This window comes from Streptomyces sp. NPDC052042 (assembly GCF_044548345.1).
In the GTDB taxonomy this organism is placed as follows: Bacteria; Actinomycetota; Actinomycetes; order Streptomycetales; family Streptomycetaceae; genus Streptomyces.
Map to the genome: position 1 here is coordinate 8302 of NZ_JBIUBU010000033.1, position 48633 is coordinate 56934.

Annotated in this window: 41 protein-coding genes and 2 pseudogenes; 32 read left to right on the forward strand and 11 right to left on the reverse strand. The window is 71.9% G+C overall.

The window, feature by feature from the left end; genetic code table 11:
• Positions 1–272 precede the first annotated feature (272 nt).
• A complete protein-coding gene (locus ACIHCL_RS32830; RefSeq protein ID WP_399867765.1) occupies positions 273–1079 on the reverse strand; it encodes an IclR family transcriptional regulator in 807 nt (268 codons plus the stop codon).
• A gap of 374 nt (positions 1080–1453) precedes the next feature.
• Here ACIHCL_RS32830 and allB point away from each other — a divergent pair, with 374 nt between their 5' ends.
• The 4 genes from allB (at position 1454) to ACIHCL_RS32850 (ending at position 5626) form a co-directional block, all read left to right on the forward strand.
• Positions 1454–2842, forward strand: a complete 1389-nt coding sequence (allB, locus tag ACIHCL_RS32835) for an allantoinase AllB (protein ID WP_399867767.1) — start codon at positions 1454–1456, stop codon at positions 2840–2842.
• Positions 2843–2985: 143 nt separating this feature from the next.
• A complete protein-coding gene (locus tag ACIHCL_RS32840) occupies positions 2986–3315 on the forward strand; it encodes a putative quinol monooxygenase (protein WP_399867768.1) in 330 nt (109 codons plus the stop codon).
• A 217-nt stretch (positions 3316–3532) separates the two neighbouring features.
• A complete protein-coding gene (locus tag ACIHCL_RS32845) occupies positions 3533–4156 on the forward strand; it encodes a dihydrofolate reductase family protein (RefSeq protein ID WP_399867769.1) in 624 nt (207 codons plus the stop codon).
• Positions 4157–4435: 279 nt separating this feature from the next.
• Positions 4436–5626 (forward strand): cytochrome P450, encoded by a 1191-nt coding sequence (locus tag ACIHCL_RS32850; RefSeq protein ID WP_399867770.1) that lies wholly within the window; start codon positions 4436–4438, stop codon positions 5624–5626.
• A 157-nt stretch (positions 5627–5783) separates the two neighbouring features.
• On the opposite strand, the gene ACIHCL_RS32855 is transcribed toward ACIHCL_RS32850, so the two are convergent.
• Entirely contained in the window at positions 5784–6851 is a 1068-nt protein-coding gene (locus ACIHCL_RS32855; protein WP_399867772.1) for a Gfo/Idh/MocA family oxidoreductase, read from the reverse strand.
• 166 nt (positions 6852–7017) lie between these two features.
• Between ACIHCL_RS32855 and ACIHCL_RS32860 the strand changes: the two genes are divergently transcribed.
• The 9 genes from ACIHCL_RS32860 (at position 7018) to ACIHCL_RS32900 (ending at position 16097) form a co-directional block, all read left to right on the forward strand.
• The gene (locus ACIHCL_RS32860; protein WP_399867774.1) at positions 7018–7776 is read left to right on the forward strand and encodes a GntR family transcriptional regulator; all 759 of its coding nucleotides are present in this window, start codon (positions 7018–7020) and stop codon (positions 7774–7776) included.
• 398 nt (positions 7777–8174) lie between these two features.
• Positions 8175–9188 (forward strand): sugar ABC transporter substrate-binding protein, encoded by a 1014-nt coding sequence (locus ACIHCL_RS32865; protein ID WP_399867775.1) that lies wholly within the window; start codon positions 8175–8177, stop codon positions 9186–9188.
• Entirely contained in the window at positions 9185–10237 is a 1053-nt protein-coding gene (locus tag ACIHCL_RS32870) for an ABC transporter permease (RefSeq protein WP_399867777.1), read from the forward strand. The genes ACIHCL_RS32865 and ACIHCL_RS32870 overlap by 4 nt, the downstream gene beginning before the upstream one ends.
• On the forward strand, positions 10234–11082 hold the full coding sequence (locus tag ACIHCL_RS32875) for an ATP-binding cassette domain-containing protein (RefSeq protein ID WP_399867779.1): 849 nt from the start codon (positions 10234–10236) through the stop codon (positions 11080–11082). The genes ACIHCL_RS32870 and ACIHCL_RS32875 overlap by 4 nt, the downstream gene beginning before the upstream one ends.
• Positions 11083–11225: 143 nt before the next feature.
• Positions 11226–12416, forward strand: coding sequence for an ROK family glucokinase (locus tag ACIHCL_RS32880; RefSeq protein WP_399867781.1), 1191 nt, complete (start codon positions 11226–11228; stop codon positions 12414–12416).
• A complete protein-coding gene (locus tag ACIHCL_RS32885; protein WP_399867783.1) occupies positions 12413–13003 on the forward strand; it encodes a hypothetical protein in 591 nt (196 codons plus the stop codon). The genes ACIHCL_RS32880 and ACIHCL_RS32885 overlap by 4 nt, the downstream gene beginning before the upstream one ends.
• A 221-nt stretch (positions 13004–13224) precedes the next feature.
• Positions 13225–14496: an alpha/beta fold hydrolase gene (locus tag ACIHCL_RS32890; RefSeq protein WP_399867784.1), complete on the forward strand. Its 1272-nt coding sequence runs from the start codon at positions 13225–13227 to the stop codon at positions 14494–14496.
• Between the two features lie 13 nt (positions 14497–14509).
• Positions 14510–15166, forward strand: a complete 657-nt coding sequence (locus tag ACIHCL_RS32895) for an MBL fold metallo-hydrolase (protein WP_399867785.1) — start codon at positions 14510–14512, stop codon at positions 15164–15166.
• Between the two features lie 151 nt (positions 15167–15317).
• Complete coding sequence (locus ACIHCL_RS32900; RefSeq protein WP_399867787.1) at positions 15318–16097, forward strand: exodeoxyribonuclease III; 780 nt, start codon at positions 15318–15320, stop codon at positions 16095–16097.
• Between the two features lie 171 nt (positions 16098–16268).
• Here ACIHCL_RS32900 and ACIHCL_RS32905 read toward each other — a convergent pair whose 3' ends face one another.
• Complete coding sequence (locus tag ACIHCL_RS32905; protein WP_399867789.1) at positions 16269–17447, reverse strand: Cmx/CmrA family chloramphenicol efflux MFS transporter; 1179 nt, start codon at positions 17445–17447, stop codon at positions 16269–16271.
• Between the two features lie 431 nt (positions 17448–17878).
• Between ACIHCL_RS32905 and ACIHCL_RS32910 the strand changes: the two genes are divergently transcribed.
• From ACIHCL_RS32910 to ACIHCL_RS32930, 5 genes are all read left to right on the forward strand, one after another.
• A complete protein-coding gene (locus ACIHCL_RS32910) occupies positions 17879–18310 on the forward strand; it encodes a DUF6278 family protein (protein ID WP_399867791.1) in 432 nt (143 codons plus the stop codon).
• A gap of 144 nt (positions 18311–18454) precedes the next feature.
• A complete protein-coding gene (locus tag ACIHCL_RS32915) occupies positions 18455–19198 on the forward strand; it encodes an amino acid ABC transporter ATP-binding protein (protein WP_399867793.1) in 744 nt (247 codons plus the stop codon).
• A gap of 13 nt (positions 19199–19211) precedes the next feature.
• Entirely contained in the window at positions 19212–20123 is a 912-nt protein-coding gene (locus ACIHCL_RS32920; protein ID WP_399867794.1) for a glutamate ABC transporter substrate-binding protein, read from the forward strand.
• A 16-nt stretch (positions 20124–20139) separates the two neighbouring features.
• Positions 20140–20784, forward strand: coding sequence for an amino acid ABC transporter permease (locus tag ACIHCL_RS32925; RefSeq protein ID WP_399867795.1), 645 nt, complete (start codon positions 20140–20142; stop codon positions 20782–20784).
• Positions 20781–21653 (forward strand): amino acid ABC transporter permease, encoded by an 873-nt coding sequence (locus ACIHCL_RS32930; protein ID WP_399867797.1) that lies wholly within the window; start codon positions 20781–20783, stop codon positions 21651–21653. Before ACIHCL_RS32925 ends, ACIHCL_RS32930 begins: the two co-directional genes overlap by 4 nt.
• 247 nt (positions 21654–21900) lie before the next feature.
• Here ACIHCL_RS32930 and ACIHCL_RS32935 read toward each other — a convergent pair whose 3' ends face one another.
• The gene (locus ACIHCL_RS32935) at positions 21901–23124 is read right to left on the reverse strand and encodes an Ig-like domain-containing protein (RefSeq protein ID WP_399867798.1); all 1224 of its coding nucleotides are present in this window, start codon (positions 23122–23124) and stop codon (positions 21901–21903) included.
• Positions 23125–23379: 255 nt separating this feature from the next.
• Here ACIHCL_RS32935 and ACIHCL_RS32940 point away from each other — a divergent pair.
• The 4 genes and pseudogenes from ACIHCL_RS32940 to ggt form a co-directional block, all read left to right on the forward strand.
• A pseudogene (locus tag ACIHCL_RS32940) lies at positions 23380–23586 on the forward strand (peptidoglycan bridge formation protein FemAB); the annotation flags it as partial.
• Positions 23583–25358, forward strand: coding sequence for a murein biosynthesis integral membrane protein MurJ (gene murJ, locus ACIHCL_RS32945; RefSeq protein WP_399867799.1), 1776 nt, complete (start codon positions 23583–23585; stop codon positions 25356–25358). The pseudogene ACIHCL_RS32940 and the gene murJ, both read left to right, overlap by 4 nt.
• Positions 25359–25519: 161 nt before the next feature.
• Positions 25520–26002: an MFS transporter gene (locus ACIHCL_RS32950; protein ID WP_399867801.1), complete on the forward strand. Its 483-nt coding sequence runs from the start codon at positions 25520–25522 to the stop codon at positions 26000–26002.
• Positions 26003–26240: 238 nt separating this feature from the next.
• On the forward strand, positions 26241–28058 hold the full coding sequence (gene ggt, locus ACIHCL_RS32955) for a gamma-glutamyltransferase (RefSeq protein ID WP_399867803.1): 1818 nt from the start codon (positions 26241–26243) through the stop codon (positions 28056–28058).
• Positions 28059–28300: 242 nt separating this feature from the next.
• On the opposite strand, the gene map is transcribed toward ggt, so the two are convergent.
• Positions 28301–29068 carry a type I methionyl aminopeptidase gene (gene map, locus ACIHCL_RS32960; RefSeq protein WP_399867805.1) on the reverse strand — a complete coding sequence of 256 codons (768 nt, stop codon included), beginning with the start codon at positions 29066–29068 and terminating at the stop codon, positions 28301–28303.
• 41 nt (positions 29069–29109) lie between these two features.
• Between map and ACIHCL_RS32965 the strand changes: the two genes are divergently transcribed.
• A complete protein-coding gene (locus ACIHCL_RS32965) occupies positions 29110–29379 on the forward strand; it encodes a helix-turn-helix domain-containing protein (protein ID WP_399867807.1) in 270 nt (89 codons plus the stop codon).
• 455 nt (positions 29380–29834) lie between these two features.
• Here the strand turns inward: ACIHCL_RS32965 and ACIHCL_RS32970 are convergent, their stop codons facing one another.
• Positions 29835–30926, reverse strand: coding sequence for a Rieske 2Fe-2S domain-containing protein (locus ACIHCL_RS32970; protein ID WP_399867809.1), 1092 nt, complete (start codon positions 30924–30926; stop codon positions 29835–29837).
• Positions 30927–31541: 615 nt separating this feature from the next.
• Here ACIHCL_RS32970 and ACIHCL_RS32975 point away from each other — a divergent pair.
• The 5 genes from ACIHCL_RS32975 (at position 31542) to ACIHCL_RS32995 (ending at position 36866) form a co-directional block, all read left to right on the forward strand.
• On the forward strand, positions 31542–32384 hold the full coding sequence (locus ACIHCL_RS32975) for a nitrilase-related carbon-nitrogen hydrolase (protein ID WP_399867811.1): 843 nt from the start codon (positions 31542–31544) through the stop codon (positions 32382–32384).
• Positions 32381–33664 (forward strand): aspartate aminotransferase family protein, encoded by a 1284-nt coding sequence (locus ACIHCL_RS32980; RefSeq protein WP_399867813.1) that lies wholly within the window; start codon positions 32381–32383, stop codon positions 33662–33664. The genes ACIHCL_RS32975 and ACIHCL_RS32980 overlap by 4 nt, the downstream gene beginning before the upstream one ends.
• Before the next feature lie 518 nt (positions 33665–34182).
• Entirely contained in the window at positions 34183–34419 is a 237-nt protein-coding gene (locus tag ACIHCL_RS32985) for a hypothetical protein (RefSeq protein WP_399867814.1), read from the forward strand.
• Positions 34416–35807: a dihydropyrimidinase gene (hydA, locus tag ACIHCL_RS32990; protein WP_399867815.1), complete on the forward strand. Its 1392-nt coding sequence runs from the start codon at positions 34416–34418 to the stop codon at positions 35805–35807. Before ACIHCL_RS32985 ends, hydA begins: the two co-directional genes overlap by 4 nt.
• Before the next feature lie 45 nt (positions 35808–35852).
• The gene (locus tag ACIHCL_RS32995) at positions 35853–36866 is read left to right on the forward strand and encodes a TIGR03842 family LLM class F420-dependent oxidoreductase (protein WP_399867817.1); all 1014 of its coding nucleotides are present in this window, start codon (positions 35853–35855) and stop codon (positions 36864–36866) included.
• A gap of 77 nt (positions 36867–36943) precedes the next feature.
• Here ACIHCL_RS32995 and ACIHCL_RS33000 read toward each other — a convergent pair.
• A pseudogene (locus tag ACIHCL_RS33000) lies at positions 36944–37056 on the reverse strand (IS630 family transposase); the annotation flags it as partial.
• 139 nt (positions 37057–37195) lie between these two features.
• Here ACIHCL_RS33000 and ACIHCL_RS33005 point away from each other — a divergent pair.
• Positions 37196–37972, forward strand: a complete 777-nt coding sequence (locus tag ACIHCL_RS33005) for a class I SAM-dependent methyltransferase (RefSeq protein ID WP_399867818.1) — start codon at positions 37196–37198, stop codon at positions 37970–37972.
• A gap of 198 nt (positions 37973–38170) precedes the next feature.
• Here the strand turns inward: ACIHCL_RS33005 and ACIHCL_RS33010 are convergent, their stop codons facing one another.
• Positions 38171–38959, reverse strand: a complete 789-nt coding sequence (locus ACIHCL_RS33010; RefSeq protein WP_399867829.1) for a hypothetical protein — start codon at positions 38957–38959, stop codon at positions 38171–38173.
• Between the two features lie 357 nt (positions 38960–39316).
• Here ACIHCL_RS33010 and ACIHCL_RS33015 point away from each other — a divergent pair, with 357 nt between their 5' ends.
• The 3 genes from ACIHCL_RS33015 (at position 39317) to ACIHCL_RS33025 (ending at position 45332) form a co-directional block, all read left to right on the forward strand.
• Positions 39317–40783, forward strand: coding sequence for an amidase (locus ACIHCL_RS33015; protein WP_399867820.1), 1467 nt, complete (start codon positions 39317–39319; stop codon positions 40781–40783).
• Positions 40784–41149: 366 nt separating this feature from the next.
• Positions 41150–43690 (forward strand): SpoIIE family protein phosphatase, encoded by a 2541-nt coding sequence (locus ACIHCL_RS33020; protein ID WP_399867822.1) that lies wholly within the window; start codon positions 41150–41152, stop codon positions 43688–43690.
• 352 nt (positions 43691–44042) lie between these two features.
• The gene (locus tag ACIHCL_RS33025) at positions 44043–45332 is read left to right on the forward strand and encodes a glycosyltransferase 87 family protein (protein ID WP_399867824.1); all 1290 of its coding nucleotides are present in this window, start codon (positions 44043–44045) and stop codon (positions 45330–45332) included.
• Between the two features lie 86 nt (positions 45333–45418).
• Here ACIHCL_RS33025 and ACIHCL_RS33030 read toward each other — a convergent pair whose 3' ends face one another.
• The 3 genes from ACIHCL_RS33030 to ACIHCL_RS33040 all read right to left on the reverse strand — a co-directional run.
• On the reverse strand, positions 45419–46483 hold the full coding sequence (locus ACIHCL_RS33030; protein WP_399867831.1) for a biotin/lipoate A/B protein ligase family protein: 1065 nt from the start codon (positions 46481–46483) through the stop codon (positions 45419–45421).
• Positions 46484–46795: 312 nt separating this feature from the next.
• On the reverse strand, positions 46796–47938 hold the full coding sequence (locus tag ACIHCL_RS33035) for a glutamate--cysteine ligase (RefSeq protein WP_399867825.1): 1143 nt from the start codon (positions 47936–47938) through the stop codon (positions 46796–46798).
• 345 nt (positions 47939–48283) lie between these two features.
• Positions 48284–48633 (reverse strand): electron transfer flavoprotein subunit alpha/FixB family protein (locus ACIHCL_RS33040; RefSeq protein ID WP_399867827.1); only part of this gene is annotated, 350 nt, incomplete at its 5' end.

A 48633-nucleotide genomic window follows, 5' to 3' on the forward strand; every position in this document is an offset into this window, starting at 1 on the left:
GGGGGGGGGGGGCGCCCGGGCGCCCGCGGGCGCGGCCGGGCCCCCCCCCCCCCCGCCCCCCGGGCGGGGGGGGGGGCCCGCGCGGGGGGGGGCGGGGGCCCCCCCCCCCCCCGCCCACGCGCCGGTCTGAGAGCGGTGGTCCGGCCGGCCGAGGGCCGCACGCCGTCGCGGGTCCGGGGCCCCGCTCCCGGCCGGGCCCGCGCACCGGTGCCTCGGCGCCGCCGCGCCCGCGCACCGGCAGCCTCGGACCCGCTGCGCGTGTCCCGCCGGGCTCAGCCCGTGGAACCGGCGCCGGCGCCGGCCAGGGCGTCCGACAGATCCCTCGCCGCCTGCTGGAGGACCGGAACGATCCGTTCCGTCGCCGCCTCCGTCACCCGGCCCGCCGGACCCGAGATCGAGAGCGCCGCGGCGGTGGGGGAGTCGGGGACGGTCACCGCCAGGCAGCGCACGCCGATCTCCTGCTCGTTGTCGTCCATCGCGTAACCGGTTCGGCGGACGTGCTCGAGCGCCTCCAGGAAGGCGTCCGGGGAAGTGATCGTCTTCTCGGTGGCGGCCGGCATGCCGGTACGGGCGAGCAGTGCCCGCACCTCTTCGGGAGGCGTGTGCGCCAGCAGCGCCTTGCCGACGCCCGTGGAGTGCGGAAGCACGCGCCGGCCGACCTCGGTGAACATGCGCATCGAGTGCTTGGACGGCACCTGCGCCACGTACACGACCTCGTCGCCGTCGAGCATCGCCATGTTCGCGGTCTCACCGGTTTCCTCGACCAGTCGGGCGAGGTACGGGCGCGCCCAGGTGCCGAGCAGCCGGGACGCGGACTCGCCGAGCCGGATCAGACGGGGGCCGAGGGCATAGCGCCGGTTCGGTTGCTGGCGCACGTATCCGCAGAGCACCAGCGTGCGGATCAGCCGGTGGATCGTCGGCAGCGGCAGTCCGCTGCTCGTGGAGAGCTCGCTCAGCCCGACCTCGCCCCCGGCATCGGCCATCCGCTCCAGCAGATCGAAGGCGCGCTCTAGGGACTGCACTCCGCCGCTGGAGGCGGCGGGCTTGGAGTCGGCTGTGCTGGCGTGGGACGGCGGCACGTCAACGGTCCTTTCGGGACGGAAGAGCGGGTGCCTCGCCCGGGCGAGGCACCCCGCAGCCTACCGGGCGCCCCCGATCGGCCTACCCCTTCGGGTGCGGCGTCCTGGCCGGTCAGGGCCTGTTCGTCCGGCCTTTCGGGCGTGGAGGCGCGGTTCCGGGGCGGCCCGGCGAACAAGCCGCGAGATTCCGAATTCCGATATTATCATTCCGACCTGCGGAAATTCTCATGAGCGTCTCCCGATCGGGGAGGTGGGCCGTGCGGGGTCTTGACGGGGGTCGGATCCCGCGTGAAGACTCCTTCAACAGTTCGTTGAATTTCTTGGTGGCCCGGTGGGCGGACCGATGCCGGGACGAGTCCGGCCGAGGCCGTCCGATGCCGGGCCGGAGCGGGAAGCGAGGAGCACGCGTGTCTGGTGCCGACGTGAACGCGGACGTGAATCTGGTACTGCGCTCGACGCGCGTCGTCACCCCCGACGGGACGCGCCCCGCGGCGGTCGCCGTCGCCGGCGGGACCATTCACGCCGTCCTGCCCCACGACGCCGAGGTGCCGGCCGGTGCCCGGCTGGAGGACTTCGGCGACGACGTCCTGCTGCCCGGACTGGTCGACACCCACGTCCATGTGAACGACCCCGGCCGCACCGAGTGGGAGGGTTTCCACACCGCCACCCGCGCCGCGGCGGCGGGCGGCATCACCACCCTGATCGACATGCCGCTCAACTCCCTTCCGCCGACCACCACCGTCGGGCATCTGCACACCAAGCGCCGGGTGGCCGCGCCCCAGGCGCACGTCGACACCGGTTTCTGGGGCGGGGCGATCCCCTCCAACCTCAAGGACCTGCGTCCGCTGCACGAAGCCGGGGTCTTCGGCTTCAAGTGCTTCCTGTCGCCCTCCGGCGTCGACGAGTTCCCGGAACTCGACCGGGAGCGGCTGGCCCGCTCCCTGGCCGAGATCACCGGCTTCGGCGGACTGCTCATCGTGCACGCCGAGGACCCCCGCCATCTGGACGCCGCCCCGCGGCGCGACGGCCCCGCGTACGCCGACTTCCTGGCCTCTCGGCCCCGCGACGCCGAGCACACCGCGATCGAGACGCTCATCGGGTACGCACGGCGCTTCGACGCCCGGGTCCACGTCCTCCATCTGTCCTCCGCCGACGCGCTGCCGATGATCGCCGCCGCCAGGCGCGACGGTGTGCGGATCACCGTCGAGTCCTGTCCGCACTTCCTCACCCTCACCTCCGAGGAGGTCCCGGACGGGGCGACGGAGTTCAAGTGCTGCCCGCCGATCCGGGAGGCCGCCAACCGGGACGCGCTGTGGGCGGGGCTGGCCGACGGGACGATCGACTGCGTCGTGTCCGACCACTCGCCATGCACCGCCGACCTCAAGACCACGGACTTCGCCACCGCATGGGGCGGCATCTCCTCCCTCCAACTGGGTCTCCCCGTCATCTGGACCGAGGCCCGCAGGCGGGGCCACTCACTGGACGACGTGGCCCGCTGGATGTCGGCCGCCCCCGCCGAACTGGCCGGGCTGAGCCGCAAGGGCGCCATCGAGCCCGGCCGTGACGCCGACTTCGTGGTGCTCGCCCCCGACGAGACCTTCACCGTCGACCCCGCCGAACTGTTCCACCGCAATCGGGTCACCGCCTACGCGGACCGGACCCTCCACGGGGTCGTGCGGTCGACCTGGCTGCGCGGCGTACGCATCGCGGCGGACGGCACCTTCACCGAGCCCACCGGCCGCCTCCTCGAAAGGAATCGTTGAACGCGGCGGACGAGGAGCCGCTGCATGTGCCGGCCGGGGGTGGCGAAGCGGCGGGGTGTGGCCGCGGCGCCCGACCGGGGGTTCCCGACGAGTCGGCACGCATTGACGAGTCGGCACGCATTAACGTATGCGAACCTAGAGCCATGATCTTCATCGCCGTAAAATTCACCGTTCGCAGCGACGAGCGCGACAACTGGCTCCCCGCCGTCGAGGACTTCACCCGTGCCACCCGGGCGGAACCGGGCAATGTGTTCTTCGAGTGGTCGACCAGCGTCGAAAATCCGGACCAGTTCGTTCTGCTGGAGGCGTTCGCCTCGCCCGAGGCCGGAGAGGCCCATGTGAAGTCGGAGCACTTTGCGGCGGCGATGGACCGCATGGCGGACCTCATCGCGAAGACGCCGGAGATCATCAACGTCGAGGTGCCGGGCGAGGGCTGGTCCCGGATGGCGGAGCTCTCCCCGCGCTCGCGGTGAACCCGGTACCGCCCGGTCGCGCACGCGGCCGGGCGGTACGGCCCCCGACCGGCCGCCCGGCGCGACCGTGGCTCCCGGGAACTCCCGCCCGGCGGACCGATGATTTCTGGACGGCCGCGCAGTCGGAGAGGACGGCCGCGCAGTCGGAGAGGGGGAAACGACCGATGTCCCGGACCCGGAGCAGGGCCAGGCCGGGACCACGAGCAGGAGCGGTGCCATGGCGAAACTGACCCTCACCACATTCCTCACCCTCGACGGCGTCATGCAGGGCCCCGGGGGGCCGGAGGAGGACACCAGCGACGGTTTCGGGTACGGGGGCTGGCTCGTGCCGTTCGCGGACGAGGGCATGGGACGGTTCATGTCCGAGGTCTTCGACCGCTCGGCGGCGTTTCTCCTGGGCCGCCGCACGTACGACATCTTCGCCGCGCACTGGCCGCGGGTGACCGACCCCGACGACCCCGTCGCCCGGTGCCTCAACACGTACCCCAAGTACGTCGTGTCGACCACGCTGGAGCAGCCGGACTGGCGGAACACGTCCGTCGTCTCCACCGATGTGCCCGCCGAGGTCGCCCGGATCAAGCAGCGGACCGAGGGCGGCGAACTCCAGATCCACGGCAGTGGCGGCCTCGCCCGGTCCTTGATGGAGCACGACCTGATCGACGAGTACAACCTCCTCGTCTTTCCGGTGGTGCTCGGGCGGGGCCGCCGGCTCTTCCCGGACGGCGGCCTGCCGACGGCCTTCGAGCAGACCGGGGCCCGTACCACCTTCACCGGTATCTCGATCCACACCTACCGGCCCGTCGGGCGGGCCCGGTTCGGAACGGTCGCGCTCGACGCGTGAACACGGCCCCGATGAGGGCGGGGGACGGCGACCGCTCCGCCACCGCCCCCGGGGAAGCCGGCCCGGATGGTCGCGGCCGGGGCCGGTGCGGGGCCGCCGTCGGCCGGCCGGGCCCGACGACCGCGCACGGCGGCCAAGTCCTTGTCCCTACACGCTATTTCGGCCGGATCCTTTCGATGCGAGGACCGGAACGGAACACCCGCGAAAGATCGAAGCCGCCGTAAGGTGAATCGATCGATCTCCAGCGAGAGAACCGATCAGACCGGGAGGGACGATTCCATGTCCGACGCCAGCAGCCAAGTCGACCTCGATCTGCGTGGAGTCGAGGGCTTCACCGCGAACCCCTATCCGTCCTACGAGAAGTTACGTGCCAGGGGGCCCGTCCACACCGTCCGCACCGACGAGATCGAGCGGGTCTGGCTCGTGGTCGGATACGACGAGGCCCGTGCGGCCCTCGCCGACCAGCGGTTCTCCAAGGAGTGGCGGGGGCGGATCGAGTGGCCCGACGGGAACGATCCGATCTTCGCCAACATGCTGGAGCTGGACGCCCCGCGCCACACCCGTCTGCGCAAGCTCGTCACCCGGGAGTTCACCGCACGCCGGGTCGAGGCCCTGCGCCCACGCGTCCAGCAGATCACCGACGAACTCCTCGACGCCATGGTGCCCGCCGGGCGTGCCGACCTCGTGGACGCGCTCGCCTTCCCGCTGCCGATGACCGTGATCTGCGAACTGATCGGCGTGCCGGACCTGGACCGCCGAGCCTTCCGCCGGCTGTCGAACGCCATCGTCGCCCCGACCACTCCGGACCAGGAACGCGACGCGGTGGCCGACATGAGGGACTACCTCGTCGAACTCATCGGGGACAAGCGGCGTGCGCCGGGCGACGACCTGATGAGCGCGCTGGTCAGGACCCGCGACGAGGAGGGGGACGCACTGTCGCCCGAGGAACTCGTGGGCATGGCCTTCCTGTTGCTGGTCGCCGGACACGAGACCACCGTCAACCTGATCTCCAACGGGGTACGGGCCCTGCTCGACCACCCCGACCAACTCGCCGCGCTCCGGGCTGACTTCGGTCTGATCGACGGAGCGGTCGAGGAGATGCTGCGGTACGACGGCCCGGTGGAGACCTCCACGTTCCGCTTCCCGAGCGAACCGGTCGAGATCGGGCGGCGGGTCATTCCCGAGGGAGAGCCGGTGCTGATCTGCCTGGCGGGCGCCGACCGCGACCCGGCCCGCTACCCCGAACCGGACCGCTTCGACATCCGCCGCGAGACCCAGGGACACCTGGCCTTCGGTCATGGCATCCACTTCTGCCTGGGCGCGCCACTGGCCCGGGTGGAGGGCAGGATCGCGATCCGCACTCTGCTGGAACGGTGCCCCGGACTCGCGTTGGACAAGGAGGCGTGGCGGCCCGACTGGCTCCCGGGCGTGCTGATCCGCGGGGTACGAACCCTGCCGGTCCGCTGGTGAGCGGCGGGGCTCCGGGCGAGCGGGGCTCCGCAGAGCAGTACTCCCGGGAACGGCACTCCGGGGGCGGGACTCCGTCGTGACGGCCCCTCCGCACACGCCTGGAGGGCCCGTACCAGGCCCTGGACACGCGGCGGCACGGGGTGTGCGGAGCGTCCGATCAACCCGAGGAAGCGTCCTCTCGCCCCGAGGGACGGACCCGGGACCGACCGGACTGGTCGCCGGACGCCTCCGCCACCTCCGCGATCTTCACGGGGCGCCGTTCCCTGCGGGACACCTCGCACGCTTCCGCGACCAGCAGCGCGTGCCACGCCTCCCTGCCGTCGCACGGGTTGGGCACCTCACCCCGCACCAGGCTCACGAACGCGTCCAGCTCCGCCTCGTACGCCGGGGCGAACCGCTCCAGGAAGCCAGGCCAGGGGTTCAGCGGCGCTGCGGGGCCCTGCGGCTCCGCCGACGCCACCGGCGTGCGGTCGTCCAGCCCGGCCGTGATCTGTCCGGTCTCGCCCGCCAGTTCCATGCGCACGTCGTAACCGGCGCCATTGCAGCGGGTGGCCGTCGCCGTGGCCAGAGTGCCGTCGTCGAGGGTCAGCAGCGCCGCCGCCGTGTCCACATCGCCGGCGGCCCGGAACATCCCGGGCCCGGCATCCGATCCGACCGCGTACACCTCCGTCACCTCACGGCCCGTCACCCACCGCAGCATGTCGAAGTCGTGCACCAGGCAGTCCCGGTACAACCCGCCGGAGAGCGGCAGGTACGCGGCGGGCGGTGGCGCCGGGTCCATGGTCATCGCCCGTACGGTGTGCAGCCGGCCCAGGGCCCCCGACCGCACCGCGTCGCGCGCCGCCGCGTACCCCGCGTCGAACCTGCGCATGAAGCCCATCTGGAGGACGCTGCCCGCCCGCTCGACCGCGCGCAGCGCGCCCAGCGTCCCCGGCAGGTCCAACGCGATCGGCTTCTCGCAGAACGCGGGGAGCCCCGACCGGGCGGCCCGCCCGATCAGCTCCGTGTGCGACGACGTGGCCGAGGCGATCACCACGGCGTCCACCCCCGCACCGAACAGCGCCTCGGCGTCGTCCGCGCGCTCGGCGCCGAGGCGCTCCGCGACCCGCGCGGCCCGCGCCGCGTCGGCATCGGTCACCACCAAGGAGGCCACCCGCGGGTGGCGGGCCAGGACGCCCGCGTGGAAGGAACCGATCCGGCCGGTGCCGATGAGTCCGATGCGCATGGACCCAACGTGCCGCCCGCCCTCCGCGCTGTCAAAGTACATGTCCGGACAACCGGACGACATGACTACAGAACGACGTGATCACAGGACGGCATGACAACCGGGCAGCATGATCTCCGGACGACATGACTATCGAAGGTTCTGACGTCGGCGTTAGTCTCCACGCGTGCCCAAACCCACCACCGACCCAGCCGCACTCGAACTCGGCGTGGACCGCACGAGCCCCGTCCCCCTGTACTACCAACTGGCCCGGCAACTGGAGGCGGCGATCGAGCAGGGCCGGCTCGCCCCCGGCAGCCTCCTCGGCAACGAGATCGACCTCGCCGCCCGCCTGGGCCTGTCCCGGCCCACCGTCCGCCAGGCCATCCAGTCCCTGGTCGACAAGGGCCTCATGGTCCGCCGCCGAGGCGTCGGCACACAGATCGTGCACAGCCGGGGCCGACGCCCGCTCGAGGTGAGCAGCCTCTACGACGAGCTGGAGGCGGCGGGCGGGCACCCCGCCACGCGAGTCCTGCGCAACACCGTGGAGCCCGCCGGGCCCCGGGTCGCCGACGCACTCGAAGTGGCCGAGGGCAGCGACGTCCACCTCGTCGAGCGGATCAGATACGCGCACGGCGAGCCGCTGGCCCTCCTGCGCAACCACCTGCTCCCCGGAATCGTCGACCTGGACACCGCACGGCTGGAGGCCACTGGCCTCTACCGCCTGCTGCGCGGCTCGGGCATTGCCCTGCACAGCGCCCGCCAGTCCATCGGCGCCCGGACCGCCACCGCCGAGGAGGCCGCCGGACTCGCGGAGGCCGAGGGGGCCGCCCTGCTGACCATGGAACGCACCGCCTTCGACGACACCGGGCGCGCGATCGAATGCGGTTCCCACCTCTATCGGGCCTCGCGCCACACCTTCGACTTCCAACTGCTCGCACGGTGACGACCGCCGGGCGACAGTCGCTCGTGACACCCGTCACGTACGACAAGCCCCCGGCGGCGGGCCCGCCGGCTCGTCCCGGATCGGCGACGGCCGTCACGCGGACCGTTGACGCCGCAGCGGCCCGCCGCTACAACTGCGGTCGAGGCGACCGGACGCCCGCAACCGGCCGGGCCCGTCCGCCCTCGCCCCGCTCCGTGCACCACAGCGGGAGGAAGCCCACCCGGACCGCCCCCGACCAGCCTCCCGCGCCCCGCACGCACACCCCGCGCCGACCCGTGTGCCCCGCCCTGCCGGGCGGCCCCGCCGCCGACTCGGGGATACTGACCAGTTGGGCCGGGGGCCGAATGCCTCCGGCCGCCCACAGAGGACAGCGAGCAGCACAAGAAGGGCGCGGCGTCGTGGCAAGGGTTCGGACAGGGGTACGTGCGTGGGGCGCCGTGCTTGCGGTGGCGCTCGCGGCCTCCCTCGCGGGATGCAGCAGCACCGGTGGCAAGCGGGCGGAGGAGCGTGCGGCCCGTGCCGCCGCCGCGGGCCGCGCCGCGGTGGACACGCCCCGTTGGACCTTCGCCATGGTCACCCACTCGGGAGACGGCGACACCTTCTGGGACATCGTCCAGCGGGGCGCCGAACAGGCCGCGGCCAAGGACAACATCAAGTTCCTGTACTCGCACCACGACGAGGCGCAGCAGCAGGCCCAGCTGGTCCAGGCCGCCATCGACCAGAAGGTCGACGGGCTGATCGTCACGCTCGCCAAGCCGGACGCGATGAAGGATGTCGTCGCCAAGGCCGTCCGGGCGGGCATCCCGGTGGTCACGGTGAACTCGGGCTCCGCCGAGTCCGAGCGGTTCGGCGCGCTCGCCCACATCGGCCAGGACGAGACCATCGCGGGCGAGGCCGTCGGCGACGAACTGAACGCGCGCGGCCGCAAGAAGGCCCTGTGCATCCTGCACGAGCAGGGCAACGTCGGCCACGAACAGCGCTGCGCCGGAGCGAAGAAGACCTTCGACGGGCAGATGCAGAATCTGTACGTCGAGGGCACCAACATGCCCGACGTCCAGGCGTCCATCGAGGCCAAGCTCCAGGCGGACAAGGGCATCGACGCGGTCGTCACCCTCGGGGCGCCGTTCGCGGACGCCGCCGTGAAGGCGAAGGAGACCGCGGGCAGCACGGCCGAGATCGACACGTTCGACCTGAACGCCAAGGTCGCCACCGCGCTCCAGAACAAGTCCCTCGGCTTCGCGGTCGACCAGCAGCCCTACCTCCAGGGGTACGAGGCCGTGGACCTGCTCTGGCTGTACCGCTACAACGGCGACGTGCTCGGCGGCGGCCGTCCGGTCCTCACCGGCCCGCAGATCATCACGGCGAAGGACGCCGCGGCACTCGCCCCGTACACGAAGCGGGGCACCCGATGAGCGCGGCGGCGGATCGGGTCGTCCCGGCGGGCACCGACGAACGCCTGCTGCGCACCTCGCCGCTGCGCAGGCTCCTCGGCCGCCCCGAACTCGGCTCGGTCGTCGGCGCCGCGGCCGTGTTCGTCTTCTTCGCGCTGGCCGCCGACAGTTTCCTGCGCCCCGCCAGCCTCGGCACCGTGCTCTACGCGGCTTCCACCATCGGGATCATGGCCGCCCCGGTGGCGCTGCTGATGATCGGCGGTGAGTTCGACCTGTCCGCGGGCGTGCTGGTCACCAGTTCCGCGCTGGTCTCGTCGATGTTCAGCTACCAGATGACCGCCAACGTCTGGGTCGGCGTCCTCGTGTCGTTGCTGGTCACGCTCGCCATCGGCGCGTTCAACGGCTTCATGCTGACCCGTACGAAACTGCCGAGCTTCATCATCACCCTCGGCACCTTTCTGATGCTGACCGGTCTGAACCTGGGCTTCACCAAGCTGATCAGCGGGACCGTGTCGACGAAGACCATCGGCGACATGGAGGGCTTCGACTCGGCCCGCCGGGTCTTCGCCTCGCAGTGGACCATCGGCGGTGTCGAGTTCAAGGTCACGATCCTGTGGTGGGCGGTGCTCGTCGCGGCCGCCACCTGGATCCTGCTCCGCACCCGCTTCGGCAACTGGATCTTCGCCGTCGGTGGCGAGGCGGGCGCGGCCCGCGCGGTCGGCGTCCCGGTGATCCGCACCAAGATCGGGCTCTACCTCGGGGTCGCCTTCGCCGCCTGGGTCTCCGGGCAGCACCTGCTGTTCTCGTACGACGTGGTGCAGTCCGGCGAGGGCGTCGGCAACGAGCTGATCTACATCATCGCCGCGGTCATCGGCGGCTGCCTGATCACCGGCGGCTACGGCTCCGCGATCGGCTCCGCGGTCGGTGCCGTCATCTTCGGCATGACCAGCAAGGGCATCGTGTACGCGCAGTGGAACCCGGACTGGTTCAAGTTCTTCCTCGGAGCCATGCTGCTCCTGGCCACCCTGCTCAACGCATGGGTACGCAAGCGCGCGGAGGCGACGACATGACGGCCCCCCTGGCACCGGCCGACCGGGCGACGGCCCGCCGGGCCCTGGTCGAGCTGGACCACGTCAGCAAGTTCTACGGGAACATCAAGGCCCTCACGGACGTCTCGCTGGAGGTCCACGCGGGAGAGATCTCCTGCGTGCTCGGCGACAACGGCGCCGGAAAGTCCACCCTGATCAAGATCATCGCGGGGCTGCACCGGCACGACGCGGGCAGCTTCCTGATCGACGGCGAGGAGACCGTCCTCGTCAACCCGCGCGACGCACTCGACCGGGGCATCGCCACCGTCTACCAGGACCTGGCCGTCGTCCCGCTCATGCCGGTCTGGCGGAACTTCTTCCTCGGCTCCGAACCGACGACCGGCGCGGGCCCCTTCAAGCGCCTCGACGTACGGCTGATGCGCGAGACGACCCGCGCCGCACTACTGCGCATGGGCATCGACCTGCGCGACGTCGACCAGCCGATCGGCACCCTCTCCGGTGGTGAGCGCCAGTGCGTCGCCATTGCCCGCGCCGTCCACTTCGGCGCCAAGGTCCTCGTCCTGGACGAGCCGACCGCGGCGCTCGGCGTCAAGCAGTCCGGGGTCGTCCTCAAGTACGTGGCGGCCGCCCGCGACGCCGGTCTCGGAGTGGTTCTCATCACGCACAACCCGCACCACGCCTATCTCGTCGGCGACCGATTCGTCCTGCTCAAGCGGGGTGCCATGGCCGCCGACCACACCCGGGCGAGCGTCACGCTGGACGAGCTGACCCGCCAAATGGCGGGCGGAAGCGAGCTGGAGGAGCTCAGTCACGAGCTGGAACGGGCGGCGGGACCGGGCGTCCAGGACGGGCGCGACCGGCCGTAGAGCGCTCCGTCGCGACCGGTTCGCCGGCGGGCGCGTCGTCCCGGCGCCGTCCAGGGGGTGCGGGCAGTGGCAGAATCGAGCCCGACGGGCGCAGTCCGCCGCCGGGGAGCATCCACCCCCGGCTCCCCGACCCCGCAGGGACGATGAGCACGTACCGCGACCTCACCCACCGCGGCTCCGCCCGCGCCACCGTCCTGCGGACCGTGGGCACCCGCGAGCGCCGCTCGCACCTCACCGCGCCGAGAGTGCCCACCGTCGGCATCGACATCGGCGGGACGAAGGTGATGGCCGGCGTCGTCGACGCCGACGGCAACATCCTGGAGCAGTTGCGCACCGAGACGCCGGACAAGTCCAAGAGCCCCAAGGTCGTCGAGGACACCATCGTCGAGCTGGTCCTGGACCTCTCGGACCGGCACGACGTCCACGCCGTCGGCATCGGGGCGGCCGGGTGGGTCGACGCGGACCGCTCCAAAGTGCTCTTCGCCCCGCACCTGGCCTGGCGCGACGAACCGCTGCGCGACGCCCTCGCCTCCCGCCTGGTCGTCCCCGTCATGGTCGACAACGACGCCAACACCGCCGCCTGGGCGGAGTGGCGCTTCGGTGCCGGCCGCGGCGAGGACCACCTCGTCATGATCACGCTCGGCACCGGCATCGGCGGCGCGATCCTGGAGGACGGCCGGGTCAAGCGCGGCAAGTACGGGGTCGCGGGGGAGTTCGGCCACATGCAGGTGGTGCCCGGCGGACACCGCTGCCCGTGCGGGAACCGCGGCTGCTGGGAGCAGTACAGCTCGGGCAATGCCCTGGTCCGCGAGGCCAGGGAGCTGGCCGCCGCCGACTCCCCGGTGGCACACGTGCTCATCGAGCGGGTCAGGGGAAACATCCCCGACATCACCGGACCGCTCATCACCGAGCTGGCCCGCGAGGGCGACGCGATGTGCGTCGAACTCCTTGAGGACATCGGCCAGTGGCTCGGCATCGGCATCGCCAATCTGGCCGCCGCGCTCGACCCCTCCTGCTTCGTCATCGGAGGCGGCGTCAGCGCCGCCGACGACCTGCTGATCGGCCCCGCCCGCGACGCCTTCAAGCGCCACCTCACCGGGCGCGGATACCGCCCCGAGGCCCGCATCGCCAGGGCGCAGCTCGGCCCGGAGGCGGGCATGGTCGGCGCCGCCGACCTGGCCCGGCTGGTGGCCCGCAGATTCCGCCGCACCAACCGCCGTCGCGTCGAACGGCACGAGCGGTACGCGCAGATCTACGACCAGGCCGCGAGCACCATCCGAAACGGCCGCGGTTCCCGCGGCACCCGCACCTCCCAGGGATCCCCACAGCCATGACCGCAGCCGAGCACTCCGTCCTGCCGCGCCAGTCCCCGCCACCCGACGACGAAGAGCCGCGGCGGGAGCGGCGCCGGATGATCCGCCGCCGCCTGATCACGGCCACCATCATCGTGCTGCTCATCGGCATCCCCGCCGGCTACCTGCTGATCTCCGCCGGGCAGAGCCGTCGCGCGGGCCAGAACAAGGAGGCCGAGGCGGCGGCGCGGGGGCTCCAGGAGGGCTGGCCGTCCCGGTTGCAGCGCCGGATCTACGAGCTGCCGATGCCGGGCAACTCGCTGGAGGTCCAGTACTACGAGACCAACAACTGGAAGGTGAGCCGGCTGTACGTGGAGTTCCGCACCACCTCCGCCGGACTCGACCGGTTCCTGAGCCGGCTGGGCAGCGGTCGCGCCGCCTTGGAGCCGGGCGAGGTACCCATCGGCGCGCGCGACCGGAAGATCTCGGGGTGGAGCTTCGACCCCGGCATCCAGTGGGCGGGCATCACGCACACCAACGAAGGGCCGCGACCCACCCAGCACATCACCGTGAACATGACCGACCCGATGAACCCCGTCGTCTACGTCGTGTCCGCCGCGATGCCCTGAGCCGCACCCGCCGCCCCTGGGCCCCGGGACCGGGCGACCGGCGGAGCGCCGGATCACGTCCTCGCACGGTAGGCCGACGCATCCATGTCAAGCCTTCGAAGCGAGGGGAATGTGAAACCCGACGCGAAGGATCTTCGCCCCGCGGTGGATCTGTGGGGGATGCCCCGCGAGCGTCCCGACCCCCTCCCGAGGGAAGACGCGGGATATGGGAGCGTGAGTGGGTGAGCAAGACGACTGAAACCCTGCAGTACCGCTTCGACGGACCGGAAGACGCACCGATACTGGTCATCGGCCCGGCACTGGGCGCCAGCTGGCACATGTGGGACCGGCAGATACCGGAGCTCACCGAGCGCTGGCGGGTCCTCCGCTTCGACCTCCCCGGTCACGGGGGCGCCCCCGCCCACCCGGCCAGCACCATCACCGAGCTCTCCGACCGGCTGCTCGCCACCCTCGAAGCGCTGGGGGTCCAGCGCTTCGGGTACGCGGGCTGCTCCATCGGCGGCGCGATCGGCGCCGATCTCGCGCTGCGGCACCCGCACCGGATCGCCTCGCTCGCCCTGGTCGCCGCCTCGGCCCGGTTCGGCAGCGCCGACGAGTTCCGCCAGCGCGGGGTGGTCGTCCGTACCAACGGGCTGGAACCGATGGCCCGCACCGCGCCCGAACGCTGGTTCACCCCCGCGTTCGCCGCCGCCCAGCCGGCCATCGTCGACTGGGCCGTCCAGATGGTCCGGACCACCGACCCCGGCTGCTACATCGCCGCCTGCGAGGCCCTGGCAGCCTTCGACGCCCGCGCGGAACTCGACCGCATCACCGTTCCGACCCTCGTCCTGGTCGGCGCCGAGGACCGGGTGACCGGTCCGGGCGACGCCCGCACCCTGGTGGCGGGCATACCGGACGCCCGGCTCGCCCTCGTCCCCGGGGCCGCCCACCTGGCCCCGGTCGAGCAGCCCATGGCCGTCACCGATCTGCTCCTCACCCACTTCTCCACGGCCTGGCAGGACACCCTGGCAGGCATCCCCATGCCCGCCGACACCCCGAGACTCTCGGCCCCCGTGCTGCCGGTCGCGGAGATCACCGCCGCCGAACGGCCCGAGCCCCCGGCCACCGGGCGCGTGGACCCGTACGAGCAGGGGCTGAAGATGCGCCGCGAGGTGCTCGGCAACGCCCACGTGGACCAGGTCATGGGCGATGTCGACGACTTCACCGCAGACTTCGAGGAACTCGTCACGCGGTACGCCTGGGGCGAGGTATGGACCCGGGAGGGCCTGGACCGCCGCACCCGGAGTTGTGTCACCCTCGCCGCGCTGGTCGCCGGTGGGCACCGGGAGAGCCTCGCCGCCCACGTCAGGGCCGCCCTGCGCAACGGCCTCGGGCCGGCGGAGATCAAGGAGGTGCTGATGCAGACCGCCGTGTACTGCGGGGTACCGGCCGCGAGCGCGGCGTTCTCGATCGCCCAGTCCGTGATCCGGGAAGAAACGACGCCCCGTCCGTAGCAGCATGGGACCCATGAATGCTGTGAACCCCGCGGGTCTCACCCTGACGAAGAAGAAGCACTCCTGCGTAAGGCTGGAGAAGGACGGGCGGACGCTGGTCATCGACCCGGGCGGCTTCTCCGAGGAGGACGCCGCCGTCGGCGCCGACGCCATCCTGGTGACGCACGAGCACCCCGACCACTTCGACGAACATCGGCTGCGCGCCGCCATGGAGGCCGACCCGGCGGTCGACGTCTGGACCCTGCGCAGCGTCGCCGACCGGCTCTCCGCGGCGTTCCCCGGCCGCGTCCACACGGTCGGGCACGGCGACACGTTCGCCGTCGCGGGCTTCGACGTACAGGTGCACGGAGAGCTGCACGCGGTGATCCACCCGGACATCCCGAGAATCACCAATATCGGCTTCCTGGTGGACGCTTCGGTCTTCCACCCGGGCGACGCGCTCACCGTCCCCGACCGCCCCGTCGACACCCTGATGCTTCCGGTGATGGCCCCCTGGAACAAGATCTCCGAGGTCATCGACTACGTGCGCGAGGTCGCGCCGCGCCGCGCCATCGACGTTCACGACGCCCTGCTCACCGATCTCGCCCGGCCGATCTACGACAACCAGATCGGCGCCCTCGGCGGCGCCGAGCACGGCCGGCTGGCCCCGGGGGACTCCACCGGACTGTGACCTCGGCGGACCGGCTCCGGATACACCACCGGTCCGGTCCGCCACTCCCGCCACTCCCGCCGGCCCGGCGGGAGTCGGCGCCGGCGGCCCGTGCCGTGGCCGGGGAGGTCCGCCGGTGAACTTTTCCCGCCACGGCACTAGGTTTACCTACATGCGCATCGCCACCTGGAACGTCAATTCGATCACCGCCCGGCTCCCGAGGCTGCTGGCCTGGCTGGAGAGCACCGGCACGGACGTGCTGTGCGTCCAGGAGACCAAGTGCACCGCCGAACAGTTCCCCACCGAGCAGCTCCGCGAACTGGGCTACGAGTCCGCGGTCAACGCCACCGGCCGGTGGAACGGGGTCGCGCTGGTCTCCCGGGTGGGCCTGTCCGACGTCGTCACGGGCCTGCCGGACGGGCCCGACTACGAGGGCGTGCAGGAGCCGCGGGCGATCTCCGCGACCTGCGGTCCGGTCCGGGTCTGGTCGGTCTATGTGCCCAACGGCCGCGAGATCGAGCACGCGCACTACGCCTACAAGCTGCGCTGGTTCGAGGCCCTGCAGAAGGCGGTCGCCGCGGACGCCGCGGGCACGCAGCCGTTCGCGGTCCTCGGTGACTTCAACGTGGCCCCGACCGACGAGGACGTCTGGGATCCGGCCCTCTTCGAGGGCGCCACGCACGTCACCCCCGCCGAGCGCGCCGCCCTCGCGGCACTGCGCCAGGAGGGCCTGTCCGACGTCGTGCCCCGCCCCCTGAAGTACGACCACCCCTACACCTTCTGGGACTACCGGGAGCTGGGCTTCCCGAAGAACAAGGGCATGCGGATCGACCTCGTGTACGGCAACGCCCCCTTCGCCGCAGCGGTCTCGGACAGCTATGTGGACCGGGAGGAGCGCAAGGGCAAGGGCGCGTCCGACCACGCCCCGGTCGTCGTCGACCTCGATCTCTGACCTCGGCCCCCTGCGTCGGTCCGCAGGGCTCGGCTCCACCGTCGAGGGGCGGCCGTTGTCAGTGGGCACGGCTACGGTGGCTTCCGTCCTTGTCCCGCTTGCTGGCTGCTTGCTGCGACCAGGGACCCGCCCCGCCCGGACAGCGCCGGGCGGGGCCTCGTCCGCCGTCGGTCAGACGGCGGGCACGTCGCCCCGGCTCCGGTCGGCGGCCCGGCGCGCTCCGAGCGCCGTCCAGCCGGTGCCCAGCGCCAGGACCATCAGCAGCGCGCTCACCCACAGCGGAGACCGGAAGCCGAACCCCGCGTCGATCGCGAGTCCGCCCAACCACGGCCCAAGTGCGCCACCCACGTTGAACGCGGAGGTGGCGAACGAACCCGACAGCGTCGGCGCACCGGGCGCCAGCCGGAACACCCACGAGATCAGCGCCGTCCCCGTGCCGAACGCGAGCATCCCCTGCACGAGGACGAACACCACGGTCGCGGCCGGGCTCCCCGCGGTCAGTGCGAACCCCGCCCAGCCGGTCGCGAGAAGGACCAGACCGGTCGCGGTGAAGGCGGTCGGCCGTGCGTCCACGAGCCGCCCGGAGACGGTCACCCCCAGGAACGAACCCAGGCCGAACAGTGCGAGCAGTACCGGCACCCAGCCCTGGCCGAGACCGGTGACCCGGGTGGCGAGCGGCTCGACGTAGGAGAACGCGCAGAACGTCGCCCCCTGCACGAGGGCGCTGGTGAGCAGCGCCGAGAGCAGCCGCGGACCGGCCAGGGCCCGCAGTTCGGCCCCGGCGGACGCCGGGATCGACTCCGGACGGGCCTCCGGGACCGTCGCGGCGATCACGGCTGCGGCCGGAACGGAGACCAGGGCCACGGCCCAGAACGCCGACCGCCACCCCAGATGACCGCCCAGTACCGCCCCGGCCGGCACCCCCGCCACACAAGCGAGGGTGACGCCGCCCACCACCACGGACGTGGCACGGGCCCGGGCCTCGGGACCAGCCAGGGACACCGCGGTCACCAGCGCCACGGCCCAGAAACCGGCGTTCGCCAGTGCCCCGGCGACGCGTGTCGCCAGAAGCACCCCGTAGCCGGGGGCGAGCGCCCCGACGACGTGGACGGTGGCGAAGACGCACAGGAAGAACAGCAGGGCGCGGCGGCGCGGCCGGCCGCGGCTGAAGAGCGCCATCAGCGGCGCCCCGATGACCATCCCGACCGCGAAGGCCGAGGTCAGCAACCCGGCGGCGGGAATGGACACATGAAGGTCGGCGGCGATGTCCGAGATCAGGCCGGACAGCATGAACTCGGACGTGCCCTGGGCGAAGACGGCGAGCCCGAGCGCGTATACGGCGAAAGGCATGAAGGAACCCCATGAACGGCTGACGGAGGGACCGGGCGGAGGGGGTGCGGGCCGCGCCCGTCCGTCATGTCGGTACGACGGACGGCGACGCGGGAGAACGTCCGGGGTGTTCCGGGACGGAACCGGCCGGGCGGTGAACGCCGGGGCGGGAAGCCCGCGCACGAGCGCGGACGGGAGAAGCGGCCTACGCGGAAGGACCCGCGAGGGCAGCCGGGCGGCAGCGGCGCTCTTGGCCCTGACGGCCGCGGGGGAGCGCGCTCATGGACGCGAAACTACCAGCCGATGTCGGAGTACCGCCGGCCGGTGTCCGGGCCGGCCGGTCCGGGGTGCGGTGGCGCGCGGGCGCGGAGCCCGGGAACCGGCCCAGTACGCGCACGACCGCCCGCGCGCCCTGTGGTGCGTTCTTTGGGCGGGATGCGACCCTGACTGGTATGAACATCCCTTTCCTGGACAACTGGCGTAAGCGGCACGACGATACGCGGGAGCCGGGGCTCGCCTCGGCCGATCCCGAAGGCGTGGCCGAGCTGCTCGCCGAGTGCGAACTGCTGCGCGTCCGGGCGGGGCAGCGGGGTCTCGAACTCGACGACAGTCCGGCCTCGTTGGCGGCTCTCGACCAGTTGCCGCCGCGCTGGCGCGACGATCCCGAGGAACTGCCCTGGCTGGGCAATGACGCGGGCCTGTACCTCGGCACGGTCCTGGTGCGCAATGTCCCGGGCGCGGTCTGGAGCATCTGGCCGAGTGGTCGGCCCGTGGTGCGGCTGCCCTCGGGGCGGGAGATCGACGTGGTGGAGGCGGGGCTGGACTGGGCGATGGCCGGAAGCCCGGAGCTCTCGCAGGTCTACTCGGAGTCGGCCGAGGGGTAGGGCTCTTCGGGTGACGGCCAGGGCTCTCCATAAAATCGAAAAAGAATCCTTATGCCCCATTTGCGCGTGTCGGTGGTGAAGCCCTTTTTCACGCTGGATAGTTTGCGCTGACCTCGACGAAGCGAAGAGTGGGTGGGGCAGCGCATGGCCGCCGAGCCGTTGATCGAACTGCGGAACGTCAACAAGTACTACGGACGTCTGCACGTCCTGCGGGACATCGACCTCACCGTCGGCCGCGGCGAGGTGGTGGTGATCATCGGCCCCTCCGGTTCCGGCAAGTCGACGCTCTGCCGGACCATCAACCGGCTGGAGACCATCGAGTCGGGCCGCATCACGATCGACGGCAGGCCGCTGCCCGAGGAGGGCAAGCCGCTCGCCCGGCTCCGGGCCGAAGTGGGCATGGTCTTCCAGTCGTTCAACCTCTTCGCCCACAGGACCGTGCTGGACAACGTCTCGCTCGCCCAGCTCAAGGTCCGCAAACGGAAGAAGGACGAGGCCGACCGGCGTTCCCGGGAACTGCTGGAGCGGGTCGGCCTCGCCGCGCACGCCGACAAGTTCCCCGCCCAGCTCTCCGGCGGTCAGCAGCAGCGCGTGGCCATCGCCCGCGCCCTCGCCATGGACCCCAAGGCCCTGCTCTTCGACGAACCCACCTCGGCACTCGACCCCGAGATGATCAACGAGGTGCTCGAAGTCATGCGGCAGCTCGCCCGGGACGGCATGACCATGGTCGTCGTCACCCACGAGATGGGCTTCGCCCGTTCCGCCGCGAACCGCGTCGTCTTCATGGCCGACGGACTGATCGTCGAGGACCGCACGCCCGAGGCGTTCTTCACCGCGCCGGAGAGCGAGCGCGCCAAGGACTTCCTGTCCAAGATCCTCAAGCACTGACGGGGGCTCCCTGTTGCGTACGAGAAGAGTTCTGGCCGCCTGCGCCTGTCTCCTGCTGGTCTTCCTCGCCGCCGGGTGCGGAAAGGAGGGCAGTCCGCCCGTGAAGGGGCCGAGGCCCGAGCAACTGCCCGTGTACCGGGTCGACACCGGCTTCCGGCTTCCCCAGTCGCCGACCTGGACCGAGGCGAGGAAACGCGGCTACCTCCGGGTCGGGGCCAAGGAGGACCAGCCGTACCTCGGCGAGAAGGACCCGGCCACCGGCGCCTACTCCGGGTTCGACATCGAGATCGCCCGGATGACGGCCGCCTCGCTCGGCTTCGACCCGAAGACCGTCCGCTTCCGGACCATCGCCTCCGCCAACCGCGAGACGGCCCTGCAGAACGGCCAGATCGACTACTACGTCGGCACCTACACCATCAACGACCTGCGCAAGAAACTCGTCGGCTTCGCGGGCCCCTACTACATGGCCGGTCAGTCACTCCTCGTCCGCACCGACGAGCACGGCATCAACGGTCCGCAGGACCTGGCCGGGAAGACGGTCTGCTCGGCGGCGGGATCGACCCCGTACCAGCGCATCGCCGCCGAATACCCGAAGGCGGTCCTGGTCTCCTACGACACGTACTCGATCTGCGTCGACAACCTGCTGACCTACCAGGTCGACGCCGTCACCACCGACGACGCGATCCTGCTCGGCTTCGCGGCCAAGGCACCCAAGGAGCTGAAGGTGGTCGGCGAGCCGTTCTCCAGGGAGCCGTACGGCATCGGCGTCCCGCGAAGCGACAACGCGCTGCGGTTCGCCCTCGACGACGCCCTGGCGGCCAACCAGAGGAACGGCAACTGGAAGAAGGCGTTCGAGTCGACGCTCGGCCTGTCCGGAACGCCCGCGCCGACCCCGCCCCCCATCGACCGCTACCCGGCCGGCTGAGAGGACGGGAACCGACATGGACGTACTCACGCACAACTTCTCGCTGTACGGCGACGGCTTCCTCGGCACCGTCGAGCTGACCGTCTACTCCTCCGTCCTGGCGCTGCTGCTCGGCTTCGTCATGGCCTCCTTCCGGGTGGCGCCCGTCGGCTCGCTGCGGACGCTCGGCACGGTGTGGGTGACGGTGCTGCGCAACACCCCGCTGACCCTGCTCTTCTTCGCGGTCCTGCTCGGGCTGCCGCGCTTCGGCCTGGTGCTCCCCTTCAGGGTCTTCGCGGTCCTCGCGCTCGGCTGCTACACCTCCGCGTTCATCTGCGAGGTGCTGCGCTCCGGCATCGGCACCGTGCCGAAGGGGCAGGGGGAGGCGGCCCGCAGCCTCGGCATGACGTTCGGCCAGACGCTGAACCACATCGTGCTGCCGCAGGCGTTCCGCTCGGTGATCCCGCCGATCGGCTCGACACTCATCGCCCTCGCCAAGAACTCAGCGATCGCCGGGGCGTTCAGCGTCACCGAGCTCCTCGGTACCTACAAGACCCTCAACGAGCTGGGCTACAGCATCATCTGGACCTTCGTCTGGATCGCCGTCGGCTACCTGATCATCACCCTGTCCATCAGCGCGCTCTTCAACGTGCTGGAGAAGCGCTGGGGAGTCGCCCGATGACCGCCCGCACCGCGTCGGCCGCCACCGCCCTCTACGACCTCCCGGGCCCGGCCGCCCGCAGACGCCACCGCCTGTACGGGGTCGTCTCGACGGCCCTGATCCTCGCGGCGGTCGGCTGGGTGGTCTACCTGCTCCTCCACACCGGGCAGTTCAGCGGGGCCAAATGGACACCGTTCGCGTACGTCGGCATCCAGGAGCTCCTGCTGCGCGGCCTGGGCAACACCCTCAAGGCGTTCGCGTACGCCGCGGTGCTGTCCCTCGCGCTCGGCGCGGTGCTCGCCGTCGGCAGGCTCTCCGACCACCGGGCCGTCCGCTGGGTCTCGACGCTGCTCGTCGAGTTCTTCCGGGCCATGCCCGTCCTGGTGATGATCTTCTTCGTCTTCGTGGCGCTGAAGGCGCAGCCGCTGACCGCGCTGGTCACGGGCCTGACCCTGTACAACGGCTCGGTGCTCGCCGAGGTGTTCCGCACCGGGATCAACTCCGTGGACCGCGGGCAGCGCGAGGCGGCGTACGCCCTCGGGATGCGCAAGACCCAGGTCACCACGTACGTGCTGGCCCCGCAGGCGGTGCGCGCCATGCTGCCCACGATCATCAGCCAGCTCGTGGTGGCCCTGAAGGACACCTCGCTCGGCTACCTGATCACCTACGAGGAGTTCCTCCACGCCGGCAAGCTCATCGCGTCCAACCTCGACTACGACCTCCCCTTCATCCCCGTCGTGATGGTGATCTCACCGATCTACATCGGGATGTGCATGCTGCTCTCCTGGTTCGCGACCTGGGTGGCCAGGCAGGAGCGGCGCAGCCCGAAGACGACGGCGGTGGAAGTGGCCCCGGCCGAGCCCGGAACGGTGCTGCCGGGGGTGCGGTAGCCGGACGGGCGCGTACGGGGCGGACCGGCCGCGCCGGACGGTGCTCGACGTACGGCGGACAGGTCCGGCGCCGGTCACCGGATGGGGCGTGCCGGTGACCTCGCGGAGTCGGGTACGGCCGTGGCCCGGGGGCAGCGGGGGAGCGGGCCCGGTGGCCGCCCGCGCCCGGCGACGGACGGGCACGGCGACGGACGGGCACGGCCCCGCGCGGGGCGCGGTCCGGCGGCGCGGCCCGGGCACCCCCGGCTCACCTCAGCGCGCTCTTGGCCAGCCAGTCGGCCCAGGACACGTTCCACTCGCCGTAGCCGTTGCCCTCCGCGATCGTGCCCTTGGCCTCCGCGCCGCTGATCTCGAACGGGTCGCCGACGCGCACCTGCCGGTACAGCGCCGCGGCGTTCGCGTCGCTCATGCCGACACAGCCCGAACTGCGGTTGGCCACCCCGAAGTAGGCGGCGTTCCACGGCGCGGCGTGGGCGTACATCCCCGACCAGGTCAGCCGCATCGACGAGTCGACCATCTTGTCGTAGGCGTCGCCCAGGCCGACCGTCTCCGAGCGCATGTTGATCGTGCCCTCCTTGGACATCAGCACGGCCGTGCCGCGCCACGACGCCTTGATGCCGCCCGGGGTACCGGCCGACATGGGCACGTCCATCACGGTCTTCCCGTCCCGCTTCAGCGCCAGCCGGTGCCGGTCGAGATCGACCTTGACCACCTGATGGGCGCCGATGGTGAACGCGGTGCGGTAGTCACGGACGAACCAGCCGCCGGACGGGCCCGAGTCGACGCCGTTGAGAGCGGCGTCGAGCGTGATCTTCGTGCCGGGCTTCCAGTACTCCTTGGGCCGCCAGTCGACGCGGTCCCGGCCGGAGTAGTCGCGCAGCCAGCCCCAGGAGCCCTCGGTGCGGTTCGAGGTGGTGACCTTCAGGGCCTTCTCGACCGCTGCCCGGTTCTTCACCGGGTGGTCGAAGACGATCGACAGGGGCTGGGCGATGCCGACCGTGGTGTTCTTGCCGGGGGCCAGGGACAGCTTGTTCACCTTGCTCGCCGCGGCGGTGCTGAAGCCGGCCTGTGCGCTGCCGCCCTCAGTGTCCCGGGCCTCGACGCGGTAGCTGGTGCCGGGGGCGGCGGGCCGGTCCGACGTCCAGGCCCGGCCGTTCGCCGATATCCGGCCGGTGAGCGCGCCTCCGTCGGCCGCCCGCACCGTGACCGCCTTCAGCTTTCCGGCCTCCAGCGTCACCTTCACCGGCTGTCCGGCGGCGGCGCCGGAGCCCTGGAGGTTCACCGAGATCCGGGTGGTGCGCGCGGGCGCGTTCCCGGCGGCCTTCCCGGAATCCGCGAGGGAGTCCGACGCGGACGCGCCGTTGCAGGCGGTGAGGGAGATGCCCAGCGCCGCGGCCCCGGCGATCAGGGCGAGCCCGGCCGGGCGGGCGAGTGGTGACATGCGGCGGGTGCGCCGGTGTGCGGAGAACAAGGAAGACCTCCAAGGCAGTGCTTTTCGATGAGGGAGAGGAGCGCACGTGACGGCAGGTTCCGCAAAACGGTTGAAAGCCGGGAAATCCTCTGTGTGACATCGGTCGCAGCGCAACGGTCGTCGTCCGCTCACATACGCCGCTCGGCGCGGTCCGGAGCTGTGAGCATCCGGTGCGACCCCGCGGAGCCGAAGCGGGGGAACAGGAAGGGCCGGCTCGATGCCCACGCCCCCGCCCATGCCCACGCCCCCGCCCATGCCCGCGCCCTCGGCGCTGATGCGCACAACATGCGCGGGGTACCCTCCACCCTTGACCCCGACGACCGTCCCTTCGGGCTGCCGCGCCGGAAGCCCGGCATCGGCGGGCAGGTGGTCGAGACCCTCGGAGAGCGGGAGACATCGGTGGGCGGAGCCGCCAACAACACCCTTTACCGAGCCTTCCAGGCCTGCCTGGCCCGCCGATGACGGCCCCCACCACGGCCCCCGCGCAGACCGGGGAACGCGGGTCCGGTTCGGTGCTGCGCAGCGGCGTCCTCATGGCGTCCGGCTCCCTCGTCTCCCGGGCCACCGGCTTCGTCCGCTCCGCCGTCGTCGTCGCCGCACTCGGCACCGGACTCCAGGCCGACGGATACACCGTCGCCAACACCGTGCCCAACATCCTCTACATGCTGCTCATCGGCGGCGCCCTCAACGCCGTGTTCGTCCCCGAACTGGTGCGGGCCGCCCGGAACCACGACGACGGCGGAGCGGCGTACACCGACCGGCTGCTCACGGTCTGCACCGCGGGACTGCTCGCGCTCACCGCGCTCACCGTCGTCGCGGCACCCTGGATCGTCTCGCTCTACGCCCCCGGCTACCAGGGCGGACAAGCCGATCTGACCATCGCCCTGACCCGCTACTGCCTGCCGCAGATCCTCTTCTACGGTCTCTTCACCCTCCTGGGCCAAGTCCTCAACGCCCGGGACCGGTTCGGCGCGATGATGTGGACCCCGGTCCTCAACAACCTCGTCATCATCGCGGTGTTCGGGCTCTACCTGGCCGTCGCCGCGCACTCCGACGGCACGTTGACCGCCGCGCAGGCCCGCTGGCTCGGCTGGGGCACGACCGCCGGGATCGTCGTGCAGACGCTCGCCCTGCTGCCCTCGCTGCGCGCCGCGGGGTTCCGCTGGCGGCCGCGATTCGACTGGCGGGGCAGCGGACTGACCCGGCCGCTGCGCGCGGCCGGCTGGCTCGTCATGCTCGTGCTGACCAACCAGATCGCCTACTGGGTGGTCACCCGGCTCGCCACTGCCACCGGGCAGCACGCCGTCGAGCAGCACGTGGCGGGCGGTCCCGGCTACACCGCGTACAGCTACGCCTACCAACTGTGGGTCGTGCCCCACGGCATCGTGACCGTCTCCCTGGTCACGGCCCTGATGCCGCGGATGAGCAGGGCCGCGGCCGAGGGCGACCTCGCGGGGGTGCGGCGCGATGTCTCGTACGCCCTGCGCACCTCGGCCGCGGTCGTGGTGCCCGCGGTGGCCGTCCTGTTCGCGCTGGCGCCGTGGGTGATGGGTGCGGTGTACGGGTACGGACGCACCGGTGAGGCCGACATCGCGGTCATGGCCGGCATGATGGCGGCGTTCGCGCCGGGGCTGATCGCCTACTCCGGGCAGTACGTGCTCTCCCGCGCGTTCTACGCGATGAGCGACACCCGCACCCCGTTCCTCCTGAACCTGGTGATCGCGGCGCTCAACGCCGGGCTGTCCGTCGCCGCCTACCTGCTGCTGCCGGTGCGCTGGGCCGTGACGGGCATGGCCGGGGCGTACGCGGTGGCCCTGTTCGCGGGCTTCGGCGTCACCGCGTACGTGCTGCACCGCAGGCTCTCCGCCCGCGCTGCGGGGGCCTCGCCGGGGCTCGGGGCCGTCGGCGGCGCGGGCGGGGCTCCGGGGGTGGACGGCGGCCCGGGGGCGGGCGGCGCTCCGGGGGTGGGCGCCGGCCCGGGCGGCGACAGGAGGCGTTCGCTGCTGCGGTCGCCCGGACTGTGGGCACAGCTGCGGCTGGTGGTCGCGGCGGTGCCCGCCGGACTGCTGGGGCATGTGACCGCACGCGCCTGCGACCGGCTCGGGGACTTCGCCGCGGTGGGAGCGGGGACCGCCGCGCTCCTGCTCACGTTCGCGCTGCTGGCCCGGCCGCTCCGGCTGAGGGAGATCAGCGCCGCGATCGCGGCGGCCCGGGGTCGGCTGCGCCGGGCCTGAGACCCGCTGCCCGCTCCGTACGGCCGACCGGTGGGCCCCGAGAGGGGCCGCGCGACCGCCCGTCCGGGCGGCCGGTCCCCGGTGGCCCCGTGCCCGCCGCCTCAGCCGGTCGCCCGGTGCGGGATACGCGGTGTGGGGACGGGCGCCCGGGCGGCGAGGGCATGGTTCCGCTGCTGCTGCTGCTCGCCTACGGCGCCGCGACCCTGGTCGGCAATGTGATCGTCGCCCGCCTGGCCGACCGGCACACCATCTCGACACTGCTGATCGGCACCGCCCTCAACGTGATCTTCCTGACCGGGTTCGCGGTCTTCACCGACGCTCCGGCGCCGGCGCTGGCGTTCATGCTCGGCATCGGTCTGGTCGGCGTAACGATGAACCCCGCGATGGCCGTGCGGGTGCAGCGAGCCGGCAGCACCACGCCGCTGGTCAACACCATCCACGCGTCCTTCATCACCCTCGGAGTCATCCTCGGCTCCGCTATCGGATCGGCCCTGATCCCGGCCTACGGGCTCCGTTCCCCCGTCATCCTGGGCATCGTGCTGGCCTTCCTCGCGATCCTGGCGGTCCTGCCCGCTCTCGCTCGCCCCTACCTGCGCAACGGCGACCGTGACAAGGCCGATGAGCGGACCTTGTCTCCCGTATGACGTTTTGCCCCCCCGGGCGGCTCCCCGGTCTGCGCCCTCACCGACCTCGCCGCGGTGGACGCGCCGGACCCACCGAGGCGCTGACACCGGTGGCCGTCGCACCGAGGCCGATGTCGCGCAGGTCGTCATGCGGGGGCGGGCATGCTGGCGGGCGTGCGGATCCGAGCCCACGGCGCTCCTGACGGCGGGGCAGGAGCGGCGCTACCCTGCGGCGGACAATCCTTCACCGGAGGTGCCTGTGCGACGATCCTTAGCACGGAAAGTCTCGTTGACGGCGGTGCTCGCCGCGGTCGCCACGATCGGGGCGACCGCCCCGGCGACGTCCTCGCCCGCACCACCCCATGCTCCGCCCCCCAAGTCGCCGGTGGCGGTGGGCTACGGAGGGGCGGTCTCCAGCGTCGACCCGGACGCCTCGGCCGCCGGGATCGAGGTGCTCCGCAAGGGCGGCAACGCGGTGGACGCCGCGGTGGCGACGGCGGCCGCGCTGGGCGTGAGCGAACCGTACTCGTCGGGTATCGGGGGCGGCGGCTACTTCGTCCACTATGACGCCCGGAAGCACACCGTGCGGACCATCGACGGCCGGGAGACCGCGCCGCGAAGCGCGGACTCCTCGCTGTTCCTGGAGGACGGCAAGCCGATCGCCTTCGACGAGGTCGTCACCAGCGGGCTGGGCGTGGGTGCCCCCGGCACTCCGGCCACCTGGGCCGCCGCGCTCGACGCCTGGGGCAGCAAGTCGTTGCGGGAGGTGCTGAAACCGGCCGTACGGCTCGCCAGGGACGGCTTCGTCGTCGACGGCACGTTCCGCTCGCAGACCGAGGCGAATCAGGACAGGTTCGCGGACTTCCCGGCGAGCCGGAAGCTCTTCCTGCCGGGCGGCCGACTGCCCGTGGTCGGCTCCGTCTTCAAGAACCCCGATCTGGCGCGCACCTACGAGCTGATGGGCCGCAAGGGCGTCGGCGAGCTGTACCGGGGCGAGGTGGCCGGCGACATCGTACGCACCGTGCGCAAGCCGCCGGTGGACCCGGGCGCGGACCGGGTCGTGCGTCCCGGCGACCTCACCGCCGAGGACCTGCGTTTCTACCGCGTGCTGCGCAGGGATCCGACGAAGGTCCGCTACCGCGGACTGGACGTGTACGGCATGGCGCCCTCCTCCTCCGGCGGCACGACCGTGGGCGAGGCGCTCAACATCCTTGAGCACACGGACCTTTCGAAGGCGACCGAGAAGCAGTACCTGCACCGCTTCATCGAGGCGAGCCGGATCGCGTTCGCGGACCGGGGGCGGTGGGTCGGCGACCCTGCGTTCGAGGACGTACCGACGCGGGAACTGCTGCGGCAGCGCTTCGCGGACTCGCGGGCCTGCCTGATCAGGGACGACGCGGTGCTGACCAGCCCGCTCGCTCCGGCGGACCCGAGGCGCCCGTCGTCCGGTTGCCGGACCGGCGGGCCGGCGGCCCCGACGACGTACGAGGGCGAGAACACCACGCATCTGACGACGGCCGACAAGTGGGGCAACGTCGTCGCCTATACCCTCACGATCGAGCAGACGGGTGGCAGCGGCATCACCGTCCCGGGGCGCGGCTTCCTCCTCAACAACGAGTTGACGGACTTCTCGTTCGCGCCCGCCGACCCGGCGGTCCACGACCCCAACCTGCCCGGTCCGGGCAAGCGGCCCCGGTCGTCCATGTCGCCGACGATCGTGCTGAAGAACGGCAGGCCGGTGCTGGCCCTGGGCTCGCCGGGCGGCGCCACGATCATCACGACCGTGCTGCAGTCGCTCATCGGCACCGTCGACCGCGGGCTGCCGCTCGTCGACGCCATCGCGGCACCGCGCGCCAGCCAGCGCAACGCGGCGACGACGGAAATCGAACCGGCGCTCTGGAACAGCCCGGTGCGGGCCCGACTGGAGGCTCTGGGGCACGCCTTCAAGTCCACCTCGGAACTCGGAGCGGCGACGGGCGTGCAACGCCTCCCGGACGGCCGTTGGCTGGCGGCTGCGGAGAAGGTGCGCAGGGGCGGCGGGTCGGCCATGGTCGTCCAGCCGTCCGGAAGGCCATGACGGTTCGTCAATAAGCTTTCTGATGAGGCTGGTTCGTCATCAAGCGACTCCGGTGACGGACCAGCCGCAGCGCTCTTGAGGCGGATACGGCTTCGGGTCCGTCTTTGGCGCGTCCCCGCACCGGCCCTTCCGGCCCGCCGGAGAGGGCCGGTTGCGAGGACGCGCGCGACGGGTGGAGCGGCAGGCTGCGGCCGTCGAGCCGTCGAGCCGTCGAGTGGTCGGGCGGGCATCGTGAGCGGCGGTCACAACGCGGTCAGGACACGTGGCCCGTCGTCGGTGATGGCCACGGTGTGCTCGGCGTGTGCCGCGCGGGAGCCGTCGGACGTACGCAACGTCCAGCCGTCCCGGTCCGGGTAGTACCCGTCCGTCCCGCCACCGGTCAGCATCGGCTCGATCGCCAGCACCATCCCGTGCCGCAACAGCATGCCGCGGCCCGGCCGCCCCTCGTTGGGAACGGCCGGGTCCTCGTGCATGGACCGCCCCACACCGTGGCCGCCGAACCCGTCCGGAATGCCGTAACCGGCTTTGCGGCACACCGTGCCGATCGCATGCGCGATGTCCCCGATCCGGTTGCCGACGACCGCCGCCGAGATCCCCGCATCCAGGGCTGCGAACGCCGTGTCGATCAGCCGCGTGTCCTCGGGCCGGGCGCGCCCGACGGTGAAGCTGATCGCGGAATCGCCCGCCCAGCCTTTGAGCGTGGCACCCGCGTCGATACTGACGAGGTCGCCGTCACGTAGCCGACGGCCGGTCGGGATGCCGTGCACGATCGCGTCGTTCACCGACGCGCAGATCACGGCGGGGAACGGGACCGGCGCGAAGTGCGGACGATAGTTCAGGAACGGCGACCCGGCGCCCGCCTCGTGGAGCACTTCCCGGGCTACCGCGTCCAGTTCGAGCAACGAGACGCCGACCGCGGCCTCCTTTCGTACGGCCGCCAGCATGTGGGCGACGACCAGGCCGGTCTCGCGCATGGCTTCGATGGATGTGTCTGTCTTGAGCTGCACCATTCCAATTACTATACCGGTCCGGGCGGTATTAGAATGACGGCATGGTGCGAAACCCCCTGACTCCGGAGGAACGCCGGCGCGGCGAACGGCTTGGCACGCTGCTGCGCGAGGCGCGCGGCGGACGCAGCATGGTCGAGATCGCGGCGCGCGCCGGGATCTCCGCCGAGACCTTGCGCAAGATCGAAACGGGACGGGCGCCGACGCCCGCCTTCTTCACCGTCGCCGCGCTGGCCGGAGCGCTCGGACTCTCGATGGACGATCTGCTCGCCCGGTGCGCCCCGGAACCCGATGCGGTACCACTGGCCGGGTAGCCGATTCATGGTGGGGCGGTGCGTGGGGCGGTGCGCCGGCGGCTGCTGGGCGCATCCGGGCGCGCAGCCTGCCTCGCCCCTCGCCCCTCGCGTCGCGGGAGGGATTCTCTGCGAGAGGGGGGGCCGGGATCGCCGCCAGGCCGGCGCGGCTCTCGTGATCGCGTACGAGGGCGACGTGCCCGTGCTGGTTCGTGACGGCGGCCATGCGTCGTGTCGGCCGGGGAGCCGGTCCCGTTGGAGCGAAGCCGACCGCACTTCCGGGATCGCGTTCGGTCGGGCAGCCGGGCAGCCGGGCAGCCGGGCAGCCGGGCAGCCGGGCAGACCGCCGGGCCGGGGACCGGTGAGTGGTAGCCGCTACGGCCGTTGCGGTCGCGGCGGTCGCCGTGCTCGTGCCGGCCCCGTTTCTTCCGGCTTCGGCAGTGGCTGCGCGGAGGTCGAGAGGCGGTCCCTTCCGGCTACCGCATCTCCGCCTCTTCGGGCGGCGGTCCGGGGGCGGGCCGCAGCCCCGGATCCTCGCCCGGTGCCGGATAGAACCGGCGGGCCCAGCGCCGGAACGGGCCGATCGGGCCGTCCCCGTGGGCGAGCCCGGGCGGTTGCCGGTACTGCTTGTGGTGCCAGATCGGGAAGTCGGCGGCGGTGAATTCGCAGCTGGACCGGAAGATGGCGCGGTCCAGCAGCCGGGCGGCGGTGCGACTTGCCACGCGTGCGAGCGGTGCCGGGAGCCGGGCCGGCTCCGAGAAGGCGACGCGGTTCTGCTGTCGGAACTGCATGCGGTTGGGGGCGATGGCGGTCGGCATCACCATCGTGCACATCCGCAGTCCGATCCGGGGCGTGTACACATCGGCGTGCAGGCAGCCGAGACCGTAACCGTCCACCTCCACCTCGACGACGAAGTCCCCCAGCACCGGTGCCGACTCGTGGGCCCGCATCGATACATGGAACGTGGCGTCGTCGTATATGACCGGGCCGCCCATCTCGGCCTTCTTCCAGCCGTGCAGGGTGGCGAAATGGCCGACATCCACCGAGTTCTCGATGACCTCCTGGGCGTTCCCGGCCAGTTCCCAGGCGGCACTGCGAGCGGGCCGGTGTCCGATCCGGTGCCACTCGGGGATGGACCAGTCCGGGGCCCGGCCGTCGTGGTGTCGCCACACGAAGACGGCGCCGTTGACCTCGTGCACCGACAACTGGGCCAGGGGCGACTTCGGCGGCCTGGTGTCGTAGCCCGTCCGCACGCACGTGCCGTCCGGCCCGAACGCGAAGTGGTGGAAGGGGCACACCAGATCGTCGCCCTCGACCTCCGCCAGGCCGAGATGGGCACCGAGGTGCGGGCAGTACGGCCGGATGGCGCGGAGCGCTCCCGAACCGAGCCGGTACAGCACCACGTCCTGCCCCGCGAGCGGGCGGGTGAGCACGGTGCCCGGCCGCAGTTCGTCGGAGAACGCCAGCGCGGACCAGCCGCTCGGGTAGGGGAGAGCGGGTGTGTCCGCGGCACAGGCCGGGGTCGGTCCTTCGCTGATGCCGCCTTCGTATGCGCGTGACAGTCCCACGACGTCCCCTTTCAAGGCTGTTCGTCTGGAGGCTGCCCAGACCGTTCCGAGATCCTCGCGAGGCCGTCCACATCACCCGATCGGGAAGGGCCGAACAGGACGGTTCGAGTGGCGGGTTGACGGTCGGGGGCCGCCCGATCGCCCTTGCGCCGCCCGGCATGGGGCCAGGGCGCCGTCGGGCGTCTGAGCGTGAAACGCACGGCGACGGCGCGGACTTCGGCGAAGGGCGGCCGTCCGGCGGCCTGCTTCGCGGAGTCCGCGGACCCGCCGGGGTGCGGCGCCGTCGGCGGGTGCTGGGCGCCGAATCCGGGCGAGGACGGCGGCCGTGGTGGGACTTTGCCGGTGGCCGCGAGGCGAGCGGCGAATCGTGCTGGGGCCCCGTCCGCCGTTGCGAAGGGAGCGGCGAGCCGTCGGTCCCCGCCCCTGCGGCGCATCGATCGAACGGGTGAGCGGGTGGGGTGTGGACCGCACGGGTGTGAAACGTGATCGACTCCGCCGGTTCACGGCAATGGTCTTGCCCCGCTGTGTGGCGGGGCCTACGTTCTCCTCTACGCCCGCGTCTACGGGCGTAGAAACGCGTTGAGGCTCTCTGACGCCGTGTCGAAGGAGCAGCTCATGTCCCAAGTCGTACGCGCCGCCCTCGTCCAGGCGACCTGGACCGGCGACACCGAATCCATGATCGCCAAGCATGAGGAGCACGCGCGCGAGGCCGCCCGCCGGGGCGCGCGGATCATCGGCTTCCAGGAGGTGTTCAACGCCCCCTACTTCTGCCAGGTGCAGGAACCCGAGCACTACCGCTGGGCCGAGCCGGTCCCCGACGGTCCGACGGTCCGGCGCATGCGGGACCTCGCCCGGGAGACCGGCATGGTGATCGTGGTGCCGGTCTTCGAGGTCGAGCAGTCCGGCTTCTACTACAACACCGCCGCCGTCATCGACGCCGACGGCTCCTATCTCGGCAAGTACCGCAAGCACCACATCCCGCAGGTCAAGGGGTTCTGGGAGAAGTACTACTTCAAGCCCGGGAACGCCGGATGGCCGGTCTTCGACACCGCCGTCGGCAAGGTCGGCGTCTACATCTGCTACGACCGGCACTTCCCCGAAGGATGGCGTCAACTCGGGCTCAGCGGAGCCAAGTTGGTGTACAATCCGTCCGCCACGTCGCGCGGCCTCTCCGCCTACCTGTGGCAGTTGGAACAGCCCGCCGCCGCCGTCGCCAACGAGTACTTCATCGCCGCGATCAACCGCGTGGGCCAGGAGGAGTACGGGGACAACGACTTCTACGGCAGCAGCTACTTCGTCGATCCGCGCGGTCAGTTCGTCGGCGACGTCGCCTCCGACAGGGAGGAGGAACTCGTCGTGCGCGACCTCGACTTCGGTCTCATCGACGAGGTCCGGCAGCAGTGGGCGTTCTACCGGGACCGCCGTCCCGATGCCTACGAGGGACTGGTCGAGCCGTGAGCAGCCTGCACCAGCGCCATCTCGCCGTCAGTCCCGGCTGGCTGACGCTCTACTACAAGGATCCGCTGGAGCTCACCCACGGCGAGGGCCGGCACGTCTGGGGCGCCGACGGCAGGCGCTACCTCGACTTCTTCGGCGGCATCCTCACCACCATGACGGCCCACGCGCTGCCCGAGGTGACCAAGGCGGTCGCCGAGCAGGCGGGCAGGATCATCCATTCCTCCACGCTGTACCTCAACCGCCCGATGGTCGAACTGGCCGAGCGCGTCGCCACACTCTCCGGCATCCCGGACGCCCGGGTCTTCTTCACCACGTCGGGAACCGAGGCGAACGACACCGCGCTGCTGCTCGCCACCGCGTACCGCCGGTCGAACCAGATCCTCGCGATGCGCAACAGCTACCACGGCAGATCGTTCTCCGCCGTCTCCATCACTGGCAACAGGGCCTGGTCGCCCACGAGTCTGTCCCCGTTGCAGACGTTGTACGTGCACGGCGGTGTCCGCACACGGGGGCCCTACGCACACCTGGGCGACGCCGAGTTCACCGCGGCCTGTGTCGCCGATCTGGAGGACCTGCTCGGCCACACCCGCACACCCGCCGCCCTGATCGCCGAACCGATCCAGGGCGTCGGCGGGTTCACCTCACCGCCGGACGGACTGTACGCGGCGTTCCGCCGGGTCCTCGACCGGCACGGAGTCCTCTGGATCTCCGACGAGGTGCAGACCGGCTGGGGCCGCACCGGCAAGCACTTCTGGGGCTGGCAGGCGCACGGCGAGAACGGGCCGCCGGACATTCTCACGTTCGCGAAGGGCATCGGCAACGGCATGTCGATCGGCGGTGTCGTGGCCCGCGCCGAGGTCATGAACTGCCTCGACGCCAACTCCATTTCCACCTTCGGCGGTTCCCCGGTCACGATGGCGGCCGGTCTCGCCAACCTCTCCTACCTTCTGGAACACGATCTGCAGGGCAATGCCCGGCGCGTCGGCGGACTGCTGATGGAGCGGCTGCGCGCGGTCGGCGCCGCCTGCGCGAGCGTACGGGAGGTGCGCGGCCGGGGGCTGATGGCCGGCATCGAGCTGGTGAAGCCGGGCACGGAGGAGGCGAATCCGGAGGCGGCCACAGCTGTACTGGAAGCGGCCCGGGACGGTGGCCTGCTCATCGGCAAGGGCGGTGGCCACGACACCAGCGTGCTGCGGATCGCCCCGCCGCTCTCGCTGACCGTCCGGGAGGCGGAGGAGGGCGCGGAGATCCTGGGCGCCGCCCTTCGAACGGTGGGTTGAGAGCGGCGGGTCGAGAGCGGGCGCAGGAGAGAGGCGGAACGAGCCGCCCGCGGCTCCGGAGCACCGCCGACGGCCGGTGAGGGGGCGGTGCCGGGGGGAGCGGCCGGGCCCCGGCCGGCACCGCGCGTTCCCGCCCCCGCCGGGGCCCCGTCCGTACACGCCCGGCCGGGCGGGTGTTGGCCGTCGGGGGCACGGGTTCCGTGCACGGGCGGACCGCTCCCGATGGGCGGGCGCGCGGGCGGGAACGCTCCACCCGGGCAGGTGTCGGTGGAGTGTGCCCCCGCGCGGCGGGCAGCGGCCAAGCCGCCCGGCTGGGACCGGACGGGCGCGGCGGCTTCCGGGCGGGGCGGGGCGTGCCGCCGGGGCTGTGGGCCGGTGGAGTGCCGGGCCGCGGAAACGGAAACGTCTTCGGCGGTTGATCGCAGCGGTATTGCCACAGTGGGTAACCCGCTTCTACGTTCTTCACCACGCACTTGTCTACGTGCGTAGACCCGTTCCGCCACAGTGAGGAGGGGTACATGAGACGCACCGTCATCCACGGCGGCCTCGCCGTCACCGCGTCCGACGAAATCCATGCCGGCGTACTCATCGAGGACGGCCGCATCGCCGCGCTCACGGCGCACGACAGCGCGGCCACCGGGAGTTGGAGCACCGACCGGAGAATCGACGCCACCGGCAGGGGCCGGGGTGTGGCCCCGGCCCCTGCCGGTGGTGGCGTGGTCGATGGTCGGCGTGAAGGGAATTCTGGGAAATGACTCGGACTCTGATTTCCGGCGGCCTCGTGATCACGTCTGCCGAGGAGATGCGTGCGGACGTGCTGATCGAGCACGGCCGGGTGGTTGCTCTGGCGGCGCCGGGAACCCAGCAATGGACCGCGGACCGTGTGATCGACGCTTCGCAGAAGTATGTGATCCCGGGCGGGGTCGATGCGCACACGCATATGGAGCTGCCGTTCGGCGGCACGTTCGCCTCGGACACGTTCGAGACGGGGACGCGTGCTGCGGCGTGGGGCGGGACGACGACGATCGTCGATTTCGCGGTGCAGTCGAAGGGCGAGGCGCTTCGGGCCGGCCTGGATGCCTGGCATCAGAAGGCGGACGGGAAATGCGCGGTCGACTACGCGTTCCACATGATCATGTCCGACGTGAACGAGTCGACGCTCAAGGAGATGCCGAGGTTGGTCGAGCTCGGTGTTTCCTCGTTCAAACTGTTTATGGCCTATCCGGGGGTCTTCTACTCGGACGACGGGCAGATCCTGCGGGCGATGCAGGTGGCCGGCGACACGGGCGGGCTGACCATGATGCACGCGGAGAACGGCATCGCGATCGACGTCCTGGTGGAGCAGGCCCTGGCCCACGGTGAGACCGACCCCCGTTACCACGGGGAGGTGCGCAAGGCGCTGTTGGAGGCGGAGGCGACGCACCGGGCGATCCAGCTCGCCCGGGTCGCCGGGGCACCCCTGTACGTCGTGCACGTCTCCGCCGAGGAGGCGGTCGCCGAGCTGGCCGCCGCCCGCGACATGGGGCTGCCGGTCTTTGGTGAGACCTGCCCCCAGTACCTCTTCCTCTCCACCGACAATCTCGCGGAGCCGGATTTCGAGGGCGCCAAGTACGTCTGCTCCACCCCGCTCCGCCCGAAGGAGCATCAGGAGGCGCTGTGGCGCGGCCTGCGGACGAACGATCTCCAAGTGGTCTCCACCGACCACTGCCCGTTCTGCTTCGCCGGCCAGAAGGAGCTGGGCCGGGGCGACTTCTCGAAGATCCCCAACGGCCTCCCGGGGGTGGAGAATCGCATGGACCTGCTGCACCAGGCCGTCGTGGACGGGCACATCTCGCGCCGCCGCTGGATCGAGATCGCCTGCGCGACCCCGGCCCGCATGTTCGGCCTCTACCCGCAGAAGGGCACGATCGCGCCGGGCGCGGACGCGGACGTCGTGATCTACGACCCGCACGCGACGCAGACCCTGTCGGCCGGGACCCACCACATGAACGTCGACTACTCGGCGTACGAGGGGAAGACGGTCACCGGTCGGGTCGAGACGGTGCTGTCACGCGGGGAGGTCGTGATCGATCAGAGGGAGTACGTGGGCCACGCAGGCCACGGCACGTTTGTGCCCCGTGCCACCTGCCAGTACCTGGGCTGACCCCACCCGGACCTGACCACACCGACTTGAACTTGGAGGTCCCCAGTGGACTTCGGACTCGTCCTCCAGACCGATCCGCCCGCCTCGCAGGTCGTCGAGCTGATGCGCCGGGCGGAGCGCAACGGCTTCCGCTACGGCTGGACCTTCGACTCCGCCGTGCTGTGGCAGGAACCGTTCGTCATCTACAGCCAGATCCTCGAACACACCACGAAACTCCATGTCGGCCCCATGGTCACCAACCCCGGGACGCGGACATGGGAGGTCACCGCCTCCACCTTCGCCACCCTCAACGACATGTATGGCAACCGGACCGTCTGCGGCATCGGCCGCGGCGACTCCGCCATGCGCGTCGCCGGCCGCAAGCCCAACACCCTCGCGCGGCTCGGCGAGGCCATCGAGGTCATCCGCGACCTCGCCGAGGGACGCGAGGCGGTGGTGGACGGCAACCCGATCCGCATCCCGTGGATCAAGGACGGGAGGCTGCCGGTGTGGATGGCGGCGTACGGGCCGAAGGCGCTGGCCCTCGCCGGCCAGAAGGCCGATGGCTTCATCCTCCAGCTCGCCGACCCCTTCCTCACCGAATGGATGGTCAAGGCCGTCCGCCAGGCCGCCACGGAGGCCGGTCGCGACCCCGACGCCCTCACCATCTGCGTCGCCGCCCCGGCGTACGTGACCTCCGACGACTCGCCCGGGGCCCTCGCCCATGCCCGAGACCAGTGCCGCTGGTTCGGCGGGATGGTCGGCAATCACGTCGCCGACCTCGTCGCCAAGTACGGCGAGCACTCCGCCATGGTCCCCGACGAACTGACCGCGTACATCAAGAACCGCCACGGCTACGACTACTCCCACCACGGCCGTGCCGGGAACCCGTCCACCGACTTCGTTCCCGACGAGATCGTCGACCGCTTCTGCCTCCTCGGCCCCGCCGAGGCCCACATCGAAAAACTCCGCCACCTCAAGGACCTGGGCGTCGACCAGTTCGCCGTCTACAACATGCACGACGACCGCGAGGGCACCATCGACGCCTACGGTTCCACGATCATCCCGTCGTTCGGCTGACCGTCGCCGCAGAAGTGTGGGGGCGGCCCGGCTGGGCCGCCTGCGGAGTCGGCCCAGCCGGACGTTGCACGCCACCCGCCGCCGTGCTCGGCCCACTGCCGGCCCGGGTGGGGCCTCGGGTTGAGCGGGCCGAGCCCGTCCACGCGGAAGACGACGTCCGGCCACCGTTCTCGGGGATGACCTCGCCGTCATCGTCGTCAATCCCACGCGGACGCACCGGTGCGGCCATGCCCGCATATCCGCTGGTCTTACGGACGGCGTCATAGCAGTATCTCCACAAGAAGCAGGCAGAGCACTCTTTTTGACGTGGAACGGCACCGAAGGAACGCATGGACACCGGATTCGACAACACGGCCTGGCGCTACGGACCGCTGGCGACCCTGTTCTACGAGCTCGACAAGCCGGTCGGCACCTCGTTCGGAGACGTCGAGTTCTACGCCGACCGCCTTCGGAACGTGTCCGGCCCCGTCCTGGAACCCGCCGTGGGCACCGGCAGAATCCTGATCCCCCTGCTCGAACAGGGACTTGCCGTGCACGGCTACGACACCTCGACCGTCATGCTGGAACAGTGCCGCACCAACTGTGCGCAGCGAGGTTTGAAGGCCGACGTGTTCGAGGGCGACATGACCACACACCACGACCCCGCAGCCTTCGAAGCGATCGTGATCCCCACTGGTTCCTTCGCCCTGCTTCCCGACCATGACAGCGCGCGGACCGCGCTCACCGCCATGCACGACAACCTGACTCCGGCAGGCCGGCTGATCGTCGACATCGAACCGCCGTCCGCGGGCACGACTCCCGACACCGGACTGGTCCGCCACCACTGGAACGGCAGCGATCTACTCACCCTCACCACCTGGCGCACGCACGCAGACCCGGTAGCCCAGCGCACCACCCGCTGGCTCCGCTACGAAGCCTGGAAGGACGGCACGCTGACGCGCACCGAGCTTCAAGTCTTCTCCCTGCTGTGGTTCGGGTTGGCCGAGTTCACAGCCATGCTGCACCAGGCGGGCTTCACCGATGTCACCGTCCACGGCGGCTACCGGGCAGGCACCGCGCCAACAGCCGCAGACAACGTGTGGACCTTCGAGGCCACCCGCGCCTAGCGCGCCGCCTGCCCTCGCCGTCCAGCCGCCCGGGCAGACATCGCCGGTCACGGCACCAGTCCTCGCAGACCTGCTTCAGCTTTTCGTTCCCGGCCGACGGCCTGATCCCGTTCCCGGCACCGCTCGCGGTCTACGGCTGGGCGGTCGGGCCGGTCTCGTCGCCGGTCCTGTACGTGGTGCTCAGCGGGCGGCCCGGCGTCACAGGGGCACCGTCGAACGGATCGGCAGCGCGTTGATGTCGTAGGTCTTGCCCGGCGGCGGCGTGGCCGCGGGCACCGGCACGCCGAAGGCCGAGAGGTCCGCGACCGCGTGCGCCCGCCGGCCCTCTTCCTCCACCGTGATCCGCAGCGGGTACGGCCGGCCGGTGGCGGCGACGTACATCGTCAGCGTCCGGCTGTCCCGGAGCCTGGTCAGCGGGACCACCGGGGCCCCGTCGAGCGTGGTGCGCCTGCCCTTGTTCAGCGTTCCGCGGTCGTTCTCCGCGTTGTCCACGACCAGCCGCCGCAGACGGCCCAGATCGCACGCGTGCGCCACACCGCGCAGCCTCGGGTCGTTGGCCGAGCCCCGCACATAACGCCCCTTGAGGATCGCGGCGTACGCCGGGCCACCGTTCGGCACCTGGTTCTTCCAGAAGGCCGCGTCGGGCTTGACCCACACGTCGTCGCCGCGCTTCACGATCCGGACCGAACCCTGCCCGCCGCCGAGGTCCACCGAACCGTCGCAGTTGCCGTTCCGGTCCATGGCGAGGTCCAGTTCCACCGAAGGGTCGTGGCCGCCGAGATCGCCACGCGCACGGAAGTGCAGGGAGCGGACGCCGAGCAGCGCGTCACGGGAGCGGTCGGCGATCTGCTGGGCGGAGAGCGTGTCGATGCCGTTGTCCGCCCGGGCCGTGCCGCCTCCGAAGACGCCCCCGCCCGTGAACGCCGTCACCGCCACCAGGACCGCGGCCAGGGCGGTCCGGCGTGTGCCGGTGCGTCGGGTGGTGATCACGGCGCCTCCCTCCACCGACCCCTCGGGGCCCGTTCAGGTGTGCGGTCCGATCGATCCGAGCGTACGACGGCGCGGCGCGCGGTGCGCGACGGCGCATGCCCGCCCGGGAAGCGCGGCCCGGCGCGAGCGCCGTACGCGGTCCGCGCGCGGACCGGCGGCCCCGGCCCGGAGACCGGTCGTACGGGACATCGCGCGCCGCTCGGCGAGGGCCGAGTGGCGCGTGCTCCACGGCCCCGGCGAGGGCCGCCCACGCCGAACGGTTGAGCGGACCGTCCAGAACTGGTTACCCTCCGGTAAGCGCGTTCGGGTGCGGGCGCGGCGCGCACCCGCGGAAACGAGGAAGGCGGGCGGCCCATGTCCTCAACGGAAGCCGTGACATCCACCGGACGGACTCACCCGATCGGGCTGACCGAGAGCGTGCGGGAGCTGACCGAGGGCCGTACCACCTCGACCCGGCTGGTGTCCGAGGCCCTGGCCCGCATCGAGGCGAGCCGGGACACCCTCAACGCCTTCCGGCAACTGCGCGCCGAGGCCGCGCTCGCCGAAGCCGCCGACGCCGATCGCCGGCTCGCCGCGGGGGAGCGGCTGCCGCTGCTCGGAGTCCCGGTCGCCGTCAAGGACGACACCGACGTGGCCGGGATGCCCACGTACTTCGGCTGCGGCGGCGATCTGCCGTCCGCCCCCGCCGACAGCGAGGCCGTGCGCCGACTGCGGGCCGCCGGTGCCGTCATCGTCGGGAAGACCAACTCCTGCGAACTCGGCCAGTGGCCGTTCACCGAGGGCGCCGCCTTCGGCGCCACCCGCAACCCGTGGAACACCGGGCACACACCCGGCGGCTCGTCCGGCGGATCCGCCGCCGCCGTCGCCGCCGGACTGGTGCCCGCGGCCCTCGGGTCGGACGGCGCAGGCTCCGTACGGATCCCCGCGGCCTGGACCCACCTCGTCGGCATCAAACCGCAGCGCGGCCGGATCTCCGTGCACCCGCACAGCGACGCCTTCCAGGGACTCACCGTCAACGGACCGCTGGCCAGGACCGTCGCGGACGCCGCCCTGCTGCTCGACGCGGTCGCCGGATCCCATCCGGACGACCCGCACCGCCCGCCCGCCGTCGAGGCGTCGGACGCCGCCCGCCGCGATCCGGGCCGGCTGCGTATCGCCCTGGCCTGGCGCCCCCCGCTCACCCTCACCCGCGCCGATCCCCACCCCGACGTACGCCGGGCCGTCACCGTCCTGGCCGAGACGCTGGCCCTCCTCGGCCACGACGTCGAGGAGGCCCGGCCCCGATACGGACTGATCGGTCTCGGCTTCGTGCCCCGTGCCACCGCCGGCATCGCCGAACTCGCCGCCCGCCACCCGGACCCCGCCCTCCTCGACCCCCGCACCCGCAGCGCGCTGCACACCGGGACCCGGCTCGGCGGCCGGGTGGTGCGCGCGGCCAGGGGACGGGAGGTCCACCAGCACCGCAGGATCGGCGCGTTCTTCCGCACACCCGGCGCGGCCACCGGATACGACGTGCTGCTCACCCCGACGACCGCCCTGCCCCCGCCCCCGATCGGCAGGTTCGACGGGCTGAGCGCCTGGCGCACCGACATGGCGATGGCCGAGGCGTGCCCGTACGCCTGGCCCTGGAACGTCCTGGGATGGCCGGGCGTCAACGTACCGGCCGGGTTCACCGCCGACGGACTTCCGGTCGGCGCCCAGTTGCTCGGCCCCTCCCGCAGCGAGGAGCGGCTGATCTCGCTCGCCGCCCAACTGGAGGCCGAACGCCGCTGGTACGAGTTCCGGCCGCCTGTCGCCGCGCCGGCCGAGGACGGCCGGTGACCCTCCCGCGTCCCTCACGGCGGGCCCCGTTCGGCCACGGCCGGTCGGCCCGCCGGCCACGGCGCCACCCGACCGGACCACCGGGCACGGACCAGGTGATCCGGCCCAGCGGGCAGGCCCGCCGCCGAGCGGCGCTCGCCGGGAACGCCCCTGCCGTTTCCCGCCCCTGGAACACGCCCCTTGCCGCCCCCGGTGCACGCCCCCGCACGGCACCCGCGGGACCTCCGCCGAACGGCAGACACCGGTCACGTCCGTCGCCCGTCCGCGCGCACCGTTCCCGCACCCCGGGGGGAACCGTGCACGTTCGCACCGGAGCGCCGCAGGCAGGACGATGGAGGGGACCGGAGTGGATGGGTGGTGACCAGTATGGCGTCCGCGGGTCCGCAGTCCGCGCCCGGAGCCGAACCGCCGCAGCCCGGCTTCCTCAACGCCCTCCACGCCGCCTTCGACACCGCGAACGACGCGACGGCGGTGGTCTGCGGAACCGGGGCGGTCGTCGGCTGGACACAGAGCGCACAGGACCTCCTGGGATACCGCGCCGCCGAGGTGGTCGGGCGCCCCGCCGCGCTCCTGCTCGCGATGCCCGAGGACCCGGTGCGTGTCGCGGGCATCGCCGAACGGTGCCGCGCCGGTGTCGGATGGACCGGGGTCGGCGACGTGCGGCGGCGCGACGGGCAGTCGATCGAGGTGGATCTGCGGGTCTCCGCCTCCTTCCGGCTGGACGGCCGGGAGACGTTCCTGGTCTCTGCCCGGGAACGGAGGGCGGAATGGGCGGTGGGGCAGTCCGTGCTGGACGCCTTTCTGACCAACTCGCCGATCGGCGTGGCGGTGCTGAACCCGGATCTGCGCTGCGTGTGGTTGAACGACACCCTGGAGCGGATCGGCGGCGTCCCGCGCGAGCAGCGCCTGGGCCGGCGGATGAGCGACGTGCTCCCGGGACTGGAGGCGGAAGCCATCGAGACCCTGATGTGCAGGGTGCTGGACACCAACGTCCCCGTCATCGACTACGAGTACCGGGGCTGGAGCTGGGCCGACCCGCACCGCCAGCGCGCGTACTCCACCTCGTTCTTCCCCCTGACCGACGGTGACGGCAACGTCACCGGCATCTGCTACATGGTCATGGACGTCACCGACCGGTGGAAGGCGCAGCAGCGTCTCGCCCTGGTCAACGACGCCGGAGCCAGCATCGGCAGCACCCTGGACGTCATGCGCACCGCCCAGGAACTGGCCGACTTCGCGGTGCCGAGGTTCGCCGACCTGGTCCTCGTCGACCTGCTGGAACCGGTCGCCTCCCCCGGCGAACCGGGGCTGTGGCCGGGCGAGCCGGGACAGGCGTCCACGGGGCTCTCCGCCCCATCGTTCCCGGGCAAGGGGGCCGCCCGCACGAGCGGCGACGCGTCGTCCCGGCCGAGGATGCGGCGCGCGGCCATGAGTTCGGTGCGGGAGGGCGTCCCGGAGGCGGTCTGCCGGATCGGGGATCCGGTGGACTTCGTGCCGCCGCCGTACGACGCGAGGTTCCTCGCCGACGGCGAACCCGTCCTGATCCCGGTCCTCGGATCCCTCAGCCACCTGATGACCATCGAGCAGCCCGAGCGCGCGAATCGCATCCGCGAGTTCGGGCTCCACTCCCTCATCGCGGTGCCCATGCGGGCCCGGGACACGATCCTCGGGCTGACCACCTTCGTACGCTCGGTGAACCTGGTCCCCTTCGAACCCGACGATGTGCTGCCCGCCCGCGAACTGGTGGCGCGCGCGGCGATGAGCGTCGACAACGCCCGGCGCTACACCCGCGAGCACGCCGCGGCGCTGACCCTGCAGCGCAGCCTGCTCCCGCACACCCTCCCCGGAGGGATGGCCCTGGAGGTGGCGTCCGCCTACCTCCCGGCGGATGCCAAGGACGGCGTCGGGGGAGACTGGTTCGACGTGATCCCGCTCTCCGGCGCCCGGGTCGCCCTGGTCGTCGGCGATGTCGTTGGGCACGGCATAGGCGCCGCCGCCACCATGGGCAGGCTCCGCACCGCGGTCCACACCCTCGCCGACATGGACCTGTCGCCCGACGAGCTCCTGGCCCACCTCGACGATCTGGTGCTCCGCCTGAGCGAGGCGGAGGCCGAGGGCGGCACGACCGTGCTCGGCGCCTCCTGCCTGTACGCGATCTACGACCCGGTCACCCAACGCTGCACCCTGGCCCGGGCGGGCCACCCTCCCCCCGCCGTCGTCTCCCCGGACGGGCGCGTCGGCTTCCCCGAACTGCCCCCCGGGCCGCCACTGGGGCTGGGCGGCCTGCCCTTCGAGACCGCGGAGATCGAGCTGCCGGAAGGCAGCCTCATCGCCCTTTACACCGACGGGCTCATCGAGGGCAGGGACCGGGACCCCGAACTCGGCATGTCCCGCCTCGGCGCTGCCCTGGCCCAGCGGGGACTTCCCCTCGACGCGCTGTGCGATTCGGTCGTCGAGCAACTGCTCCCCGTCCCGCAGCCCGACGACGTGGCCCTGCTGCTCGCCCGCACCCACGAGCTGAACACCGCTCACGTCGTCTCGTGGGAGGCGCCCTCCGATCCCGCGGCCGTCGCCGACGTCCGGGCGCGCACCGCCCGCGTCCTGCGCAGCTGGGGCCTGGAGGAGCTGCAGATGACGACCGAGCTGATCGTGAGCGAACTGGTCACCAACGCCCTGAGACACGCCACCGGTCCGATCCGGCTGCGGTTGCTGCGCCAAGCCGTCCTGATCTGCGAGGTCTCGGACACCAGCAGCACCTCTCCGCGGCTGCGGCACGCCAGGACCACCGACGAGGGCGGTCGCGGCCTCTTCCTGGTCGCCCAGCTGACCCGCCGCTGGGGCACCCGCTACACAGCCGAGGGAAAGGTCATCTGGACCGAGCAGGAGCTTCCGGGAGCCGGGGCCTGACCCCGCCCCCGATCACGGTCGCGGCCAGAACCCGCACGTCTCGGTCCGGCGTCGTGCGGGTTTTGGCCGGGACGTGCTCCTCGACCGGAGGGGGCGGGCCGGGCCCGGTCGCGGGTGCCGCCCGCGGATGGGCGTGGCCAGGTGGCTGCGCGGCCGGTGAGTATAGTCCCGTGCATGATCTCCTTCTTCCCCCCATGTGATCAGTTCGTGCGCCGTGCGCGCCCATGTGCGCACGGTGTCGCGTCCGGCGCCCGAATATCCGACCGGGGCTGGTGAAGGAATGCCGAAGGAGATTCCGAAGCGGGAGCCGGATTCCGGCTCCGTTTCCTTTTCTGGTGCCGCCTCCGGCTCCGTGGGCGCGGCCACGCGCCGGAAGTGGCGCTGGGACTGGCCGCTGCTGCTGGTGTCCGCGGTTTCGGCGCTGGCGGTCGGACTGTCCTCGCCCCCCGGCACCGCGCAGGAGGCGTGGGGCGTGGCCGCCGCGGTCGGCTACGGCTGCGCCGCCGTCGTCGCGCTGTTCTCGGCGCCCTGGTCCCGGGTGCCCGCGGTCGTCGCCACCGCCGGATCGGTCGTCGCCCCCCTGCTGTACCTCACCGTCGGCGGCAAGGCGCAGATGGAGGTTGGAGTCGTCGAGCGGGCGGCCGACCTGCTGTTCTCCACCGGGACCGCCTACAACGGCACACCGCACGTCGTACCGGACTTCAACCCCTACCTTCCCGGAATGGCGCTCTTCGGCATCCCCCACATGCTGTTCGGCGACACCCCGTTCACCAGCGCCCGGCTCTGGTTCGCGATCGGCTTCCTGGCGGCCGTGATCGGTGCGGTACGGGTGCTGGTCAAGGGGCGCGGTACCGGGGACGGCCGGGGTGGCACGGCCGTCCCCTCCGCCGTGACGGGTGTGTTCTGGCTGGTCGCCTGCCCCGTCGTCGCGCTGCCGCTGACCATCGGGGGCGTGGACCCGCCGGTCATCGGGCTCATCTGCCTGGCCCTGGCCTATGCGGACCGCCGCAACGACCTGGGCGCCGGTCTGGCGCTCGGCGCGGCCGCCGCGCTCAAGTGGACCGCCTGGCCGGCGATCCCGGTGGTCGTCGCCCTGTTCGCGGTGTGCTGCGGCAGGCGTGCCGCCGTCAGGAGCGCGGTGCTCGCCGTCGGGATCGCCGTGCTGTGCACCGTTCCCGTGGCCCTGGCGGACACCGACGCCTTCTACCAGAACGTGGTCCTCTACCCGCTGGGTCTGGGCGCGGCGGCGTCGACCGCGCAGAGTCCGCTGCTCGGGCACCTGATCGTGACCCTGGTGCCGCACGGGCAGACGGTCACGGTGGTGCTCATAGCCCTGAGCGCCCTGGGCGTGGGTGTGTCACTGCTGGTCCGCCCGCCGCGGAACCCCGTCGCGGCCGCGGACAGGCTGGCGCTGGGACTGCTCTTCGCGATCGTGCTGTCCCCGGCCACCCGCATCGGCTATGCCATCTTCCCCGTCGTCCTCTTCGCCTGGCCCCGGTTCGCGGCCCGTCTGTCGACGGAGCGGCCCGCGGAGTTTGAGGAGGCGGCGTCGGGGACGCGGCCCGGTGCCGGCGCGGCCCGGTCCCGTGTGCCGCAGCAGCCTGAGGGCGAGCGGGCTCTGACGGGCACCAGCGACCTGTAGCGAGTCGGCCCCGTCGGCGGGGCCCTCACCGGCACCGCCTCGCGCGCCGCACGCCATGTGCGGCCCGCGAGGCGTCGCCGGGGCCGTCACGGCACCCGGGCGGTCCATTCGGCCGTGCCGAACTTGGTGCGCACGAGCTCCTCGGCCCTGGCCATCTCCTCCGGCGAGACCTTGCCGGGGGCGAGGCCGTAGCGCCTGCGGAAGGACTCGATCATGTTGTCGATGACGGTCGTGCGGGGGAGGCCGGTCTGCCGGCGGAGGGGGTCGACGCGCTTCTTGGCGCTCTTGGTGCCCTTGTCGGACATCTTCTCCTTGCCGATGCGCAGGACCTCGAGCATCTTGTCGGCGTCGATGTCGTAGGACATGGTCACGTGGTGCAGCACGGCACCGGCCCCGCCACCGGGGCCCACGATGCGCTTCTGCGCCGCACCGGCGATCTTCCCGACCTCGGTGGCGATGTCGTTCAGCGGCTGGTACCAGGCCTTGATGCCCATGTCGCCGAGCGCCCCGAGCACCCAGTCGTCGAGATAGGCGTAGCTGTCGGCGAAGGACAGGCCGGAGACCAGGGAGTCCGGGACGGACAGCGAGTACGTGATGGTGTTGCCCGGCTCGACGAACATCGCACCGCCGCCGGATACCCGCCGGACCACCGTGACGCCGTGCCGTTCCGCACCGGTCGGGTCGACCTCGTTGCGCAGGGACTGGAAGCTCCCGATGATCACGGCGGGCGAGGCCCATTCCCAGACCCGGAGCGTCGGCGGGCGGTGGCCTGCGGCCACCTCGGCGGTGATGACCTCGTCGAGCGCCATGTGGAGGGCGGGGGACTGCGGGCCCTCGTGGATGAGCTGCCAGTCGTAGTCGCTCCACTCGGTGGCCTGCGCGAGGGCCCGCCGTACGGCGATGGCGACGCCCTCGGAGGTGAGGCCCAGCATCACCGTCGAGGCCGGCAGGGCCGCGTCGATCCGCGCGGTGAGACCGGCGGTGTCCGTATGGGCCGGAGTGCCCTCCAGCGCCGCGTCGATCGCCAGGATCGCCTCGTCCGGCTCCAGGAAGAAGTCCCCGGCCACCCGTACGTTCCGCAACGCCCCGCCCTCGACGTCCAGATCGACGACGACGAGCTTGCCGCCGGGGACCTTGTACTCACCGTGCACAGCCATGCCTCCAGAACCGGCGGACTTCTGCGTACGCGGACTCCCGCGTACGCGGGCGCCGACCCGCACGACGCCATCGCGGTGGAGTCTAATCCGCGCGGGGTGCGACCCGGACGGCCGCTCGGCGCCATGAGCGGGCGCGGGGCCCGGCCGAGTTCCGCCGGGGGCTCGGCCGGCCGGCCACGTGGCTGCGGTGCGCTCCCGCCGCGTTCCGGCACGGCCGCGACGCGGCTTCGACGTGGTCCCGGTACGGCCTCGGTGCGGTCCCGGCGCGGTTCCGCACGGGGAGGGGTCTCACATGGCCGAGGGGGCCTACGCGGGCAGGGGAGTGCGGGTCTGTTCGACGAGCAGGGCGGTGACGTCGCTGATCCGGCCTTCGCGGGCGTGAGCGGCCCGCTGGCGATGGGCCCCGCTGCCGCAGCGGAGCAGCCGGTCGGCCAGGCCGGTGACGACGGTCGTGTCGCCGCAGGCGTCCAGTCCGGGCAGCGCGGCCTTCACCATGCGCTCGAACAGGGCACGGGCGGGCGTGAGGGCACCGGTGGCGGTGTCCACGCCGTGGCCCTCCAGACCGTCATGGGCGGCCCGCCACAGGGCGAGCCGGAGGACCCGGTCGGGCACCTCGGCCGCGGGGCGGTCCTCCGCGACGGCCTGGAGGGCGGCGGTGGCCAGTCCCCGGACGAGGAGGGCGAGCAGCAGAGCCTCCTCGGCGGTGGCGGCCACGTCGGCGACGCGTATCTCCAGGGTGGGCAGGCGGGGGGCGGGCCGGATGAACCAGTACACCATTCCCACATCGAGGGCGGCTCCGCAGTTCAGTAACGCGTCGACGGCGCGGTGGTAGTCGTCGGGTGTGCGGTACAGCGGTGGGGGAGCGGCGGAGGGGAGGCGGGACCAGAGGACGTTGCGCCAACTGGCGTGGCCGGTGTCCCGCCCTTGATAGAAAGGGGAGTTGGCGCTCATCGCCAGCAGAGTGGGCAGGTGCGGGCGCAGGTGGTTGGAGACGGCGAGGGCGGTGGGCAGGTCGGGCATGCCGATGTGGACGTGGCATCCGCACACGGTGTGGGACTCCACCAGGCCGCCGAACCGGTCGCTGATGCGCCGGTAGCGGGGCTTGTCGACCAGCGGCAGCGGTACGGGGGTGTCGTACGGGGCGCAGCCGACGGCGACGAGGCCGAGTCCGTGCCGTTCCGCGGCCTCGGCCAGGGCCCGCCGAGCCGCCGCCAGATGACGGTGGGCCTGGTCGGCGAAGTGACAGACCGGAGTGGCGGCCTCCAGTTGGAACCGGGTGATCTCCTCGGTCAGCGTGCCGGCGGCCGGGGCGGCGGTACGCAGGACGAGCGGCGCCTGTGCCGCCGGACGGCTCGTCTCCGGGTGCAGCAGGAGAAACTCCTCCTCGATGCCGAAGGTGAGCGGGGCGTCGTCGTGCGCGTTCGGCGGGTTGGTGCGACCGTGTGCCATATGCGACTCCGTTTCTGCGGGGCGGAGCTGCTTCCTCGCATCAGAAAGCTGGTGTCGACGTGACCGGTCCGGGCGAGGAACCGCCCCGCGGCCCGGATCACGTTGGTGAGGGCGCGTGCTGACGGTGCGTCGGAGAAGGTGGGGCCGGGTCAGGGTTGCATGTTCGCGCCGGGCTGGCCAGGCCGCCTCCTGAGCGGGCATGTGCCGCTGGACCTTGCGGCGGAGGCGTGTCCCGCGGGCGGGAAATGAGGCATGTCCTGCGGGCAGGAAAAAAGGGTCCGGGGCCGTGTGACGGGGGTGTGTCACACGGCCCCGGACCGGGACTGGGGGGAAGGGGTGGGGGTGTCAGCCCTTGCGTGTCTTGATCTCGTCGGTGAGCTGGGGCAGGACCTGGAAGAGGTCGCCGACGACGCCGTAGTCGACGAGGTCGAAGATCGGGGCTTCGGGGTCCTTGTTGACCGCGACGATGGTCTTGGAGGTCTGCATGCCCGCCCGGTGCTGGATCGCTCCGGAGATGCCCGAGGCGATGTACAGCTGCGGGGAGACGGACTTGCCGGTCTGCCCGACCTGCGCGGAGTGCGGGTACCAGCCCGCGTCGATCGCGGCACGCGACGCACCGACCGCCGCACCGAGACTGTCCGCGAGCGCCTCGATCACCGCGAAGTTCTCCGCACCGTTCACCCCGCGCCCGCCGG

Bases quoted from the DNA above. Each gene is read 5' to 3' on its own strand.
- allB (WP_399867767.1), top strand. From the start codon at position 1,454: ATGCCGGGCCGGAGCGGGAAGCGAGGAGCACGCGTGTCTGGTGCCGAC.
- ACIHCL_RS32840 (WP_399867768.1), top strand. From the start codon at position 2,986: ATGATCTTCATCGCCGTAAAATTCACCGTTCGCAGCGACGAGCGCGAC.
- ACIHCL_RS32845 (WP_399867769.1), top strand. From the start codon at position 3,533: ATGGCGAAACTGACCCTCACCACATTCCTCACCCTCGACGGCGTCATG.
- ACIHCL_RS32850 (WP_399867770.1), top strand. From the start codon at position 4,436: ATGTCCGACGCCAGCAGCCAAGTCGACCTCGATCTGCGTGGAGTCGAG.
- ACIHCL_RS32855 (WP_399867772.1), bottom strand. From the start codon at position 6,851: ATGCGCATCGGACTCATCGGCACCGGCCGGATCGGTTCCTTCCACGCG.
- ACIHCL_RS32870 (WP_399867777.1), top strand. From the start codon at position 9,185: ATGAGCGCGGCGGCGGATCGGGTCGTCCCGGCGGGCACCGACGAACGC.
- ACIHCL_RS32875 (WP_399867779.1), top strand. From the start codon at position 10,234: ATGACGGCCCCCCTGGCACCGGCCGACCGGGCGACGGCCCGCCGGGCC.
- ACIHCL_RS32880 (WP_399867781.1), top strand. From the start codon at position 11,226: ATGAGCACGTACCGCGACCTCACCCACCGCGGCTCCGCCCGCGCCACC.
- ACIHCL_RS32885 (WP_399867783.1), top strand. From the start codon at position 12,413: ATGACCGCAGCCGAGCACTCCGTCCTGCCGCGCCAGTCCCCGCCACCC.
- ACIHCL_RS32895 (WP_399867785.1), top strand. From the start codon at position 14,510: ATGAATGCTGTGAACCCCGCGGGTCTCACCCTGACGAAGAAGAAGCAC.
- ACIHCL_RS32900 (WP_399867787.1), top strand. From the start codon at position 15,318: ATGCGCATCGCCACCTGGAACGTCAATTCGATCACCGCCCGGCTCCCG.
- ACIHCL_RS32905 (WP_399867789.1), bottom strand. From the start codon at position 17,447: ATGCCTTTCGCCGTATACGCGCTCGGGCTCGCCGTCTTCGCCCAGGGC.
- ACIHCL_RS32910 (WP_399867791.1), top strand. From the start codon at position 17,879: ATGAACATCCCTTTCCTGGACAACTGGCGTAAGCGGCACGACGATACG.
- ACIHCL_RS32915 (WP_399867793.1), top strand. From the start codon at position 18,455: ATGGCCGCCGAGCCGTTGATCGAACTGCGGAACGTCAACAAGTACTAC.
- ACIHCL_RS32925 (WP_399867795.1), top strand. From the start codon at position 20,140: ATGGACGTACTCACGCACAACTTCTCGCTGTACGGCGACGGCTTCCTC.
- ACIHCL_RS32930 (WP_399867797.1), top strand. From the start codon at position 20,781: ATGACCGCCCGCACCGCGTCGGCCGCCACCGCCCTCTACGACCTCCCG.
- murJ (WP_399867799.1), top strand. From the start codon at position 23,583: ATGACGGCCCCCACCACGGCCCCCGCGCAGACCGGGGAACGCGGGTCC.
- ACIHCL_RS32950 (WP_399867801.1), top strand. From the start codon at position 25,520: ATGGTTCCGCTGCTGCTGCTGCTCGCCTACGGCGCCGCGACCCTGGTC.
- map (WP_399867805.1), bottom strand. From the start codon at position 29,068: ATGGTGCAGCTCAAGACAGACACATCCATCGAAGCCATGCGCGAGACC.
- ACIHCL_RS32965 (WP_399867807.1), top strand. From the start codon at position 29,110: ATGGTGCGAAACCCCCTGACTCCGGAGGAACGCCGGCGCGGCGAACGG.
- ACIHCL_RS32975 (WP_399867811.1), top strand. From the start codon at position 31,542: ATGTCCCAAGTCGTACGCGCCGCCCTCGTCCAGGCGACCTGGACCGGC.
- ACIHCL_RS32985 (WP_399867814.1), top strand. From the start codon at position 34,183: ATGAGACGCACCGTCATCCACGGCGGCCTCGCCGTCACCGCGTCCGAC.
- hydA (WP_399867815.1), top strand. From the start codon at position 34,416: ATGACTCGGACTCTGATTTCCGGCGGCCTCGTGATCACGTCTGCCGAG.
- ACIHCL_RS33005 (WP_399867818.1), top strand. From the start codon at position 37,196: ATGGACACCGGATTCGACAACACGGCCTGGCGCTACGGACCGCTGGCG.
- ACIHCL_RS33015 (WP_399867820.1), top strand. From the start codon at position 39,317: ATGTCCTCAACGGAAGCCGTGACATCCACCGGACGGACTCACCCGATC.
- ACIHCL_RS33020 (WP_399867822.1), top strand. From the start codon at position 41,150: ATGGCGTCCGCGGGTCCGCAGTCCGCGCCCGGAGCCGAACCGCCGCAG.
- ACIHCL_RS33035 (WP_399867825.1), bottom strand. From the start codon at position 47,938: ATGGCACACGGTCGCACCAACCCGCCGAACGCGCACGACGACGCCCCG.